Origin of the sequence: Pseudomonas sp. (assembly GCF_032058845.1) — a bacterium.
Taxonomy (GTDB): Bacteria; Pseudomonadota; Gammaproteobacteria; order Pseudomonadales; family Pseudomonadaceae; genus Aquipseudomonas.
In genome coordinates this window covers 7,168-64,838 of record NZ_DAMCCR010000003.1, presented here as the reverse complement: position 1 = coordinate 64,838, position 57,671 = coordinate 7,168, and the positions used below count along the sequence as shown (strand labels likewise).

Here is a 57,671-nt window from a genome sequence, read left to right as displayed (position 1 = left end):
CTGTTTCAGCGCGCCGGCTACCACCGTGCGCTGGATGTCGTGGGCTATGAGGGCCTGGTCTACGCCTTGTATGACCCGACGCGCTGGGAGCCGGTGCAGGTGCTGCGCTGGTTGAAAGCCCGTTGTGAACAGCCAGCCGAGGCTGGTTGAAGCGCCAGGCCTGGCGGATAATGCACCGTTTTAACTCGGTAGAACCTGCCATGACCTCTTCTTTCGACCCGGCCCGATTACAGGCCAGCACCCTGTGCCTGCCACCGGGTGACTGGCCCACCGTGCTTGACTGCCTCTGCGACCATTTCAAGGCCGTCAGCCGTGAGCAGTGGCTCGATCGCTTCGCGCGGGGTCGTGTGCTGAGTGCGCAAGGTCAGCCGTTGACGGCGGATCACGCCTATCGTCGCGGCTTGCGCATCCACTATTTTCGTGAGGTGCCGGAAGAGAAGCCGATCCCGGTGCAGGAGCAGATCCTGTTTCAGGATGAGCATCTGGTCGTGGCCGACAAGCCGCATTTCCTGCCGGTCACGCCCACGGGTGAATACGTGGAGCAGACGTTGCTGCGCCGTCTCATCCGGCGTCTGGACAACCCTCACCTGGTGCCCTTGCACCGTATTGATCGGCACACCGCAGGGCTGGTGCTGTTCTCTTGCAACCCGCAAAGCCGAGGTCTGTACCAACGCCTGTTCCCGGAGCGGCGCATCGACAAGGGCTACCAGGCGATTGCCGCTGCCCTGCCGCAACACGCGTTCCCCCTGGTGCATTGCAGCCGTCTGGAGCACGGTGAACCGTTCTTTCGCATGCATGAAGTGGCCGGGACGCCCAACAGCGAAACCCATGCCCAGGTGCTGGAGAAAAACGGTGAATGGTGGCGCTACGGGTTGTCTCCGGTGACCGGCAAAACGCATCAGTTGCGGGTGCACATGGCAGCGCTGGGCGCAGCGATCCGTCACGATCCGTTCTACCCGGACCTGCGCAATGGCCAGGACGACTACCAGCAGCCGCTCAAGCTGCTGGCCCACAGCCTGCGCTTCGATGACCCGCTGGGGGCAGGCGAGCGCCGGTTCCAGAGCCAGATCGCCCTCGATTGGTAGATAGTCTTACGGCGTCTGCGGGTCGGCCCTGCGGGTGCAGGGCCTGCGCGGTTCAGCGATTGAAGCGCTCGACCAGCGAGTACTGCGTGCCCGCCGTGGTGGTCAGTTCCTCGCTGAGCAACGCCGAGCGCTGCGCCTGGCCCGAGGTCTGATCGGCCAGGTTGGCGATGGTGCTGATGTTGCGGCTGATTTCGTCAGCCACGGCAGTCTGCTCTTCGGTGGCAGCGGCGATCTGCGTGGTCATGTCGGTGATGTTGGCTACAGCCTCGCTGATACCCACCAGTGCCTGATCGGCCTGCATCACGCGCTCGACCCCTTCCTGCGCCTGCCGATGCCCACTTTCCATGGTCTGCACGGCGTTATTGGCGGTGTGCTGCAACTTGGCGATCAGGGAATGGATCTGCCCGGTGGATTCGGCCGTGCGCTGCGCCAACTGACGCACTTCATCAGCGACCACGGCAAACCCGCGACCCATTTCCCCGGCGCGTGCCGCTTCGATGGCAGCGTTCAAGGCCAGCAGGTTGGTCTGGTCGGCAATGCCCTTGATCACATCGACCACGCCGCCGATCTCGTCACTGTCCTGCGCCAACTGAGTCACGGTGCGCCCGGTTTCGCCCACGGCAGTGGACAGGCGCTCGATGGCATCGCGGGTTTCGCCGGCGATCGTGCGGCCCTGGCTGGTCAGGCGATTGGCCTCTTGCGTGGCATCCGCCGTGCGCTGCACATGGCTGGCGACTTCCTGGGTGGTGCTGGCCATCTGGTTGACGGCCGCGGCGACCTGCTCGGTTTCCACCCGCTGGCGCTCAAGGCCTGCAGAGCTCTGGTGTGCCAGGGTGTCGGACTGCCGCGCCTGATCACTCAGGTGCTCGGCGCTGTCCTGCAGGCGCGTCAGGCAGGTCTTCATGCGTGCATCCTGGCTGAGCATGGCCATCTCCAGACGCGCTTGTACGCCGCGGCTGTCGGTGTACATCTGTGCGATCAGGGGGTCGGAGGTGGTTTGCTCGGCCAGGCGCAGCAGCCGCTTGAGGCCACGTTGTTGCCAGCCCAGGCCCAGCAGGCCCAGTGGCACCGAGAGTACCGCAGCCAGGGCAAAGCCAAGGCCATGACCGAACACCGAACCGATCACGAACGCGACCTGGCTGATCAGGATGAACGGCAGCCAGTCCTGCACCACGGGCAACCATCGGTCGCGCCGCGGAACAGCGGTCTTGCCCTGGTTCAGGCGCTGGTACAGCGCTTCAGCGCGGCGCACCTGCTCGGCGCTGGGCTTGATGCGCACCGACTCGTAACCCACCACCTGGTTGTTGTCGAAGATCGGCGTGACGTAGGCGTTGACCCAGTAATGGTCACCGTTCTGGCAGCGGTTCTTGACGATGCCCATCCAGGGCAAGCCCTGTTTGAGGGTCTGCCACATGTGCGCAAACACCGCTGACGGCACATCCGGGTGGCGCACCAGATTGTGCGGTGCGCCGATCAGTTCATCGCGCGCGAACCCACTGATCTCGACGAAGGCGTCGTTGCAGTAGGTGATCACGCCCTTGGCGTTGGTGGTGGAAATCAACCGCTGCTGGGCAGGGAAAGTCCGTTCTCTCTGGGTAATCGGCTGGTTGTTACGCATGGCAGGTATCCGCAAGGTTTCCCCCGCTATCGGCATGCCTGGCGTTTTGTTGAGGGTTTTTTGCGGTTCATGACCGGTGGGTCATCTGCTTGTCATGAAACGGTGTGCGGCTGCACCGCCACGCGGCGGCGCAGCGCCACGCACGCGGCTGGGCGGCTATTTGAAGCGGCGCTCGACGCCTTTTTCCACCAGGATCTTGGCCGAGATTTCCTCGACCGAAAAATGCGTGGAGTTGATATGGGCGATGTTCTCGCGGCGGAACAACCCCTCGACTTCCCGCACCTCGAACTCGCACTGGGCGAAACTCGAATAGCGGCTGTTGGGCTTGCGCTCATGGCGGATGGCGGTGAGTCGGTCCGGGTCGATGGTCAGGCCGAACAGCTTGCTGTGATGCTTCTTCAGCACCGGCGGCAACTGCAGTCGCTCCATGTCATCTTCGGTGAAGGGATAGTTGGCGGCGCGGATACCGAATTGCATGGCCATATAAAGGCAGGTGGGTGTCTTCCCGCAACGCGAGACGCCGACCAGGATCAGATCGGCCTTGTCGTAATAGTGCGTGCGCGCGCCATCGTCGTTATCCAGGGCAAAGTTCACCGCCTCGATCCGCTCCATGTAATTGGAGTTGCCGCCAATCGAATGCGACTTGCCCACCGAGTAGGACGAGTGGGCGGTGAGTTCCTGCTCCAGGGGCGAGAGGAACGAGGAAAAGATGTCGATCATGAAGCCATTGGACGTCGCCAGAATCTCGCGGATGTCCTGATTGACGATGGTGTCGAAGATGATCGGGCGCATGCCATCCCGCTCGGCGGCCATGTTGATCTGCTGGACCATGGCGCGGGCTTTGTCGGGGGTGTCGATATAAGGACGGGTAAATTTGTTGAAAGGGATAGTATCGAACTGAGCCAGCAGGCTTTGCCCAAGGGTTTCAGCCGTGATACCGGTACCGTCGGAGATGAAGAACGCGGTTCGTTTCATGTGCACCCGGGGCCTTAAGCTGCTGAATGTTTCTGGATATGATAGGTTCGGTTTACCGAACACGATGTCCGGCATTCTTACTCATTTTGCAAGTCCAGGCCACAAGCGACCGGGCCAGTGCAGACCGGCTGGCGGCGCCTCTTTGAGCTTTTCCCAACACAGTTAGTGGAGAGATCACCTTGGTAGAGTACGTAGTTTCCCTCGATAAGCTCGGCGTCCATGATGTGGAGCACGTAGGGGGCAAGAACGCATCCCTGGGCGAGATGATCAGCAATCTCGCCGGCGCCGGCGTTTCCGTGCCGGGCGGCTTTGCCACGACGGCTCAGGCGTATCGCGATTTCCTTGAGCAGAGTGGCCTGAACGAGAAAATTCACGCGGCGCTCGACGCACTGGACGTCGACGACATCCCGGCCCTGACCCAGACCGGCGCGCAGATCCGCCAGTGGGTCATGGAGGCCGAGTTCCCGGCGCGCCTGGACAGCGAAATTCGTACCGCCTTCGCCGCAATGGCCAATGGCAACGAGCACATGGCCGTGGCCGTGCGTTCCTCGGCCACCGCCGAAGACCTGCCGGATGCCTCGTTCGCCGGCCAGCAGGAAACCTTCCTCAATATCCGTGGCGTCGACAACGTGATCCGCGCAGCCAAGGAAGTGTTCGCCTCGCTGTTCAACGACCGTGCCATCGCCTATCGCGTGCACCAGGGCTTCGACCACAAACTGGTCGCCTTGTCAGCCGGCGTGCAGCGCATGGTGCGTTCGGAAACCGGCACCGCTGGTGTGATGTTCACCCTCGACACCGAATCGGGCTTTCGCGACGTGGTATTCATTACCGGCGCCTACGGCCTGGGCGAAACCGTGGTTCAGGGCGCGGTCAACCCTGACGAATTCTACGTGCACAAGAACACCTTGCAGGCGGGTCGTCCGGCGATCCTGCGTCGCAACCTGGGCAGCAAAGCCATCAAGATGATCTACGGCGACGAGGCCAAGGCCGGTCGCTCGGTGAAAACCGTCGATGTCGATCGTGCAGAGCGGGCGCGTTTCTGCCTGACCGATGCCGAAGTGTCGGAGCTGGCCAAGCAGGCCATGATCATCGAACAGCATTACCAGCGCCCGATGGACATCGAGTGGGCCAAGGACGGTGACGATGGCCAGCTGTACATCGTGCAGGCGCGCCCGGAAACCGTGAAGAGCCGCTCCAGCGCCAATGTCATGGAGCGCTACCTGCTCAAGGAGAAAGGCACCGTGCTGGTCGAAGGCCGTGCCATCGGTCAGCGCATCGGCGCCGGCAAGGTACGTGTGATCAAGGACGTGTCGGAGATGGACAAGGTCCAGCCCGGCGACGTGCTGGTCTCCGACATGACCGACCCGGACTGGGAACCGGTGATGAAGCGCGCCAGTGCCATCGTCACCAACCGCGGCGGGCGCACCTGCCACGCGGCGATCATCGCCCGTGAGCTGGGCATCCCGGCGGTGGTGGGTTGCGGCAACGCGACTCAACTGCTCAAGGACGGCCAGGGTGTCACCGTTTCCTGCGCCGAAGGCGACACCGGCTTCATCTTCGAAGGTGAGCTGGGCTTCGATGTGCGGCAGAACTCGGTCGACGCCATGCCTGAGTTGCCGTTCAAGATCATGATGAACGTCGGCAACCCGGACCGCGCCTTCGACTTCGCCCAGCTGCCCAACGAAGGCGTCGGCCTGGCGCGTCTGGAATTCATCATCAACCGCATGATCGGCGTGCACCCCAAGGCGCTGCTCAACTACGATGGCCTGCCCGCTGACTTGAAAGACAGCGTCGACAAGCGTATTGCCGGGTATTCCGATCCGGTCGGCTTCTACGTCGACAAGCTGGTCGAGGGCATCAGCACCCTGGCGGCGGCGTTCTACCCGAAGAAGGTCATCGTGCGCCTGTCGGACTTCAAGTCCAACGAATACGCCAACCTGATCGGCGGCAAGCTCTACGAGCCGGAAGAAGAGAACCCGATGCTGGGCTTCCGCGGCGCGTCGCGTTACATCAGCGAGTCGTTCCGCGACTGCTTCGAGCTGGAGTGCCGTGCGCTCAAGCATGTGCGCGAAGTGATGGGGCTGACCAACGTCGAGATCATGGTGCCGTTCGTGCGTACCTTGGGCGAAGCCAGCCAGGTGGTCGAGCTGCTCGCCGAAAACGGCCTGGCCCGTGGCGACAATGGCCTGCGCGTGATCATGATGTGCGAGCTGCCGTCCAACGCCATTCTGGCCGAAGAGTTCCTGGAGTACTTCGACGGCTTCTCCATCGGCTCCAACGACCTGACCCAGCTGACCCTGGGCCTGGACCGCGACTCGGGCATCATTGCCCACCTGTTCGACGAGCGTAACCCTGCGGTGAAGAAGCTGCTGGCCAACGCCATCGCAGCGTGCAACAAGGCCGGCAAGTACATCGGCATCTGCGGCCAGGGCCCGTCGGACCACCCGGACCTGGCCAAGTGGCTGATGGAGCAGGGCATCGAGAGCGTGTCGTTGAACCCGGATTCGGTACTGGAAACCTGGTTCTTCCTGGCCGAAGAGCAAGTGGCCGGCTGATCCGCCATTCGGGGCGGTGCGAGCCGCCCCTCGGCCCTGACCTTGCGTGAACGGGCAAGGCCCTTGTCAATGCAGATTGGCAGTGGGCCTTGCCCGTTCATGCATTTATACTCGGCGTTTTTTCGTGCGCCTGACCTCCATGCAAAGCAGCAGTGCTCTCTTTCCCGTCGCGTTGCTCAGTGCCGAACGACGCGGCGACCTCAGCGAAGACGTTTACCGCATCAAGGCCGGCAACGCGGCCGACCCTAGTGTCGAACTGGCGGTGACCCGACTGGGCCGTGCCGAGGCGGCCGGGCCCGCCGGGGTGCCGGTAATTCTCCTGCACGGCAGCTTTTCCAACCGGCGCTTCTGGTTTTCCCCAAAGGGTATTGGCCTTGGGGCGTTTCTGGCGCGCGCGGGTTTCGATGTCTGGATTCCGGAAATGCGCGGGCATGGCCTGTCGCCCCGCAACCGGCAGTGGCGCGGCAACCGCGTGGCCGACTACGCCCGCGAAGACCTGCCGCTGATCGGCGCTTTCGTGGCCGAGCAGGCCGGCCGCGCGCCGCACTGGATCGGCCATTCGCTGGGCGGTATCACCCTGGCCGCGGCGCTGGGCGGGGGTTACCTCCCGGCTGCCCAGGTGGCCAGTGCAGCCTTCTTCGGCACCCAGGTCAGCCGGCGTTACTGGCCGTTGAAGATCCCGCCCTTGGTATGGGGCATTCGCCTGGCGCTGCGGCGTTTTGCTCACCTCTCAGGCTCGCGGCTCAAGCGCGGCCCCGAGGATGAGCCGATCGGCCTGGTGCTGGAGGCGTTGCGCTGGCATGGCCTGTTTGGACGCTTTGGCGAAAAGGGCAATGACTGGTGGGCTGGGTTGGCCGAGGTCGAGGTGCCGGTGCTGGCAGTGGCAGGCGCCGCCGATGTTCAGGACCCCGCTTGGAGCTGCCGACGCCTGCTGGAGCAACTCGGTGGTGAGCGTAGGCAGTTTCTCTGTCTGGGCAGAGACAAGGGCTTTGAAGCGTTCGGACATGTCGACATGCTGGTGAGCAAGGCCGCGCAGGCACAGGTCTGGCCATTGGTCGAAGGCTGGCTGCGCGATCCGTTGCAGGCAGTGCCACAGGCCGAGATCATTGCATCGCCACGGGTGACCGGACCGGCCTCGGCGGTGTAGCCTTGGCCGCGACCCTGCAAGACCCTACCGTTCGTTGCCAATGACAGGAGTTTGCCATGCAGCATTACCTTACCCCCGACCTGTGTGATGCCTATCCGGAGCTGGTGCGTGTGCTCGAGCCCATGTTCAGCAACTTCGGCGGTCGCGACTCGTTCGGTGGCCAGATCGTCACCCTCAAGTGCTTCGAGGACAACTCGCTGGTGCGTGAGCAGGTCGACCTCGATGGCACCGGCAAGGTGCTGGTGGTCGACGGCGGTGGCTCGCTGCGCCGGGCGCTGCTGGGTGACATGCTCGCCGACAAGGCCGCCAAGAATGGTTGGGAAGGCCTGCTGATCTATGGTTGCGTGCGCGACGTCGATGCGCTGGCGCAGACCGGTGTCGGCATCCAGGCGCTGGCCAGCCATCCGCTGAAAACCGACAAGCGTGGCGTGGGCGAGCTGAACGTGGTGGTGGCCTTCGCCGGTGTCACCTTCCACCCCGGTGAATACCTGTACGCCGACAACAACGGTGTGATCGTGTCGGCCTCGCCGCTCATTCAGCCGGCCTGATGGAGTCGATGTTGGAGGACGACAACGCGCAATGGGGGCTGGTGCATGCCTTGCTGCTGGATGGCAAGGGCGGTGCGCAGCCCGTGGCCCGCACCGAGCTCGACAGCCTGCAGCTGCAACCCGAGCAGAGTGTCTGGTTGCACTGGGACCGCAGCCATCCGCAGACGCGCAGCTGGTTGCTGCGTGACAGCGGCCTGAGCGAGTTCGCCTGCGAGCTGCTGCTCGAGGAAAACACCCGGCCGCGCCTGCTGCCACTGGCTGACGAACAGCTGCTGCTGTTCCTGCGTGGGGTGAATCTCAATCCAGGCGCCGAGCCCGAAGACATGGTTTCGGTGCGCATCTTCGCCCAGGCCCAGCGGATCATCTCGCTGCGCCTGCGGCCGCTGCGCGCGAGTGACGAAATTCTCCAGCAACTGGCCGAAGGGCGCGGGCCGAAAACGGCCTCCGAGTTACTGGTCGTCATGGGTGAGCTGCTGACGGAGAAGGTTCAGGCGCTGGTCAGTGATCTTGCCGAAGAGGTCGACCTCGAAGAGGAAAAGGTCGAGGCCGACGAGCGTTACTCCCCGGCCCAGGGCAGCTTGCAGCAGATCCGCCGTCGCGCCGCGGCGCTGCGGCGCTTCCTGGCGCCACAAAGGGACATCTACGCGCAGCTGTCGCGGCACAAGTGGAGCTGGTTCAGCAACTCCGACGCCGACTACTGGAACGAGCTCAACAACAGCCTGATCCGTTATCTCGAGGAGCTGGAGCTGGCCCGCGAGCGTGCCGCGCTGGTGCTGGAAAGCGAAGACCGCAAGCGCGACGAGCGCATGAACCGCACCATGTACCGACTGGGCATCATCACCTGCATCTTCCTGCCCATGAGCTTCGTCACCGGCCTGCTGGGCATCAACGTTGGCGGTATCCCGTGGTCGGAAAGCCCGAACGGCTTCATCTTCGCCAGCCTTGTAGTGCTCGGTCTGGCCGTGGGGCAGTGGTGGCTGTTCCGTCGTTTGCGCTGGGTGTGACGGATCGATGGAAAAGCTTCATGTGACCCACTGCCATGCGCTCTCGTCTTTGATTCACATTACGCGAGGTGCCCATGCACGATCCGTTTGAAGAATCCCTGCGCGACCTGCTCAAGGCCTCGCCGTCCGGCCACGACCGTGACGACGCCGCCTGCCTGGGTCGCGTGCTGAAAACCGCCAGCCGCCAGGTCGGGGCAGGCGATCTGTTCACCCTGCTGGGCCGTTGCGGCCAGGCAATCATGGTGGCCCTCAACAATGGCTCGGCGCATGTTGCGCCGGTGCGTCGCACACCTGCCGCTGGCAGCAAAGCTGATAAGGCTGATTGATTATGGAACTCGATCTCTGGACCCAGAGCCTGGTCACCGCAATGACCGCCCTCTGGACTAAAGTGGCGAACTTCATCCCTAACCTGTTCGGCGCACTGGTCGTGGTGCTGCTGGGGTTCGTGGTCGCCAAGCTGCTCGATACCTTGTTGTCGAAATTGCTGGCCAAGTTCGGTCTCGACCGGCTGATGAGCGGCACCGGTCTGACCAAGCTGCTCAGCCGGGCCGGCATCCAGGTGCCCATCTCGACCTTGATCGGCAAGATCGTCTACTGGTTCGTGCTGCTGATTTTCCTGGTGTCCGCAGCCGAATCGCTGGGCCTTGAGCGCGTCTCGGCCACCCTCGACATGCTCGCCTTGTACTTGCCCAAGGTGTTCGGTGCCGGTCTGGTGATGCTCGCGGGGGTCTTGCTGGCGCAGTTGGCCAATGGCCTGGTGCGCGGCGCCGCCGAAGGCGTCGGGCTGGAATACGCGGCTGGCGTTGGGCGTATCGCCCAGGGCCTGGTGATCATCATCGCCATCTCGGTGGCGATCAGCCAGCTTGAGGTCAAGACCGACCTGCTCAACCATGTCATCGTCATCGGGCTGATTACCGTTGGTCTGGCCATTGCCTTGGCGATGGGCCTGGGCAGCCGGGATATCGCCAGCCAGATTCTCTCCGGCATCTATGTGCGCGAGCTGTTTCAAGTCGGCCAGCAGGTGCAGATTGGCGAGCTAGAGGGTCACATCGAGGAAATTGGCACGGTCAAGACTACCGTGCTGACGGAGGAGGGCGAGCTGGTTTCGATCTCCAATCGGCAATTGCTCGAGCAGCGCGTCACCCGCCGCTAAACGGGCGAAAAGCTGTTAATGTATGCCGCCGCTGAAATCGGGCCCAGAAGGCCCCGCGGCGACATTGACCCGACTGTCGGCCAGATTCGTTTTGAATAAAGTCAACTCGCTGCCCATGCGTTACGACCCCCGCGAGCTCACGGACGAGGAGTTGGTGGAGCGCTCGCATGAGGAGCTTTTTCACGTTACTCGCGCCTATGAGGAACTCATGCGGCGCTATCAGCGGACCCTGTTCAACGTCTGTGCACGTTATTTGGGGAACGACCGCGATGCGGATGATGTCTGTCAGGAAGTGATGTTGAAGGTGTTGTACGGGTTGAAGAATTTCGAGGGGAAATCGAAATTCAAGACCTGGCTCTACAGCATTACCTACAACGAGTGTATTACCCAGTATCGCAAGGAGCGACGCAAGCGACGGCTGATGGATGCCCTGAGTCTCGACCCGATTGAAGAGGCGTCCGAGGACAAGGCTCCCAAGCCCGAAGAAAAAGGCGGACTGGATATGTGGCTGGTGCATGTCAACCCGATCGACCGGGAAATCCTGGTGCTGCGATTTGTCGCAGAGCTGGAATTTCAGGAGATCGCGGACATCATGCACATGGGGCTGAGCGCGACCAAAATGCGATACAAGCGCGCACTCGATAAATTAAGGGAAAAATTTGCAGGTATGGCTGAAACTTAGTCGCCCGCAAATACCTCTAACCAGCCGGCGAGTTCTGCTAGACTTGCCGTCGAGTTGTGCCCCCACCCGGATGGTGGAGGGACTGCTTAACTACCATCAGATGGGGATCTAACGGATGAAACTGAAAAACACCTTGGGCTTGGCCATTGGCTCGCTCATCGCTGCTACCTCGATCGGCGCAATGGCTCAAGGCCAAGGCGCTGTTGAAACCGAAATCTTCTACAAGAAAGAATTTTTCGACAGCCAGCGCGATTTCAAAAACGACGGCAACCTGTTCGGTGGCTCGATCGGTTACTTCCTGACCGACGACGTTGAACTGCGTCTGGGCTACGACGAAGTCCACAACGCCCGTGGCGACGACGGCAAGAACATCAAGGGCTCGAACACCGCCCTGGACGCCGTTTACCACTTCAACAACCCGTACGACGCTATCCGTCCGTACGTGTCGGCTGGTTTCTCTCATCAGTCGCTGGGCCAGAGCTTCCGCGGCGGCCGTGACCACTCCACCTTCGCCAACCTGGGCGCTGGTGCCAAGTGGTACATCACTGACATGTTCTACGCCCGTGCCGGCGTTGAAGCTCAGTACAACATCGACCAAGGTGACACCGAGTGGGCACCAAGCGTTGGCGTTGGTCTGAACTTCGGTGGCAGCCCAAAAACCAAAGAAGCTCCAGTGACCCCGGCTCCAGTTGCTGACGTCTGCACCGACAGCGACAACGACGGCGTCTGCGACAACGTCGACAAGTGCCCAGACACCCCAGCCAACGTCACCGTTGACGCTGACGGCTGCCCGGCTGTTGCCGAAGTGGTACGTGTTGAGCTGGACGTCAAGTTCGACTTCGACAAGTCGGTCGTCAAGCCTAACAGCTACGGCGACATCAAGAACCTGGCTGACTTCATGAAGCAGTACCCACAAACTTCCACCACCGTGGAAGGTCACACTGACTCCGTGGGTCCAGACGCTTACAACCAGAAGCTGTCCGAGCGTCGTGCCAACGCTGTCAAGCAAGTCCTGACCCAGCAGTACGGCGTAGAATCCAGCCGTGTTGATTCGGTTGGCTACGGTGAGTCCCGTCCGGTTGCTGACAACGCCACCGAAGAAGGTCGCGCTGTTAACCGTCGCGTAGAAGCACAAGTAGAAGCCCAAGCCAAGTAATTGGTCTGACGCTTCATGAAAAACCCGGCCTCGGCCGGGTTTTTCTATTTCAGGGATACAGTGAGACGAGTATTGCCCTGCAACAAAGGGCCACGAAGGATGGTTTTTATTAGTGCTCAAGTTGTTAATAAGCAATATTTTATTACCGCGCATATATTTTGCTACTTGTCGCCAGTCGCCGATCAAGTGGCATCTTGCCTGACGAGTGATGCGCCTGGCCCTGTCGCCCGCGCCCTGGGCTGGCTATAATTGCCACCCCCACGCATTTCGAGTCTTTCCCGCCCATGTATAACCTGGCCCGCCAGCTGCTGTTCAAGCTCTCCCCGGAAACGTCCCACGACCTGTCCCTGGACCTGATTGGTGCCGGTGGTCGTCTTGGGCTCAATGGGCTGCTCTGCATGCAGCCAGTGAGCGCCCCGGTCACCGTCATGGGCTTGAATTTCGCCAATCCGGTCGGCCTGGCAGCGGGTCTGGACAAGAACGGCACGGCAATCGACGGGTTTGCGCAGTTGGGCTTCGGTTTCGTCGAAGTCGGTACCGTGACGCCGCGCCCGCAGCCAGGTAACCCCAAGCCACGTCTGTTTCGTCTTCCCGAGGCCAACGCGATCATCAACCGCATGGGTTTCAACAACCTGGGCGTCGATCATCTCCTGGCACGCGTGCGTGCAGCGAAGTACACCGGCGTGCTCGGGATCAACATCGGCAAGAACTTCGATACCCCAGTGGAGCGTGCCCAGGACGATTACCTGATCTGCCTGGAAAAGGTCTACGCCCACGCCAGTTACATCACCGTCAATGTCAGCTCGCCCAATACGCCGGGCTTGCGCACCCTGCAGTTCGGTGACTCGCTCAAGCAGTTGCTCGATGCCCTGGCGGTGCGCCGTGAACAGCTGGCTGCAGCGCACGGCAAGCGCGTGCCGCTGGCCATCAAGATCGCCCCCGACATGAGTGACGAAGAGACCGCACTGGTGGCGACCGCGTTGCTTGAGTCGGGGATGGATGCGGTCATCGCCACCAACACCACACTCAGCCGTGAAGGCGTCGAGGGCCTGCCCTGCGCAGGCGAGGCGGGGGGCTTGTCCGGGGCGCCGGTGCTGGACAAGAGCACGCACACCGTCAAGGTGCTGGCAGGCGAGTTGGGCGGCAAGCTGCCGATCATCGCAGCGGGAGGTATCACCGAGGGGCGCCATGCGGCGCAGAAAATCGAGGCGGGGGCCAGCCTGGTGCAGATCTACTCAGGCTTCATCTATAAAGGTCCGGGCCTGATCCGCGAGGCGGTCGATGCCATCGCTGCGCTCAAGCGCTGCTGAGTGCCGGCCATGAAAAAGGGCCCTTGCAAAGGGCCCTTGGGTGTAAACCCTACGCCCGGTCGGGGCGTTCGAAGTGATGCGAATTCAATGTCCTCGTTCAGCCAACGGCGTGAAGTTCGTTGAGCCTGTGGATACCGGCGGTACCGGTCATGCCATCCCAGTTGTCACCACGGCCCTCGCGCCAACCGTTGATCCATGCCTGGCGCACGGAGGGCAGCGTAAACGGGCAGAGTTCGCGGGATTTACCGGTTACTCCATACTGGTAGCCACGTGAAAATGCTCTTTCCAACGGATCACGCTTAAGTCTTCTCATAGGGTGTTGCCCTCACTTGTTGACTGTAATGTCCCGTCGACCTCGCGGAGGTCGGGCAGAATCGTTCTGCCGGTTTGCGCTCGCTGCCGGCGTGGCGAGCTGAAAGTGCCGCCCCGTTGCGGTGCGGCCTGAGGTCAGTTCTAACCAAACGAAGTCAGGGTGTGAATGATCGTTTTGTCATAAGAAGGTAACGTTTCCTCATGTAGGGGGATAAGTAAATAAATGCGACTCAACATCATCTGTGGCAAACCCCGCTATGATCAGGTGCTTAGCCACGTTTGAGATCATTGGGCCAGCGCTGCTTGGCCGATGATGGCCATGCGACGCAATGCGACGAAGGGTCACGGCCAACCCATTGCTGCCAGAAATTTTCCATACTGCCTGACGATCGAATCCTCCCAGTGATTTCACCTGGAGCGTCGATCAGGCGGCCCGGTCATTGCCTTCCCGGCAAGGCCAACCGCACGCTCACATCCAAGGGCGTGGGGTAAAACCTCGGTGGGGACCTCGGTCGACCTGCCGCTCATTTAGCCAAAAAGGCGCTGGAATACTCATGTCGGACCTCATCGAACTTTACCTCACCTGCCCCAAGGGCCTCGAAGGCTTGCTGGCCGAGGAGGCCCGTGAACTGGGCCTGACCGAAGTGCGCGAGCACACCTCGGCCATCCGCGGCTCGGCCGACATGGAAACCGCCTACCGTCTGTGCCTCTGGTCACGCCTGGCCAACCGCGTGCTGCTGGTGCTCGCGCGCTTTTCGATGCGTGATGCCGAGGACCTGTATCACGGCGTACACGATGTCGAGTGGCACGACCACCTGGCTGCCGACGGTACCCTGGCGGTGGAGTTCAGCGGTCATGGCTCGGGCATCGACAACACCCATTTCGGCGCACTGAAGGTCAAGGATGCAATCGTCGACAAGCTGCGTAACCGCGAAGGCCTGCGCCCCTCGATCGACAAGCTCAATCCGGACTTGCGCGTGCACCTGCGTCTGGACCGTGGCGAGGCGATCCTCTCGCTCGACCTCTCCGGCCACAGCCTGCACCAGCGCGGCTATCGCCTGCAGCAGGGCGCCGCGCCGCTGAAGGAAAACCTCGCCGCCGCCGTGCTGATCCGCTCCGGCTGGCCGCGCATTGCCGCCGAAGGCGGCGCCCTGGCTGACCCGATGTGCGGCGTGGGCACCTTCCTGGTCGAAGCCGCCATGATCGCCGCCGACATCGCGCCCAACCTCAAGCGTGAGCGCTGGGGGTTCAGCGCCTGGCTCGGCCATGTGCCGGCGCTGTGGCGCAAGTTGCACGACCAGGCCCTGGCTCGCGCCGAGGTCGGCCTGGCCAAGCCGCCGCTGTGGATTCGCGGCTATGAAGCCGATCCGCGCTTGATCCAGCCGGGCCGCAACAACGTCGAGCGTGCCGGCCTGAGCGGCTGGGTGAAGATCTACCAGGGTGAGGTCGGCACCTTCGAGCCGCGTCCGGACCAGAACCAGAAAGGCCTGGTGATCAGCAACCCGCCGTACGGCGAACGTCTGGGCGATGAAGCCAGCTTGCTGTACCTCTACCAGAACCTGGGTGAGCGTCTGCGCCAGGCTTGCCTGGGCTGGGACGCGGCGGTGTTCACCGGCGCGCCGCAGCTGGGCAAGCGCATGGGCCTGCGCAGCCACAAGCAGTACGCCTTCTGGAACGGTGCGCTGCCGTGCAAGTTGCTGCTGTTCAAGGTGCAACCTGATCAGTTCGTCACCGGTGAGCGTCGATCGCCTGAGCGCAGCCTGGCTGAGCGCAGCCCGGGCGAGCAGGGCGCGGGTGTGACCGACAATGAGCAGGTCGATGCGCGCCAGCCGGCGGTTGTAGTCAACGAACCGGCGCGGTTGTCCGAAGGTGCGCAGATGTTCGCCAACCGTTTGCTGAAAAACCTCAAGCAGCTCGGCAAGTGGGCCCGCCGCGAGAGTGTCAGTTGCTATCGCCTGTACGATGCCGACATGCCCGAGTACGCGCTGGCCGTCGACCTTTACGAAGATTGGGTGCACGTGCAGGAATATGCCGCACCGCGCTCGATCGACCCGGAAAAAGCTCAGGGCCGTCTGCTCGACGCCCTGGCCGCCATTCCCCAGGCGCTGGGTATCGATCCGCAGCGCGTGGTGCTCAAGCGCCGGGAGCGCCAGAGCGGCACACGCCAGTACGAGCGCCAGGCCACCGAAGGGCGTTTCCAGGAGGTGCACGAAGGCGGCGTCAAGCTGCTGGTCAACCTCACCGACTACCTCGACACCGGCCTGTTCCTCGATCACCGGCCGATGCGCCTGCGCATGCAACGCGAGGCGGCCGGCAAGCGCTTCCTCAACCTGTTCTGCTACACCGCCACAGCCTCGGTACACGCGGCCAAGGGCGGCGCGCGCAGCACCACCAGCGTCGACCTGTCGAAAACCTACCTCGACTGGGCGCGGCGCAACCTGGCGCTCAACGGTTTCTCCGAGCGCAACCGCCTGGAGCAGGGCGACGTGATGGCGTGGCTGCAGGCCTGTAGCGAAAGCTACGACCTGATCTTCATCGATCCGCCGACCTTCTCCAATTCCAAGCGCATGGAAGGGGTGTTCGACGTGCAGCGTGACCACGTGGAGTTGCTCGACCTGGCCATGGCCCGCCTGGCGCCAGGCGGCGTGCTGTATTTCTCCAACAACTTCCGCAAGTTCGAGCTCGACGAGCACCTGGGCGAGCGTTACGCCGTCGAGGACATCACCGCGCAGAGCCTGGACCCGGATTTTGCCCGCAACACCCGCATCCACCGCGCCTGGCGCATCACCCTGCGCTGAACCTGATCGATCGGTCGCAGCTCGCTGACACGGCGAGCCGCGGCCAATCCGTGTGCAACCGTGCGCGAGAGGAATCCCGATGAACGACACCGTACAGATCACCGACCTCGTCGAAGGCCAGGGCAAGGCCGTGGTCAAGGGCGCGCTGATCACCACGCAATACACCGGTTGGCTGGCCGACGGCAGCGAGTTCGACTCGTCGTGGTCGCGCGGCAGGCCGTTCCAGTGCGTGATCGGCACAGGCCGCGTGATCAAGGGCTGGGACCAGCTTTGCAATAGGTGACACTGAGGTTTTCTAGGCTGTATCCTGCCGTTTTTGAGAGCAGCAGGAAGCAGGCAGCATGCCGTCAGCAATTCCCTACATTCGCTTCAGTAGTGCCCGTCAGAACACAGGCAGCAGTGCCGAGCGTCAGCAGCAGATGGTGACGCAGTGGCTTACACAACATCCTGATTACACTCAGTCAAATCTCACCTATGAAGACCTTGGCCGTAGTGGCTACCATGGTGAGCATGTAAATGAAGGTGGTGGCTTTGCCAAGCTGTTACAGGCTGTAAAAGCTGAAAGTATTAAAGCGGGTGATGTTGTGTTGGTAGAAGCGATAGACCGTACAGGTAGGCTTCACCCGCTCGACATGTTGAACAAGGTGATAACGCCGATTCTTGCTGCCGGTGTATCCATCATCACATTGGACGATGGGGTGACATACACCCATGATTCAGCAGCAAGCGGCCACTTGTTCCTACTGGTAGCCAAGATACAAGCAGCATACGGGTACTCCAAGTCACTCAGTGAGCGCACGAAGGCCAGCTATGTCATTAGGCGAGAGCAAGCCAAAGCTACAGGTGAGGTAAAGCGGCATACACCTATCTGGCTAACCAGTGATGGGAAGTTGAAAGATGAAATTGCTATTTACATCGAGCAGGCATTCACCCTATACGTGTCTGGTGTTGGTAAAACCACCATTGCTAATCGCCTTAGAGCAAGTGGCGTTCCCGAACTGGCAACCTGTTCTGGACCTACAGTAGAAGCGTGGTTGAGAAACAAAACTACTATCGGTTATTGGAATGAAATTCCTAATGTGTATCCGCCTGTAGTTTCCAATGAGTTGTTCGCCCAAGCACAACAGAGAAAGAAGGCAGTAGCAACAAAGCCTAGAGAGCGAACATCTAAACATTTCCTTGTCGGTTTAGTCAAATGCGGTGTGTGCGGCTCAAGCTATATCATCCATTACAAGGATGGTAAGCCAAATAACATGCGATGTGGTTTGCACCATAGGCTGAAGTCAGCAGGTTGTGTTAATGCTGAGACTATTCCGTATCAAGTTGTAATCTATGTTTATTCATTGACTGCCACTCACTGGGTTGATAGAGCCCTCCAAGTAATCCAGTTGACAGCCAATGAGAAGAGAAAACTGGAGCTTAAAACTGAATACGACACGCTTTCGTCTTCAATCAGTCGTCTTACTAAATTGCTAGCGAAAGTAGATGATAAAGAGGTCGAGGCTGAGTTTCTTAGCTACAGTGAGCGTAGAAAAATAGTTGAAGACGAACTAGAGGTGTTGGGGCGAACACCAAATGCCGATATGTCCAATGTATTTAATGCATCTGTCACTGAGGATAGAATGATAATTTCTGATCCTGTGCAGTTGAGTGCATTGTTGAGGCAAGCAGGATATGTGGTCACGGTATACCGGGATAAGTTGATACAAGTTGCTGATGAAGTTTTTCCTTGGAAGTATTTGGGCATTAAGCGTAAGACTGGGAGCAATGAGACATTAGGTTATCGTGTTCTTCATCTAGGTGATGAAACTATTATATCTCCTGATGTGCCTGAAACACCTGACTGGGGAGAGTTCACCACAGACCCAGTGCAGGGTATTAGATACATACTCAGAAGAAGCTACAAGCTGATCTCTATCCCTACGTCATTCGATTACCCCGATCATCAAATGTAGCAAATAACAGCGTCACAGGTATTGACAATGATTCTCATTCATAGTAAAATATGAGTATATCTTAGATACAATTTCTGTTGTATCTTCCTTTGGTGTGCCAGCTAGCTATCCTCTCTTTCTCTAGCTAGTACACCCTTCTTTCTTTTGCAAAAGAGCCCTCATAGGTGTTGACTTCAGTGGTCAGCGTCTACGGGGTTTTTTTGTTCGACTTTAATCCTATGTAATGGAGAATCCATGAGTATTGAAAATAAGAAACGTGCATGCAATGTATGTGGTGAGTGCATTAGTCATCGCCGTAGTGATGCAATGACGTGCAATGATAATTGCCGTGCGAAGAAATCACGCAAGTTACGAGCGAACAGTGTATTGGTGAAGATTCGGGTACCATCGCTTACCTACACTAGCCTAGTAATCGCAGCGATGAAGAGCAAATCAAAAGGCGTAAATGAACATGTTAGGTCATTGGTAATGGAGCAATTCAAATGAAACGCACCATTGATCCAACAGTACGAGGACTGCTAGCTGCCCTAGAAAGACGCTCACAGCGTGAAACTCATAACCTGAACCAACGGGCTGAGCCTGATGATCTAATGCTTACAGCTGAATTGGTGGGCTTAGAAAAGATCACACCACCTGCCATGACTGAAGCTAGTTACAAAGAGCTACTTCTAACTCAGATTCGCAAACACATTAAAATGATAAAGGAGCAACAATGATGACTAGTACGAACAGTAAAAAACCATTAACCACTATCCAAGGCACTCCGCCAGCATGGAATGATGACGAGTTCAATCGTCGCCTACGCATTGCTATTCATGCTTATGAAAACACGTCTGCTTCGACAGTGTTAGTGACACACGCGCTTGAGCACGAATGGTTAAAGTTGGTGAGTCAACACGTAGCAGATGGATTCGAAATTGATCGTCGCTGGCCTATCTTCCATGCTCAACTAGTCAATTCTGTACCAATGACTAAGCCTGAAGCATTACAAGCGAAAGACAAGGAAGAGCTCAAGGTGAAAGTAAAAGAGGAGTATGTGGATCACCTGCAAATCCAACTAGATGAGTACAAGACCAAACTAACGCAACAGCTGATTGAAGCTGCTGAAGATAGAGAGCGTAGGACGCTTGAACGAGCGAAAGCTAAACGCCTTGCCGATGCTGAAAAAGAGGCGCAGGAGTACTTTGGAGACTTGGTTATTCCCGAAGGCTTTCCAAGCACACGCTCACAAGATGAGGAACCGGCGTTTAGTCTTTCACTGGCAGATACACAATGAATCTAATTGTGCTTCACTGGCCTAGCAACCATATTCACCTTGGTTTTGATGATGTGACGTGCGATGAACGAACGCTGATTGAGCACGTCTATCGCGGTCATCAGTGGTATGTGATGCCCGTGTGTAGTGTACTCTTCGACAAATACGTCACCCTGTGTGAAAAGTATGACAACCTGTCCATTAGTCAGTTGACACGGGTTAGTAAATCATTCCTCGGTGCCATTAAGCATCTTGAACCTGTGGTACGCAGATGCCATAGACGAGAAAGAATGGTGCCCTACGGTATGGGCAATAGCCTATAAGGCTCTGTGGTGCGTTTTAAGACCATTTTCATCCCTACCTGCTACCCAAGTTAGGGGGAAGAGTAAAACGGTTTTATACGGGCTTTATAGGCGCTCCTAGACGTATTAGTCACTTATGAGCGGCAATGATTGGCACGGTTTGGCACATGTCGTATTCTGACAATAAAATATCGCAATCTGGTGTTGACAGATCAATGGCTGCCTGTGTATAATGCTTTTATCTTGTGGGCGGAGACCACAGCGTTAGGTTGGGCAAAGATAGAGGGAGAGAAGGGTAAAAACCCTTCAATGTTAGAGAAGAAGTATATTGTAAGCTACGCTTACAGAGTATTAGATTGTATGCTTAGCATACGAAGAAGTAACTCTATAAGATAAGGTCAAAAGCAGGCAGGTGATCTCTCACCTTTCCCTCTAAAAAGCATTCGCTATCGCTCACTTGGCCTATACCTCTAATGGGTAGTATTGGCACCATTCTCAGATAGTACCTCTAGTGAGCAGTGCATCCCCCCGAGCACACCTTTACCAATCGTTTTTAGTCTTTCAAATCTTCACCCCTCCCCATCTTAGGCAGAAGACCTAGCGTGATTGCACTCGTGCATCTTGAGCACGCGGCTTTAGCCTTCGAAAAAGCACAGACAGATGTACAGGGGGGAAACAGGTGATAGCGGCCATGCCGTATCTATCATTTTAGTCGGTATGTGATGAGTATGTGGCTCAAATCCTGATCCTGCCTACAGGTGCTAGGTACTGTTGTTAATCACAACCAGTGATCCCTCACAGCCTGACGAATAACCACACAGAAAGCACGTTAATCAGCTTATTTGAGATTAAATCCCATTTACATTGGTAGCTAGGCACATACGCTGAGTGACGATGGCATTTTTACTTGGATTAGTGGTTGTTGATTTCTTGAATCTGTCAATTTCTTTATTTCTTGATCTTGTCGTTCCTTGCTTGCACGTTCATGGATTGATAAATGTCTGTCCAGCCTGTAAAATTGACAGGATTAGCAAGGCGGTAAGCCAGTCAAGAAAGGAATCAATCTCAAATGAAAAACGTCGTCGCTTACCTTCGAATCTCAACCACCAAGGGCGAACGTTCTGGCTTGGGTATCGAAGCACAGCGTCAATACATCGACACCGCTGCCAAGTCGAATGGGTGGAACGTGGTAGCCGCGTTTATCGAAACTGTCAGCGGTACAATCGCACCAGCAGATCGTCCCGAATGTGCTAAGGCTCTCGCTGCTTGTAAAGAGCATGATGCTGACTTCGTTGTCGCCAAGCTGGACAGGGTAGGTCGTGACGTTGAACACATTGCTGGTCTGATGAAACGTGTTGATGTGAAAGTGGCAACAATGCCCAACGCCGACAACTTCGCACTCCACCTGTTCGCCGCCCTTGCTGAACAGGAACGAGAGTTCATCGCCCAACGTACCAAAGACGCACTGGCTGCTTTGAATCGTCGCGCTCAGTGTGGTGATGCCGAGTCTGTTGCCAAGGTGGAACGTCGTACACAGGCACTTGAGAAAGGTCGTGGTGTTGCGACAGGGGGTGAGGGTGCAGCGACCAAGGCAGCTGTGGCTAAAGCATCCGCATTCAATAGCACGATCAAGCCTCACCTTGAGTCGTGCCTGTACAACAAGCTCACCACGTTGCAAGCAGTAGCCGACTGCCTGAATAGCAAAGGGGTTGGTACTTCACGAGGTAGCGAGTGGACACCAACAGCGGTACGTCGCTTGATGCTGGCCCTTGGTCTGAGCTTTGATAAGGCGGCTTAAAAATAGCCTCATGCAGCAGCGTGAGCGTCTACCCTTCGGAGTGGTATAGGCAACACTCAAACAGCCTCGCTATGGCCCTACTTGGGGCTGTGGCGGGGTTTCTTTGTATCTAAAAGGGGGATTCGAAAAAACCTTTGGTCATCCCATTCTTGTAATATTGGCAGGGGTTAAGCGCAGGCGATTTAGCGCCGGATTATTCGACCTCTAACGATTTGAACTGAAGTGATAACTGGCTATGGATTTTGGGTGGGTTGGTTTTTGAGAGAAAAACAAGGTGTTGCTCGTTTTGAGCCGACTGCACCTCCTACATTATAATTCAGCTATGCTATGTGCTTGAACCTAGGGGGCGTGCAGATGGATGACAAAGCAGCGACAGCAGCGGATGCAGTTGAACTCATCTTGCTCAACCAGCATGCCATGAGAGCAGCAATCGAAGAATTGAGCTTATGGGTGAGCCAGAGAGGATCAACTACCACACATGACAATGTGCTGACCGCCCTGAAAGCTATAGACATAAATGCCGAGGGCATCAACCAACTCACTACATGCTTACGCCACAGCCACGGAGAGTAATATCATGGGAGACTATGCAAATAACCTGACTGACCGATGGAAGCACAGCAAACTAAAGCAAGGTTACTGCTTGATCTGCGGAACTCATGGAAAGCTGAGTTGGGACCATGTGCCACCCAAGGGCAGTGTGTTCATCACAAAAACTGAGCAAGTGCATTTGACGGAGATTATGGGTGTCAATCCTATTCCGGTTAAGGGGATCAAATCTACAAATGGGAGCAAGTTCAAAACTATTTGCAGCGAATGCAACAGCAACTATTTAGGGCAAAACGATGAAGAAGTGGCACGGGTTTATAAGCACTTAACCAAATTAGTAAGTCAGCACTTCACTCATCTTAGTAATCCGCTAAACCATGTGATAGTGCCATTTAATGCAATCAGTTTCTGCCGTGCAATGATTGGCCACATCTTATCAGCTACGACTGTTGAAGAGTGCAAAAAAGAACCCGTAGAATCACCTTACTTTACGCCATTGCAAAAGTTTGTCATGGGTGATGAATCAGCGATCGATCAATCCCATGATATCTATTGCTGGTTCTACCCGCACCGTCACCACCTTAGTGCTAAGATGTTTGCCTTTACGAACAAGGGAAACACATGCGTAATTAGCGTCCTATCTTTTTATCCATTAGCATTTTCTATTACCGAGAAAGGGAGAGGAATCTATCCATCAGGCGCTAAAAAAATTTCGCTTACTGATCAACAAATGGTCATAGATCTATCATCTGGGCATTTTCCGTACTCTGCGTTCCCGCACACAGGCTTGACAGGGGATCAGATGATGCTTTTGTCATCCGCTCAAGCGATTGTGAGCTACCCAATAAAGTCTTAACCTCCACAGGGGTTACGTACCCACTGCCAAGTTAAGATAATGATATTTCAGTTGCTGAGCTTTGGCGGCGGGACGTAGCACTTTAGAAAAGAGGTTGAGCGGATAATGACAAACTACCGTTAACCAAGATTTCTTTGAACCTTTTCAAGCAATCCTCTTCTGATAGCTCGTTCTTATTTTTTACAGATATACATAAAATACTATCTTCAAGCGTTACAGTAGCCTCTCCAAAGCCGTCCCTTGTATCTTCTAAGCATGCAACAAACCTTGCCTCTGCCTCCTCCTCAGAAAAATGCATATTCTGAAATGGAATTAGTCGAAACTTATAGTCTTGCATGTGCCTGTCCCTGTGTGATGTAGGCCAGCTGGTGACCTATCGACTCATAGCATTGTACATGGCGGCTGATTGCCAGCAACAGTAAACAAATGCCTAAAATGATCGGGTTGTCACTAAGAGAAATGGTGCGACCAGGGCCTGATGGGCATGCGCGAAGGTGGCAAGCGCCGGCTGGCAGTGCCTGCAGCATTGGGTTATGGCGAGCGCAGCGTTGGCAAGATCCCGCCGAACTCGGCGTTGACCTTCGAGATCGAGGTGGTGCAGGTGCTGACGCGCGACGATTGAGCTGCCACAAATCGGCAACAGGAACGCTCTATCCTGCGCTTGCGCGGTGAGCAGTGGGGAACAAAGTGCAGTCTTTGCACTCAGACCTTCCACCCAAGGCTTGACCGCCGCGCCGCCCGTTGTCCCTGCGACGCAGCATGGCGCCAGCCCGTGGGGGTCCCTTTTGCCGCAAGAGCCCGATCTATGACGTTGCCCGCCTTTATCCGTCGTCGACGCCACCTCCTGCTGGGCCTGGCCCTGGTCGGTGCCAGCGTGCCCATCGCGCTGCAAGTGCTCGACAGCCGCGCCGATCCGGTCGACGGCACCCAGACGCTGGTGTTCATGCGCCATGCCGAGAAGCCCGGCGAGGGCCTTGGCCAGCTCAATTGCCAGGGCCTGAACCGCGCCATCGACCTGGCCACCGTGCTCCCTGAACGCTTCGGCAAGGCCGACTACGTGTTCGCCGCCAACCCGACCCGGCATGTCGAGGAAGGCAGCCAGGACCGCAGCTACAGCTATATCCGCCCCTTGATGACCATCAGCCCCAGCGCAATCAGCCAAGGGCTGCCGGTGAACATCGATTTCGACGCCAATGAGGTCGATGACCTGGCCAAGGAGCTGATGCGCGACAAGTACCGCAATGCCACGGTGTACACCGCATGGTCACACGGTTATCTGCCGGATCTGATCAACGCGGTGGCTGGCAGGGCGCTGGGTGAGAAGCGGGTCATCACCGATGACTGGAGTGGTGAGGACTTCGATTCGCTGTATGTGCTGACCCTGACCTGGCACGACGGCAAGGCCAGCTTGCTCAGCCGTAACGTGCGTCAGGGGCTCGATGACGGCGAGCATGCGTGCCCGACCTGATCCACCGGGCGTGAGCGCCAGGCTGATCAGCCCAGGCAGTCACGCACGTGTTGCACTTCAACGAAAAAGCGCCGGCATGCCGGTAATGCCAGTCAGTTAAGCCGCTTTTTAGCAATTGGGGCTGCCTTGCAGCCCATCGCGGCTGACCGGAGCGCCGGACCGGCCGCTCCCACAGACTGGTGCAATCTGTGGGAGCGGCTTCAGCCGCGATGGACCGCGAAGCGGTCCCTTTCGCTTAACTGACTGGCATTACTGGCATGCCGGCGCTTTTTCGTGGGCGCAGCAACCGATCAGCGATTGGGCCGCAACGGCCAGCCCACCACCTTCTTGGCGCGCGGCGTGGCATAGGTTCTGACCTTCGAGGTGCTCAAGCCCAACCGCACCAGCGATTCGGCAATGGTCACCGCTGCGCTTACGCCATCGACCACCGGCACGCCAGTGCGCTGGCGAATCTGCTCATCGAGCCCGGCCATGCCGCCGCAGCCCAGGCAGATCACCTCGGCCTTGTCGTCACGCACGGCGCGCTCGGCCTGTTCGACGATGGCCTCGACCGCACGCTGCGGATCCGCCTCCAGTTCCAGCACCGCCAGGCCGCTGGCGCGCACCGAGGCGCAGCGCTCCCAGAGCCCGGACAGCTTCAGGCGGTCTTCGATCAGTGGCACGGTGCGGTCCAGCGAGGTCACCACCGAGTAGGCGTGGCCCAGGTACATGGCCGTGCTGGCCGCTGCATCGGTGATGTCGACCACCGGCACATCGAGCAGCTCCTGCAAGCCCTCGCGCCCGTGTTCGCCGTAACCGGCCTGAATCACCGCATCATAGGGCTGGTCATAGCTCAGCACCCGATCCATCACGGCGATCGCCGCCAGGTAGCTTTCGAAGTTGCCTTCTACCGACTCGGCGCCGAACCGCGGCGTCAGGCCGACGATCTCGGTACCGGGGGAGGCCACGCTGCGCGCCTGCTCGGCAATCGCTTCAGTGATGGCCTCGGTGGTGTTGACGTTGACGATGAGAATCCGCATGTCTGAATCCTTGCTCAGTGACTGCTGTGGTCGACGGCGATGCACTCGCCGCTGACGTCTTGATAAAGGCAGCGGCGCGGTGCGATCAGCAGGTAGATCGCAGCGGCGATGCCTGCACCGATCAACCAGGAGAACGGTGCAACGCTGTGGAAGTGTGGAACCAACGCGAGAATGATCGACAGCAACGCCGCAGGCACGAAGGCCGCTACGGCCCGTAGATTGACGCCGCGGCTGTAGTGGTAGGCACAGGCCGGGTTTTCGCTGTAGAGCTCCGGCACGTTGATGCAGCCTTTTCGCAGCAGCCAGTAGTCCGACATGATCACCCCGTACAGCGGGCCGAGCAGGGCGCCCAGGCCCGAGAGGAAGTACACGATCACCACCGGGCTGTTGTACAGGTTCCACGGCAGGATCAGCACCGCCAGGGTGGCGCTGATCAGGCCGGCGCGGCGGAAGTTGAGGTGGCGCGGCGCCAGGTTGCTGAGCACGAAGGCCGGGGCGACGAAGTTGGCCATGATGTTGACGGCCACGGTGACGATCAGGAACGCCAGGCAGCCCAGGACCAGGAAGGCCGTTTCGGGGATGCTGGCGACGATCTGCGTGGGGCTGTCGATGATCTGGCCGTTGATCTTGAACTGCGCGCCGCAGAGCACCACGGTGATCACTGCGAACACCAGGATGTTCACTGGCAGGCCCCAGAAGTTGCCGACGCGGATGGTCTTGCGGCACGGCGAAGAGCGGGCGAAGTCGCAGAAGTTGAGCACCAGCGTGCCGTAGATCGACAGCCACAGGGCACCGCCGGCAAAGATGTTGCGCCACATCTCATAGCCAGTCAGTGGTTCGGCCACTGACCAGGCAATGCGCGTATCGGCCTTGAAATACATGTAGCAGGCCAGGCTCGCGACCGTCAGCAGGATCACCGGCCCGGCGAAGCCTTCGTAGCGGCGCACCATCTCCATGCCGTAGGCAAGGATCACCAACTGCACCAGCCAGATCGCCACGAAACACATCCAGCCCAGGCTCGACAGGCCCAGCACGCTGTTGTGATCGTAGGCCGCCACCTGCGGCCAGACGGCCGTGAGCAGTACGCGCAGCACCACCGAGGCGAGGTAGGTCTGGATGCCGAACCAGGCAATCGCGATCACTGCCCGGATCAGCGCCGGAATCTGCGCACCATGAATGCCGAAGGCGATGCGGCTGATGACCGGGAAGGGCACCCCGGTCTTCTGCCCCATGTAGCCAGACAGGTTCATGAAGAAGTACACCAGCGCCGCGCCGATGGCCAATGACATGAGGATCTGCCAGCCGCCCAGGCCCAGGGCGAACAGGCCCATGGCGAAGGAATAGTTGGCGATGTTGTGCACGTCGTTGGTCCACAGCGCAAAGATGCTGTAGCCGCCCCAGCGGCGCCCGGCCATGCGCGTGGGCGCCAGGTCGCGGTTGTGCAGGCGCGGGCTCAGCTCGAGGTCTGCCGGCAGCCCGGCGATGGGCGCGCTGTGAGGGGTCGGGGAGGCGATGGGGTGTTCAGGGGCAAGGTTGAGGCTGGTGCTCATTCCGGCAGGCTCCTGATGCGCGTGGACTGCGATGAGCGGGCGGGCGCGTGGCCGGCCATCTCGTCAGTGCAGCGTGTGCATCACTGGGTTCTGGGCGCAACGGCTGCTCAAAGGCAGCGTTACGAATTCTTGTATTTATGTTCTGTAGAAGTTGTATACAAAACACGAGTGCAGGGAAGCGAGTTCCATGCCAGTCCACTCATGCGTGCTAATTGGCAGTAGACGACAAAACAGCTAAGATTTTTTAAACGATTGAAATAGAAGGAAAAATATCAGAATTGTTCACTGTTTTAATAAGTGCTAAAACCTAATTAGTTGATTTCATGGTCAAGTTTTAAAAGCGTGTAAGTGTCACTTTCTGAGGTGTTACCCCCAGAAATTGGACACAGGCTTGCCACTTATGGTTACACATATGTGTACATATTTAATGGCGCGCATTCACTTGTTGAATGACTTCTGTACACATTATTAGTCCATCGGCGGCAGCCGGCGCTTCACTGGAGTCTTCTTGATGATGGCGGTATTGCTTTCGGCAATCAGACTGAGGCGGTCGAGCAGGGTGTCGAGCTGCTCCATCGAACGCACCTGCAGGCGTGCGATGAAACAGTCTTCCCCGGTGACCTTGTCGCAGTCGGTGAACTGCGGGGTCGCGATGATGTGCCGTTCCACTTCCTGCAAACGCCCCGGCAGCGGCCGGATGCGCACGATGGCCTGCAACTGGTAACCGAAGCTGCGTGGGTCGACCTCGACGGTGAAGCCGCGCAGCACGCCGCGCTCTTCCAGCCGGCGCAACCGTTCGCTGACGCTGGGGGCCGAGAGGCCGGTGATCTGGGCCAGCGCCTTGAGAGAGCGGCGACTGTCTTGCATCAGGGCGTTGATCAGCATCTGGTCGATGGCGTCGGTCATCAAATGTCTCCCAAGGGTAAAAAGTGAAATCCGCCTTGATAGTAAAGGCGCCAGCTTCTTTTTGCCTTGAGGGGCTTCTGGAGCCGAGCCGCAGCCGCTGCTCATACTGAACCCCTCATTCAGGGAGGTACGCGATGGACAGGTCTGTGCGTCGAGGTTCGTTGGAAATGGTGGCGGCGATGCTGATTTCCGGCACCATCGGCTGGTTCGTGCTGGTGAGCGGGGAGCCGGTGCTTACTGTGGTGTTCTGGCGCTGCGTGCTCGGCAGCGTGGCGCTGCTGGCGATCTGCGCGAGCTTCGGCCAGCTGCGAGCGGGTGTGATGACCCGCGCAATGCTGGGCTGGGCCATGCTCAGCGGCGTGGCAATCGTCGGCAACTGGCTGCTGCTGTTTGCTGCCTATTCACGTGCTTCGATTGCCATCGCCACGGCGGTGTACAACCTGCAGCCGTTCCTGCTGGTCGGGTTGGCCGGGGTCTTTCTCGGCGAGCGGGTGACCCTGGCCAAGCTCACCTGGCTCGCTGTGGCCTTCCTTGGGATGCTCGCCATCGTCGCCGCGCACGGTGAAGGGCAGGGCAGCGACTACCTGCTGGGCATCAGCCTGGCCTTGGGCGCCGCGCTGTTGTATGCCCTCGCGGCGCTGATCATCAAGCGCCTGCGCGCTGCACCGGCGCAGGTGATTGCGCTGGTACAGGTAGTGACCGGCAGCGTGCTGCTGGCGCCTTGGGTCATGCCCATCGCGCTGCCGGCGGCCCCCTCCGCCATCGCCAGTGTGCTGACCCTGGGGCTGGTGCACACGGGCGTGATGTATGTGCTGCTCTACAGCGCCATCCAGCGTCTGCCCACGGCCTTGACCGGCGCGCTGTCGTTCATCTACCCGGTCGCGGCGATCCTGGTGGACTGGCTGGCGTTCGGCCATCGCCTCGGCGCCTTGCAGTGGCTGGGGGTGGGCCTGATCCTGGTGGCGGCAGCCGGCATGCAGCAGGGCTGGTGGTTCGCTCCGGCGAGCGCCAGGCCGCAGGCACGATGAGCCACGAAGTGCGGCGATAAAATCGGTAGAATGCGCGGTTTTCCGCTTGTGGCCCTGTCATGACTTCGCCGATCCAGATCCTTGAACAGCACCTGCTAGCCGCCCTTGACCCGGCGCCCATCGAAACCCGCCGCCTGTTCCACGGCCGTGGGCGCTGCTGGCCGGGGCTGGAGCAGATCACCGTGGACTGGCTGCAGGGCGTGCTGTCGGTGGCGCTGTTCCGCGAGCTGCCGAGCGCTGAGCTGGCCGCGCTCGAAGCCATGCTGCTGCGCCTGGCTGAAGGTGCGCAGTGGAGCGGCCAGGCGATCCTGCTGCAACACCGCTACCTGCCGGACAGCCCTGGCCAGTGGCTGCTGGGCGAGCCCTGCGCGCAGCGCGAGGTGATCGAGGACGGCCTCACCTACCTGCTGGACCTGGGCGTGCGGCAGAACACCGGGCTGTTCCTCGACATGCGCCATGGCCGGCGCTGGGTGCGCGAGCACGCTGCGGGCAAGCGCGTGCTGAACCTGTTCGCCTACACCTGCGGCTTCTCCGTGACCGCCATTGCCGGCGGGGCCGAGCAGGTGGTCAACCTCGACATGGCCAAGTCCGCGCTGTCACGCGGGCGCGACAACCACCGCCTGAACGACCATGACCCGTCCCGCGTGGCGTACCTGGGCCATGAACTGTTCAAGTCGTGGGGGAAGGTGCGCAAGTACGGGCCCTACGACCTGATCATCATCGACCCGCCCACCTTCCAGCGCGGCAGCTTCGTGCTGACCCAGGATTACGCCAAGATCCTGCGGCGGCTGCCCGAGCTGCTCACCCCAGGCGGCACGGTGTTGGCCTGTGTCAACGATCCGGGCATCGGCCCACGGTTTCTGCTGGACGGCATGGCCGAGCACGCGCCCACGCTGCAGTTTGTCGAGCGCCTGGACAACCCGCCGGAGTTTCCCGACGTCGACCCGGAGGGTGGCCTGAAGGCGCTGGTGTTCGTGCAGCGCCCGGCCTCGTGAGCGCCTGATCAGCTTCGCCTTGCTTAGCTGCGCGGCTGAGCAGAGCGAGGTAGGTGCTCGGTCTGCGTCTCCTGCCGGCATCGGTCGCGGGTACCTCAGACTGGCGCGGGGTTGTCCACGCCAGGTAGACGCATCGGATACACCTGGGCGAAATGCACGTTGTCGGTCTGGTCGACCTTCTTCTTCAAGCGCTCGTTGAACGCACGGCTCACCGCGTACTGCCCGCCGGAAATGGTGCGGAACTGCGCGGTCAGCACGAAACCGTTGAGGTCCATCCGATCGACCCCGAACACCTGCAGCGGCCCCTGCAGATTGATGCTGAGCAAAGGGTCGGCGGTGATCGACTGGCCCACCTCATGGATCAACCCCAACGAGGCATCCACGTCGCTGTCGTAGGTGAACTGCACCGAAAAGAAGGCGTAGGCGAACTGCCGCGATTGATTGGTGACCGCCTTGATCTGCCCGAACGGCACCGAGTGCACGAAGCCCTTGCCGTCGCGCAGGCGCAGGGTCCGGATGGTCAGGCTTTCCACTGTCCCGGCGTGGCCGGAGTCGAGCACTACCCAGTCGCCGATGGAAATGGTGTCCTCGATGAGGATGAACAGCCCGGTGATGACATCCTGCACCAACTGCTGCGAGCCGAAGCCGATGGCCAGGCCGATCACCCCGGCGCCTGCCAGCAAGGGCGCGACGTTGATGCCGAGGTTGGCCATGGTGGTGATGGTGCAGATGACGATCAGAATCACTTTCACCGCGTTGCGCAGCATCGGCAGGATGGTCCGCACGCGTGTGCTGGGTTGGCGTGAGGCCCGCCGGCCCACCGGCGGCTTGAGCGCTTCCTGGATCGCGGTGTCGAGCACCACCCACAGCAACCAGGTCACCAGCAGGATCAGGCCGATGGTCGACACCGAATTGCTGATCGCCTTGCCCAGGCTGTTGCTCAAGGCGAAATCGAGCACCGAGAAGCCCCAGATCCGGCCGAGCAGTTCGATGAACGCCACGGCCATCGTCACCCGCAGCAGCGCATGGGCGAGGCTGCGCAGGAGTTCCTTGTAAGGACGCACCCGTTGTTGGCCGTTCTCCGCTTCGCGCGGGGCCAGCACATGCTGCAGCGTGGTGCTGAGGAACACCGTCGCGACCAGCAGCACGGTGGTCAGTAAGGCGTTCTGCAGGGCCTTCTGGCTTTCTTCACCGGCGCCGATCAGGTGGATGGCGGAAACCAGGATCATCAGCAGGATCGGCAGGTACCAGAGCTTGGAGAAGATGCGCAGGGTCTCCTGCACGGCGCGGTGGCCAAGGCGGTCCTTGAGGTCGCGGTTGCGGATCAGGTGCGCCACCGGGCGGCGGAGGCGCAGCACCAGGCTGGCGAAGATGAAGGTGGCCGTCAGGCCGGTCAGTACGGCCACGCTGCTGGTGATGTTGCCGCCCAGCTGGCGCGCGATCTGCGGGCTGGTCAGGGCATCGCTCCAGGCCGCGAGGAAGCCGATCAGAAACAGCGGGCGCGGTGCGATGCGGCGGATGGCGGCCACGGCCCGGCGCTTGTGGCCGGCATCGAACAAGGTGATCAGGCAGAGAATGATCGAGGTGGAGAACAGGCCGCTGCTGGTGGCATAGGCCAGGCTCAAGCCCGTGGCGCGGGCGATCGACGGGTCGACGAAACGGCTCGCGTACACCGTCAGCGGCAATGCGGCGAGGGCCGGCAGTGTGTAGGGCAGCAGGTAGCCAAGCAACGCGCGCATGCGCACTCGTGGGCGTAGCCAGGCGGTGGCAGCGATGCGCCTGGCCACCAGGCGACCCAGCAGATTGAGCGCCACGAAGCTGCCGGCCCAGGTCAGGGTCAGCAACATGAAGTCTACGAACATCTGCAGGGTGTCGCTGGTCGAGTGGCGATCCACCAGCCGCGCGACTTCCTTGCCCGCGCGGTCGGTGCGTATGCGCCAGGCGTCGACCAGGTGTTCGTCCAGGTCCAGCTCGCGGCCGGCGCTGTCCAGGCCATCGGCCAGAGCGCCGAGCAGGCCACCTTGCAGCACCGGCTCGGGCGCGGCGGGTTGTTCAGCCGGCGCCGGGTCGGCGGCCAGCAACTGGGTGCTCAGCAGGCAGCCGAGCAACAGGGGGGTGAGAAAACGCAGCACTGAGTGATCCTCTGGCCGGGGGAGCGGGGCAGGGTTTACTCAGGGAACTGATTGGCAGGCGGCCGGGAAGTTCGACCTGATCGTGTTGGCTTTGAGCGCGGGTCGACGTCGCTGGAGCCAAACTCGGGGGTGCCTGGCTCCGGTCAGCCGCGATGGGCGGCACAGCGGCCCCGGTCCAGGCACCGCGCTCTACCGGTGGATCGGGGTTGCAGTGTTGAGCAGACGCTGTTCATACCAGCCTCTACTGACGTGGAATCACTGTCCGGTGTAAATCTGGTCGAACACGCCACCGTCATTGAAGTGAGTCTTCTGCACGGTTCTCCAGTCCCCGAAGGTTTTTTCGACCGAGAGGAAATCCACCTTGGGGAAGCGGTCGGTGTATTTGGCCAGCACCGTGGCATCGCGCGGGCGCAGGTAGTTCTTTGCAGCGATCTCCTGAGCGGCAGGCGACCACAGGTACTTGAGGTATTCCTCAGCCACCGCGCGGGTGTCTTTCTTGTCCACCACCTTGTCGACCACGCTGACCGGTGGTTCGGCTTCAGCCGACACGCTTGGGTAGACCACCTCGAACTGATCACGGCCAAACTCGCGGGCGATCATTTCCGCTTCGTTCTCGAAGGTCACCAGCACGTCACCGATCTGATTGGTCATGAAGGTCGTGGTCGCGGCGCGGCCACCGGTGTCGAGCACCGGCGCCTGCTTGAACAGCTTGCCGACGAAGTCACGGGCCTTGGCTTCATCACCACCCTGCTTGAGTACATAACCCCAGGCAGACAGGTAGGTGTAGCGGCCATTACCCGAGGTCTTGGGGTTGGGCACGATCACCTGCACGCCGTCCTTGAGCAGGTCGGGCCAGTCCTTGAGCGCCTTGGGGTTGCCCTTGCGCACGATGAACACGGTGGCCGAGGTGAACGGCGCGCTGTTGTTCGGCAGGCGCGTGACCCAGTTGTCGGGTACCAGTTGGCCGTTGTCAACCAGGGCATTGATGTCGGTGGCCATGTTCATGGTGATGACGTCGGCACGCAGACCATCGATCACGGCACGCGCCTGCTTGCTGGAGCCGCCGAACGACATCTGCACGTTGACCTTTTCGTCGTGCTCCGCTGCCCAGTGCTTCTGGAACGCCGGGTTGTAGTCCTTGTAGAAGTCGCGCATCACGTCGTACGACACGTTGAGCAGGGTCGGGGCGGCATGGGCGAGGTTGCCCAGCGCCAGGCCGGCGGCGAGCAGTGACGCGCTGAGGAGTTTCTTCACGATCAGTCCTTGGGAGGTGGGTGGCACAGTGCCTGCGACTATAGCCGCTGGCCTGGGACGGGCTAAAGAACAAAAAGTATGGTGGTTATGCACTGCGCGTCGCTGCCTCGCTATGCTCAGTCGCGCTTGCCAAACAGGCCCTCGCCGCAGCGCGAGCAGAACGCTGCCGCCTGCTCATGCTGGGGCTTGGCGCAACGTGGGCAGTCCTGCTGCAAGCGCTCCCCGCGCATGGCGTTGGCCAGCTCGGCGGTGAAGATGCCGGTAGGCACCGCGATGATCGAGTAGCCGGTAATCATCACCAGCGACGACAGCACCTGGCCCAGCGGTGTCTGCGGCACGATGTCGCCGAAGCCTACGGTGGTGAGCGTCACCACCGCCCAGTAGATGCCCTTGGGGATGCTGGTGAAGCCATGCTCAGGCCCTTCGATCACGTACATCAAGGTGCCGAACACGGTGACCAGGGTCGACACGCTGAGCAGGAACACGATGATCTTCTGCTTGCTGCCGCGCAGGGCCTTGAGCAGGTAGTCTGCCTGGCTCAGGTAGGGGCTGAGCTTGAGCACGCGGAAGATCCGCAGCATGCGGATCACGCGGATGATCATCAGGTACTGCGCGTCGCTGTAATACAGCGCGATGATCCCCGGCACGATGGCCAGCAGGTCGACCAGGCCGTAGAAGCTGAAGGCATAGCGCAACGGCTTGGGCGAGCAGTACAGGCGGGTGAGGTATTCGAGCAGGAAGATCGCCGTGAAGCCCCACTCGATGCCTGCCAGCAGCCCTGAGTAATTGCGGTGCACTTCGCCGATGCTGTCGAGGATGACCGTGACCAGGCTGGCCAGGATGATCAGCAGCAGGAGCTTGTCGAAGCGCCGGCCGGCGGGGGTGTCGTTTTGGAAGACGATGGTGTAGAGGCGTTGGCGGAGGGTGGGCGATTCACGCATGTGCTAAGGCTCGGATTACTGAGGCGCCAAGCCTAGAAGGGTTGGTAAGCAGTGCGCAATCGTCCAGGCGCCGAATTGACCTGCTCATCCGAGTAGCTGGAAGTCGGAGCGCTGCAAGGCGGTGGGATGTTTCAGTGTCCGTTCGAACTGAGGCAACGGTGTCTTATCGCTGCTCTGCGGTGGTATGTGCCCAGCCCACGAACGAAGCGGCCGTGATTCGCCTCAGTTGAAAGGCATACGGTTTGCAGCAGTCCGGCTAATGCAGGTGCCGAGGTGGAGCAACCAGCATGACGCGACGAAAGGCGCGGTCAATCCCGCAACGGGTAGCCGCGCGATCAGTGGCTGTAGCAGCAGTGCCAGGGTAATGGCTAGTAGGGTCGTCCAAGGTCTCTCCCCCTGACGGCTGAATGCCAAGGCCGCAAGTGCCGCGTTGAACCCGTACAGACCCATCGCAGACGCCTGATCCAGGCCCGCCAGCCACGCCACCCCGCCGCCAATTGCCGACCCGATCACTGCCCATATCGCCGCATACGGCTGGGCGATGAACATCCCGATGATGATCAGCAGCCCTGCCAGCGGATGATCCAGCAGAAAGATCTGGCCTATCCCCCGCAGCAGTCCGTAAAGCGGATTCGGCTCGGCCACAACCGCCAAACCCGGCTCGGCGAACGTCAACACGCCCCAGCCCAGCAGCACGAACGGCGCGGTATACGCCACCAGCAACGTGCCTCCCCGCTTGCGCCACTGGTGGGTAATGATGCTCGACAGCCCGCCCGCCGCGATGATCAGCGGCGGCAGGATGGCCGACCACGGCAGCACCGCGCTGATCAGGATGCCGATCAGCACGCCGTTGTAGCAGTAGAGCCCCGCCTGGCGATCGGCGCGGTCATAGCCGCGGCGCTGGGCGGTGAGCAGGCCGGCAAGCGCGCCGAGCAGGGCGCCGCCGACCAGGGTGGGGGCGGTGAAGAGGATGGCCAGCAGGCAGCACAGGCCGCACAGCGGGCTGCGCAGCAAGAGCACCTGGCTGAAGCCGTTGAGCAGCGCGGTGGCCCAGTCGGGGCAGGGGTTGACGAAGTTCTTGGTGTACATGGCGCGTCGGCAAGGTGAGGGGAAGGGGTTGGGTCGGCAGGCAACTGCCGAGGCAGTGCAGCAGGTCGAAGCGTGTCGTCCGAACGCGATCGCCCCGCGATGAACCTGGCTATGCAGACGTCATGGCGGGGCGGTCATTGGGCGCTGCGGCTTGTACGAGCGGGCTACACCAATACCTCGATCCGCAACGTATTAGTCGTACCCGGCTTGCCAAAAGGCACACCGGCGGTGATCAGCAAGGTGTCACCGAGGTCGGCCATGCCCTGCGCTTGGGCGATTTCCAGCGCGGTCGAGCAGATTTCATCGACCTGCCGCAGCCGGTCATTGACCACCGAGTGCACGCCCCAGGTCACACTCAGCCGACGCGCCGTGCGGCGGTTGGGAGTGAGGTTGAGGATCGGCGCGCGGGGCCGTTCGCGGGCTGCGCGCAGTGTCGAGGCGCCAGACTCGCTGTAGTTGACCAGCACCGCCACCGGCAGGATGCCGCTGATCCGCCGGATCGCGCAGCTGATAGCATCCGACACCGTGGCCTCGGCCCTGGGCCGGCCCACGTCGAGCTGGGCCTGATAGTCCGGGCCGTTTTCGACCTGGCGAATGATCTTGCTCATCATCCGCACCGCTTCGAGCGGGTAGTCGCCCGAGGCGGTTTCAGCCGAGAGCATCACGGCATCGGCGCCTTCGGCCACGGCGTTGGCCACGTCGGTGACTTCTGCGCGGGTCGGGGCCGGGGAGAAACGCATGGATTCGAGCATCTGCGTGGCGACCACCACCGGTTTGCCGAGCTGACGGCAGGTGCCGATGATGTTTTTCTGGATCTGCGGTACCTGCTCGGCCGGCACCTCCACCCCCAGGTCGCCACGGGCCACCATGATCGCGTCGGCCCGTTCGGCGATGGCCTGCAACTGGGTCACCGCCGAAGGCTTCTCGATCTTGGCCATGAGGTAGGCGCGATCACCGATCAGTCGGCGCGCTTCCTCGATGTCCTCAGGGCGTTGCACGAACGACAGCGCCACCCAGTCCACGCCCAGTTCCAGACCGAATGCCAGGTCACGGCGATCCTTTTCCGTCAGCGGCGACAGCTCGAGCAGGGCCTGCGGAACGTTGACGCCTTTGCGGTCCGACAGCTCACCGCCGTCCACCACCTCGGTGTCGATGGCATCGCCATGCTTGGCCAGCACGCGCAGGCGTAGCTTGCCGTCGTCGAGCAGCAGGTCCATGCCCGGTTCCAGCGCGGTGATGATCTCCGGGTGGGGCAGGTTGACCCGGTGCTGGTCGCCGGGGGTGGCGTCAAGGTCCAGGCGCAGCGTCTGGCCGCGCTGCAACTGCACCTTGCCCTCGGCAAAGCGACCCACACGCAACTTCGGCCCTTGCAGGTCCATGAGAATGCCCAGCGGGTAATTGAGCTGCCGCTCCACGTCACGAATCCAGCCATAGCGCTCGGCATGGTCGGCGTGCTCACCGTGGCTGAAGTTCAGGCGAAAGATGTTCACCCCGGCCTCGACCAGTTGGCGCACGTCATCAATGCTGCGGGTGGCCGGGCCCAGGGTGGCGAGGATCTTGACCTTTTTATCGGGCGTCATGGGTAGGGGGTCTCGAGAATGAGAATGGCGCGGAAGTCGTTGACGTTGGTGCGCGTCGGCTCGGTGACGATCAGCGCGTCGAGGGCTTCGAAGTAGCCGTAGCCATTGTTGTTGTCCAGCTCATCGGTGGCAGACAGCCCCAGGGCGGCGGCACGGGCGTAGCTGTCGGGGGTCATCAGGGCGCCGGCGTTGTCTTCCGAGCCATCGATGCCGTCGGTGTCGCCTGCCAGGGCGTAGATGCCCGGGAAGCCTTTGAGGTTTTCGGTGAGGCTCAGCAGGAACTCCGCGTTGCGCCCGCCACGACCGTTGCCGCGCAAGGTCACCGTGGTTTCACCGCCTGAGAGGATGATGCAGGGCGGCTTGAGCGGCTGGCCGTGCAGGACGATCTGCCGGGCAATGCCGGCATGCACCTTGGCCACTTCCCGTGATTCGCCTTCAAGATCACCGAGGATCAGCGGGCTGAACCCGGCCTGGCGCGCTTTCACCGCAGCGGCTTCCAGGGATTGCTGGGGTTTGGCGATCAACTGGAAATGGCTGCGCGACAGCGCCGGGTCGCCGGCTTTGACGGTTTCCGAGGCAGGGTTGTTGAGCCAGTCGATGACCGCTTGGGGCGCATCGATGGCGTAGCGTTTGAGCACGGCCAGAGCATCGGCCGAGGTGCTCGGATCGGCCACGGTCGGGCCCGAGGCGATCACGGTGGCCAGATCGCCCGGTACATCGGAAATGGCATAGGTGTAGACCGTGGCCGGCCAGCAGGCCTTGGCCAGGCGACCGCCCTTGATCGCCGAGAGGTGCTTGCGCACGCAGTTCATCTCGCCGATGGTGGCGCCGGACTTGAGCAGGGCCTTGTTCACGTGTTGCTTGTCGGCAAGGGTCAGGCCTTCGGCGGGCAGTGCCAGCAGCGCCGAGCCGCCCCCGGAGAGCAGGAAGATCACCCGGTCGCTTTCGCTGAGGTTGCTGACCATCGCCAGCACCCGCTCGGCCACGGCCAGGCCGGCTGCGTCAGGCACGGGGTGAGCGGCTTCGACCACTTCGATCTTCTGGCAACTGGCGCCGTGGCCGTAACGCGTCACGACCAGGCCGCTGACCTCGCCTTGCCAGTGCTTTTCCACCACTTCGGCCATGGCTGCGGCAGCCTTGCCGGCACCGATGACGATCACACGGCCCGTGCGGTCGGCCGGTAGATGGGGTTCGAGGACCTGACGCGGATGGGCCGCGGCAATCGCTGCATCGAACAGCGAGCGGAGTAGGGTTTGCGGATCGACCGACATGGCAGGCTCCCAATGATTATTGTTGTGCGAAATCAGGGCCGCCCCGACAGCGGCCTCCGTGCAGGCCGACGCCGGGGCGGGTGTTGCGCGTTGCGAAAGTGCTGACCAGGCGCTCCCGCGAAACAGTCTACTGCTCGTCGCGGATCGAGAAGTTGGCCATGTGCTCCAGACCCTTGATCAATGCCGAATGGTCCCAGTTGCCGCCACCCAGCGCCACACAGGTGCTGAACACCTGCTGCGCGTTGGAGGTGTTGGGCAGGTTGATCCCCAGTTCCTTGGCGCCTTGCAGGGCCAGGTTGAGGTCTTTCTGGTGCAGGGTGATCTTGAAGCCGGGGTCGAAGGTGCCCTTGATCATGCGCTCGGCATGCACTTCGAGGATTTTCGACGAGGCGAAGCCGCCCATCAATGCGGCACGGACCTTGGCCGGGTCGGCACCATTTTTTGCGGCGAACAGCAGGGCTTCGCTGACCGCCTGGATGTTCAGGGCGACGATGATCTGGTTGGCCACCTTGGCGGTCTGGCCGTCGCCGCTGCCGCCGACGTGGGTGATGTTCTTGCCCATCGCCTGGAACAGCGGCAGGGCGCGTTCATACGCCTCGGCGCTGCCGCCGATCATGATGCTCAGGGTGGCGGCCTTGGCGCCGACTTCACCACCGGAGACCGGGGCGTCGAGGTAGCTGGCGCCGGTTTTGGCGATGCGCTCGGCGAAGGCCTTGGTGGCGGTGGGGGAGATCGAGCTCATGTCGATCACGATCTTGTTGGCGCTCAGGCCCTCGGCGATGCCGTCGGTGTCGAACAGCACGCTTTCGACCTGCGGGGTATCGGGGACGATGACGATGATGAAATCGGCTTCCTGGGCCACCTCTTTGGGGTTGGCCAGGGCGACGGCGCCGGCCTCGGTCAGGTCTGCAGGGGCCTTGCTGTGGTGCTCGGAGACGAACAGGTCGTGGCCGGCCTTGAGCAGGTTGTGGGCCATGGGCTTGCCCATGATGCCGGTGCCGATGAATCCGATCTTGGCCATGTGGTGGTGCCTCTTGTTGTTGACTGGGAAGGGGCGGGGAAAACGGTCGCGCCCCGTGACAGTGGTTTGGTTGCCTGACGGCGAGTGCGGCGTTGCCGTGGACGTATTTCGGTTGCAGCCCGCTTCTGCGTGTTGTGCCTGCGGGCGGGGGTCATTCGTTTTGCTGGGTCCGGCCAGAGGCCCTGGATCGATAGGGTTCACTGGAGGAGGCGGTGTCGTTTGTAATGGGCCGGCTGCGCCGGCCATCGCGGCAATAGCCGCTTCCACCTGAATTGCATTTTCGTTCTGGAACAGCGTTGGTCAGGTTTGCGGCGGTAGTTGTGCCTGGCTGCATCGCGTTTGCCCTCAGACACAGGTCAACCCGTTACCGCGCACCCTGTGGGAGCGGCTTTAGCCGCGAAGGGCCGGCAGGGCAGACACCGCCAGAACGGGTTAACCTTCGCGTCCACAGGCCCTCACTCGCATCAAGTTGTGCGGCTTCAACCGGCCGTAATCACTCAGATCACGTTGTAGGTCTTCAACCAGCCCAGCCCCGCCTCGGTCGTGGTCAGCGGCTTGTATTCGGCTCCGACCCAGCCCTGGTAGCCGATCCGGTCGAGGTGGGCGAACAGGAAGTGGTAGTTGATCTCGCCCGTGCCCGGCTCGTTGCGCCCTGGGTTGTCAGCCAGTTGCACATGGTTGATCAGCGCAAGGTTCGCCTGCAGCGTGCGGGCCAGGTCGCCTTCCATGATCTGCATGTGGTAGATGTCGTACTGCAGGAACAGGTTGTCACTGCCCACCTCGGCCTGAATCTCCAGCGCCTGGGCGGTGGTGTTGAGGTAGAAGCCGGGGATGTCACGGGTGTTGATCATCTCCATGACCAGGCGCAGGCCGGCAGCCTTGAACCGCTCGGCGGCGTAGCGCAGGTTGTCGACGAAGGTCGCGCGCACCGCCTGCTCGTCCAGCCCCCGCGGGCGAATGCCGGCCAGGCAGTTGACCTGGGTATTGCCTAGCACCTTGGCGTACTCGATGGCCTGATCGACCCCGGCGCGGAATTGCTCGACGCGGTCCGGGTGGCAAGCAATGCCACGCTCGCCCTGGCCCCAATCTCCGGCCGGCAGGTTGAACAGCACCTGGGTCAAGCCATGGGCATCGAGCTGCTGGCGAATCTCGGCGGCGGGGTAGTCGTACGGAAACAGGTACTCGACCCCGGTGAAACCGGCGTCGGCAGCGGCCTTGAAGCGGGCCAGGAAATCCTCTTCGGTGAACAGCATCGACAGGTTGGCAGCGAAGCGAGGCATGGGTGAATCTCCTTGCGAATAAGGCCCGCGCCTCATGCGAGGCGAGGGCGGGCAGGGCGTTCAGTCGAGCAGCGAGATGGCGGTCGGCGCATCGTCACCGACCAGCGCCAGGTCTTCGAATTCGTTGACCGCGTTGATCTCGGTGCCCATGGAAATGTTGGTCACGCGCTCGAGTATGATCTCGACCACCACCGGCACGCGCAGTTGCTCGGCCATGGCCTGGGCCTTGACCAGCGCCGGGCCGATCTCGGCCGGGTCGAACACGCGCAGGGCCTTGCAGCCCAGGCCTTCGACCACCGCCACGTGGTCGACACCATAGCTGCTGGCATCGCTGGCGTTGATGTTTTCGAAGGCCAGTTGCACGCAGTAGTCCATCTCGAAGCCGCGCTGGGCCTGGCGAATCAGCCCCAGGTAGGCGTTGTTCACCAGCACGTGCACATAGGGCAGGTTGAACTGCGCGCCGACCGCCAGTTCCTCGATCATGAACTGGAAGTCGTAGTCGCCTGACAGCGCCACCACCTTGCGCGACGGGTCCGCCTTGACCACCCCGAGTGCCGCGGGAATGGTCCAACCCAAGGGGCCTGCCTGACCGCAGTTGATCCAGTGCCGCGGTTTGTAGACGTGCAAAAACTGCGCGCCGGCGATCTGCGACAGACCGATGGTGCTGACGTAGCAGGTGTCCTTGCCGAACACCCTGTTCATTTCCTGATACACGCGCTGTGGCTTGACCGGCACGTTGTCGAAGTGGGTCTTGCGGTGCAGGGTGGCCTTGCGCTGCTGGCATTCGGCGACCCAGGCGCTGCGGTCCTTGAGCTTGCCCGCAGCCTTCCATTCACGGGCCACTTCGATAAAGCGGTCCAGCGCGCTGCCGGCGTCAGAGACGATGCCCAGGTCCGGGGTGAACACGCGGCCGATCTGCGTAGGCTCGATGTCCACGTGAATGAACCGGCGGCCTTCGGTGTACACGTCCACAGAGCCCGTGTGGCGGTTGGCCCAGCGGTTGCCGATGCCCAGCACCAGGTCGGAAGCGAGCAGCGTGGCGTTGCCATAGCGGTGCGAGGTCTGCAGGCCAACCATGCCGACCATCAGCGGGTGATCGTCGGGCAGTGTGCCCCAACCCATCAGGGTCGGGATCACCGGCACGCCGATCAGCTCGGCGAAGGTCACCAGCCGCTCGCTGGCATCGGCATTGATGATGCCGCCGCCGGCCACCAGCAACGGGCGCTCGGCGTCATTGAGCAGGGCCAGGGCTTTTTCCACCTGCACCCGCGTTGCCGCAGGCTTGTGCACTGGCAGCGGCTCGTAGGCCTCGATGTCGAACTCGATCTCGGCCATCTGCACATCGAACGGCAGGTCGATCAGCACCGGGCCTGGGCGGCCACTGCGCATTTCGAAGAAGGCTTTCTGGAACGCGTAGGGCACCTGGCCGGGTTCCAGCACAGTAGTTGCCCACTTGGTCACCGGTTTGACGATGCTGGTGATGTCGACGGCCTGGAAGTCTTCCTTGTGCAGTCGCGCACGCGGGGCCTGGCCGGTGATGCACAGAATCGGGATGGAGTCGGCTGAGGCACTGTACAGACCGGTGACCATGTCGGTGCCGGCAGGCCCGGAGGTGCCAATGCACACGCCGATGTTGCCGGGGTTGGTACGGGTGTAGCCCTCGGCCATGTGCGAGGCACCTTCGACATGGCGGGCGAGGACGTGATCGATGCCACCGACTTTCTTCAACGCCGAATACAGCGGGTTGATGGCAGCCCCTGGAATGCCGAATGCGGTCTCGACACCTTCACGGCGCATGACCAGGACGGCTGCATCGATTGCTCTCATTTTGCTCATGGGTTGTGCCTCATCGATTTTGTAATTGTATACAACTTTCGTTGCGATGAAGTGTATTCATGCTTCCCGGCAAAGGTCAATGGCTTTTCGTCTATGGGTCGGTTGCTGAATTTTGGTCGCACACAAAGGCGATTACCTGCGGTTTTAGACGATCGTTTGAAAATATTGTATACAAATAATGACCATGTTGTGTTCTATTGAGTTGGTCGGTTTTCAATCGCCCTTGGGCGTCCACAACAATAAGAGGACCTCGCCATGACCCCCTTGACCCTCAACGCTGCCGTCAGCCTGGTGACCGCGGCCCTGGCCGCAGGCCGCGCCATAGACGCCGCGCCGCTGACCGTCGCGATCCTCGATGCAGGGGGGCATCTGCTCACGTTGCAGCGTGAAGATGGTGCCAGCCTGATCCGGCCGGAGATCGCCATCGGCAAGGCCTGGGGCGCCGTCGCCCTGGGCAAGGGATCGCGTTTGCTGGCGCTCGATGCCCAGCAACGCCCTACCTTCTTCGCCGCCCTCAACGGCCTCGGCGAACGCCCGGTCGTGCCGGTCCCCGGCGGAGTGCTGATCCGCGACGCCGACGGCAAGGTGCTCGGCGCGGTGGGCATCAGCGGCGACACCTCGGACATCGATGAACAGTGCGCGATCAGCGCGATAGAAGCCGTGGGGTTGAAGGCGGATGCGGGGGTGGTGGTTTGAACAGACAGGGGTAGGTGGAAGCGAGGGTATGTGCGCCGTCTATCGCGACTAACCGGAGCGCCGGACCGGCCCTACAAGGGCTGTATGGGCGCCGATTGGATGCTGCGGACGAGCTTCAACTGCTGATGGGTGGTGGCTGAATCAGGCCGGCTTTGCCGGCCATCGCGGCTGAAGCCGCTCCTACGGGGGTGGCGGCGGTGGATCAGGACGCTGCGTCTTGGGTATTGAAACTTTGGGAACTGGCCTGTTTGTCAGCACTGCTGCGCCGTTGCCGTTGCCCTTCCTACCCCTCCAGCCCAGACAACCCAAATCGCGACTTCAGCCGGCCGAAGTGCAGGGGCTTGAAGGGGCCGGCGCGCAGCGCCGCTGAGGCGCAGCCGAAGTCGCGAGATGTAGGTTTGCGCAGCAAACCGTAGGCCGCGCAGCCCCGTAAAGCCCCGGAACGCAGGGCACCCGCAGCGAAGCGAAGGGCCGGCTGGTGGAGCCCAGGCGTTTTTGCCTACTTTTGCCCCGGGCGGGCAGCCGCCGCAAAAGTAGGTCGCCGTAAAGGCGAAAGGCTGACCATCAACCACCTCCGACCTGGCATGAGCAACAAAACCAGAGTCCCACCCCAGCGCCGCAAAAGGACGTCGCCGTAAAGGCGAAAAGCTGACCATCAGCCCCCGCGAACCTGTCATGAAACCACCAAAACCAAAGCCCACATCGCCGAAACCCAAACCTTTAATCCGGCTCACACCCCTTCAACACCAACCGAATAATCGTAAGCGCCGCCGCCTCATAATCCTCATCCGCCAACGAATCCTTCCCCGTCACCGCCGAAATCTGCCAATCGAAATCCGCATACGTCTGCGTCGCCGCCCAGATACTGAACATCAGATGATGCGGATCGACCGGCGCAATCTGCCCCCGCTCGATCCACTGCTGGATACACGCAATGTTATGCCGCGCCTGCGCATTCAACTGCTCCACCTGCGCCGCCGACAAATGCGGCGCACCATGCATGATCTCGCTGGCGAATACCTTCGACGCGTGGGGCAGATCCCGGGAAATACGGATCTTCGAGCGGATGTACCCACTGAGCACCTCCCGCGGATCACCCTCTGCATTGAACGGCGTGGAAGCCTGCATGATCGGCGTGATGATGCTTTCCAGCACCTCGCGGTACAGGTTGTCCTTGGACTTGAAGTAGTAGTAGACGTTGGGTTTGGGCAGGCCCGCCTTGGCGGCGATGTCGCTGGTCTTGGTGGCGGCGAAGCCCTTGTCGGCGAATTCCTCGCTGGCCGCGCGCAGGATCAGCGTCTTGTTGCGCTCACGAATGCTGCTCATGGTCCGGACACTTCCTCTATCGGCCTGCCTCAGGAGGGGCGGGATGGTAGCACCGTGCCCGAACGCCGCTCAAGGCAACGCCCCGCACGCTGTGCTCGGTGACGGGCCACGCGCCTGAGGGCGCGCCGGGTGCGCTGCCATGCCGTCAGCAGAACTCCTTCGGGCTCGCCCGGTCTCTATGCCATTCCCCTGCCGCCCGGCGCTCGACCTCTCGAGCACGCGGGTCGGCCAAGGTGCCCCGCGCACCGAATCGCCTCAATTGACCCAGGATGACTCTAAATGGCTGGCAGCAGTTTCTTCGCACTGTTGGACGATATCGCGGCACTGCTCGATGACATTTCCCTGATGAGCAAGGTGGCGGCGAAAAAGACCGCCAGTGTGCTCAGCGACGACCTGGCAGTAAACGCCGAACAGGTTACCGGCATGCGCGCCGACCGGGAGCTGCCGGTGGTGTGGGCGGTGTTCAAGGGCTCGCTGTTGAACAAGGCGATCCTGGTGCCCTGTGCCCTGTTGCTCAGCGCTTTTCTGCCGTGGGCGGTGAAGTGGCTGCTGATGGCCGGCGGCATCTACCTCTGCTACGAGGGCTACGAGGCCATCAAGGAAAAACTCCAGCGCGGTGGTGCCGAGGCCGAGGCCGAGGAAGCCAAGGCCATGCCCAAAAGCAAGGAAGCGCTGGCGGCTTACGAAAAGCGCAAGATCAAAGGCGCAGTTCGCACCGACTTCATCCTCAGCGCCGAAATCACCGTGATCACCTTGAACGTGGTCTCGGCAGCGCCACTGATGCAGCAGATCGTGACGCTGATCGTGATCTCCATCGCCATGACCGTGGGCGTGTACGGGGCAGTCGCAGGCATCGTCAGGATGGACGACGTCGGCTTTGCGTTGCTCAAGTCCAAGTCCACCGGCGCACTGGGCACGGTGCTGAAGAAGATCGGAGGCGCGCTGGTGGCCTCGGCACCCGTGCTGATGAAGGCACTGTCGTGGATCGGCACGGTGGCGATGTTCCTGGTCGGCGGCACGTTCGTGGCCGAAGGCATTCACCCCATCGAGCATTTCCTTGAAACGCTGGTGAGCGACCTGGGCGGCTGGGGCGTGGTGGTGAAGATGGCCGCGTACGGCGTGGTGGGCGCCATCGCCGGCATGCTCGCCGCCCTGGTGGTGGGCGGCGTCAGCAAGACCGTGGCGGCCACCCGGGCTTGATCACCGCAGGTGTGGGCCCGCACCGCTGCGCAACGGCAGCGGCCTGGCCCTGCTGCGCATGGCGCACCTGCTCGCTGCTCGAGCGGCGGCAGGCGCGCAAGCGCCTCAGAAGTGCACTTTCACCAGCAGGCTCGCGGTGTTCTGGTCGGTGGTGAAGCCGTCGGAATCCTTGATGCCGTACTTGTTCTTCCAGTAGTCGTACTCGATACCCACGTACAGCTGCTTCTCGCCCCACTTCAACGCCTTGCCCAGGTCGTACTTGATCTGTGGGTTGAAGTGCAGGTTGGCGTGGTAGGTGCCGCGGCGGTTCTCGTCGTTGTCCACGACCCAGTCCATGTAGCCGTCGAACAGCACGTTCGAGGAGCCCACCGGCAGCGTGTAGGCCCACACCGGCGTGATCTGCCAGACATCATCACCCGGGCGGCTGCCGTCGGTGGTGCGCTTGTAGAAGTTGAGCTGGAAGTAGTCGAAGCCCGGTACTGCCAGGTCGAAGCCTGGGCCGATCAGGTACGACTCGTTGTCGCCCTCGCCGAACTCGTAGGTCATCGCCAGGAGCACGTCCTTGATCGGGCCGAACGACAGGTCCTGGTCGAAGATCTTGCCGAACGACAGGCGTGGGGTGAATTCGCCGTAATAGGTGTTGCGGCCTACGTTGGAGTCCTTCTTGCCCTGGTAGAGGATGCGGTCGACGAACAGGAAGTTGTCGCCGTACTTCCAGCCGTCGGCGTGCTCGAAGGTAAAGGTCTGTTGAATCTCCGGGTTGACCTTGAAGTTCTTGCCCCACAGATACGTGAGGCTGTTGCTTTGCCATTGCAGCAGGTCACCGGCAACGCTGGCGCCGCAGGTCAGCAGGCCGCCGGCAAGGATCAGGCTGTTGAGGGTACGCATGTGGATCTCGCTCCTTTGTGTCGGGTATCGGCACTCGAGGTGGCGCCGTTTTTTTGTCTTTCGAGTCAATTTCTGCGCCCAGCCCGCAGCTCATCGCCCGCGTGGGCTCACCGGGTCAGGGTGAGTCGGCGCGCGCTGCTCGATGCCATCTGGCACGGATGAAAGGGGCGGGGCGTACAGCCGGTCCGCTCGCTCAGTGGCCCGCCCTACAGGCGAAACACTGCGGCGACCGCGGGCGGCGTCCTTGCCGTCCTGTTCGAGGGGCGCGCAGATTACTGACTTGCGCGTAGGCCCTCAAGCGCTCTGTCCTGGGGCGCTGGGTCGCACGATTGATCGTTCGGTCAGGTTGTCATCGCGGCTGACCCGCCAGGCCGTCGTGAATGGCGCACCGGGCGGCACACCCTGTGCCTGCTGGCAGGCGCCGGAGATGTGCCGCGGACTCGACGCGCACCGCGACGCCATGGCCTGTGCCGGTGTCAGTTGACCGGCGCACCCTTGGCGATCCAGTCGCCAACCAGCTTGCGTTCCTCGGCGGTCATCTGGGTGATGTTGCCCAGCGGCATGATCTGGCTGGCCACGGCCTGAGCCTGGATGCGCGCCGCCTGGGTGTGCATCTGCTGCGGCGTGTCGAACAGCACCCCGGCCGGGGCGGTGCTGAACAGCGGGCTGGTGGGTGTCGAGGAATGGCACACCGTGCAGCGCTGCTGGATCACGTCATGCACCTGGGCGAAGGCGTCGCCACTGCCGTTGGCAGGTGCCTGGGCAGGGGCCGCTGCGGCCTGAGCGGCCTGTTCTTCGCGGCGCTCTGCGGCGGTCTTGCCGCCCACCGCCGTGGCGGGCAACGGCTGATACTGCACGGCCGCCTGCTCAGGGCTGGTCGGCAGCGGTTTCGGCGCTGTGACATAGGCCAGGCAGATCATCGCCAGGGCGCCGGCAGGCAGGGTCCAGGCGTACTTGTGGCTGTCGTGGCGGGTGTTGAAGTAGTGACGGATCAGCACCGCCGCCACCGCAATCCCGGCCAGGATCAGCCAGTTGTACTGGCTGCCGTAAGTGCTCGGAAAGTGGTTGCTGATCATGATGAACAGCACCGGCAGGGTGAAGTAGTTGTTGTGCCGCGAGCGCAGCAGACCCTTGGCCGGGAGCGAGGGGTCCGGGGTGCGGTTCTGCGCGATGGCCGCGACCAGCTGACGCTGCGCCGGCATGATGATGCGGAACACGTTGCCGACCATGATGGTGCCCATGATCGCACCGGTGTGCAGGTAAGCGCCGCGGCCGCTGAACACCAGGCTGAAGCCCCAGCAGGCGGCGATGATCAGCACGAACAGCACACCGCCGAGCAGCATCGGCCGTTTACCGAGCGGCGAATCGCACAGCAGGTCGTAGATGAACCAGCCGGCGACCAGCGAGCCGACACCGATGGCCACGCCTTCAGCGCCTGACAGCGTGCTGCCCGGTGCCAGCAGGTACAAGGTCGGGTTCCAGTAGAACACCACGCACAGCAGCGCGATGCCCGACATCCAGGTGAAGTACGCCTCCCATTTGAACCAGTGCAGGTTGTCAGGCATCTTCGGTGGGGCGAGCTTGTATTTCTCCAGGTGGTAGATGCCACCCCCGTGAATCGCCCACAGATCACCCGACAGCCCCTCGCGGGGTGTACGCCGATCCAGGTTGTTTTCCAGCCAGACGAAATAGAACGACGCGCCGATCCAGGCGACACCCGTGATCATGTGAACCCAGCGAACGCTCAGGTTCAGCCACTCGTGAAGGTGTGCTTCCACAGTTGGTACCTTTCGCCGGTCACCGCGCTGATGACCGACCCTTTCTTATTGGTGGGGACTGAGGACCATCAATTGCTCCTCGGTGAAGTAATGCTCATCGCAGTTGTTGCCTTCACCACTGCGATCAACCACCAGGAAGTCATCCCGCTTTTCGATCGTCAGCACCGGGTGGTGCCAGACGCCGCGATGGTAATTGATGCCCTGCCTGCCATTGGTTAGGAAGGCGCGGACCAGACCTGATACCGGTACATCGCCAAGTGGCGCGACCACGATCAGAAAAGGGTTGCCGAGCAGCGGAATGAAAGCCTGGCTGCCCCGCGGATGGCGTTCGAGCATGCGAATCGTCAGCGGCATTTCCAGCGATTCGGCGCGGAAGATGCTGATGATTGCCTTGTCGCCCAGCTCGGCGGTGTCGACCTCGGCGAGCTTGTGGAAGCGCATGGTCGAGCCGTTGTTGATCATGAAGTGGTCGCTGCCATCGGTCTGGATCACATCACCGAAAGGGGCGAAGGCTTCTTTGGTCAGGGGCTCGATCATCAAGGTGCGCATGGTGTCGTTCTCTTTGTCTTGTGAAGTGCAGAAGGTCTGCATCATGGGTCTGCGGCGCGGCGGACGGTTCACGCGTCGTGCCTCAGGGGTGTTTCACGGGTCAGGCGTGCAAGGTATGCCCTTGCACGTTCTACAGCTGCGACAGGCGCAGCAGGGCAATGCGGTTGATCTGCATCAGCGCCTGCTTGAACTCGGTAGCGAGGTCGTTGTGCAGGCGCGCCTCGAAGGCGGCGAGGATCTGGTGCCGGTTGCTGCCCCTGACCGCCATGATGAACGGGAAGTGGAAGCGGGCCTTGTACGCGGTGTTCAGCGCTGTGAAACGGGCGAACTCTTCAGCGCTGCACTGGCTGATGCCGGCGCCGGCCTGCTCGGCGGTGCTCGAAGCGGTCAGCTCACCTTGTACGGCGGCCTTGCCGGCGAGGTCAGGGTGCGCGTTGATCAGCGCCAGCTGCTCGGCGTGGCTGGCGCTGAGCAACACCTCGCTCATGCGCTGGTGCAGGGCGTCGATGTCGTCGAGTTCGCTGACCCGGCCCTGATCGAAGGCGCGCTGGGCCACCCACGGGGAGTGTTCATAGATATCGGCGAACGCGGCAATGAACGCTTCACGGTTCAGCGTCGACGGGGTCAGTGTCTGGAAGGCGCTCATCGGACGGTCTCTTTCACGTAGGGGTGAGTGGCGTGCCAGTGCCGGGCGATGTCTGCACGGCGGGCGAACCAGACGTGCTCGTGGCTCTTGGCGTACTCGACGAAGCGCTTGAGTGCGGCCAGCCGTGCCGGGCGGCCGACCAGGCGGCAATGCAGGCCGATGGAGAGCATTTTCGGCGCCTCGCTGCCCTCTTCGTAGAGCACGTCGAACGCATCCTTGAGGTACTGATAGAACTGCTCGCCGCAGTTGAAGCCCTGCACCTGGGTGAAGCGCATGTCGTTGGTGTCGAGGGTGTAGGGGATCACCAGGTGCGGCTTGTCGGTGGGGTTGTTGCGTTCCCAGTAGGGCAGGTCGTCGTCGTAGGTGTCGCTGTCGTACAGGAAGCCGCCTTCCTCCATCACCAGGCGCCGGGTGTTGGGGCTGGTGCGGCCGGTGTACCAGCCGACCGGGCGCTCGCCGGTCAGTTCGGTGAGGATGCGGATGGCTTCGAGCATGTGCTCGCGTTCCTGCGCCTCGTCCATGTTCTGGTAGTCGATCCAGCGGTAACCGTGGCTGCAGATTTCATGGCCGGCCTGGGCCATGGCACGGATCACGTCGGGGTGGCGCTGGGCGGCCATGGCCACGGCGAACACGGTCAGCGGCACGCCGGTATCCTTGAACAGCTTGAGCAGGCGCCATACCCCGGCGCGGCTGCCGTATTCGTACAGCGATTCCATGCTCTGGTTGCGTTGGCCCTGCAGCGGCTGCGCGGCAACCATCTCCGAGAGAAACGACTCCGACTCCTTGTCGCCGTGAAGGATGTTGCGCTCACCGCCTTCTTCGTAATTGAGCACGAAGGACAACGCGATGCGGGCATTGCCCGGCCAGTGCGGGTGCGGAGGGTTGTTGCCGTAGCCAATCAGGTCGCGTGGGTAGTCAGCGCTCACTGCAGTCTTCCTTCTTGTTCGTTGAGTGCAGGGGTGGGGCGGAGCCGCGTCGGGATGTCGCACCACCGGATCAGCTGATTGTATACAAGATTCAAAATTCTTTGTAAGTCCGTTTTTCTCCAGCCCGTGCCTTCCGTCAGCGCCAGGGCAGGCGGTATAAAACTGCCTGATCGGTCAGCTATTGTCTATAGGCAGCGCGTCGGTATTGCGCTCGAGTGTTTGCGGTGTGGCCGTTTACTGGGCGATAGCGGTACAGAAAATTGTGTACAATCTTCCAGCTCACTGCCTTAATAAATACCACTGCTTCTCGTCACAGGGCTCAGGGCCCGGCGATGGCTCCGCGTTTTTTCACCTCCACCAACAAGAGGCAACACGCCCATGGGCCGCTTGACCACACATGTACTGGACGCCGCACACGGCTGCCCCGGCAGCGCCATTACCGTCGAGCTGTACCGCGTTGACGGTCAGCACCTTGAACGGGTGTGCCGCGCCGTGACCAACAGCGACGGCCGCGTCGATGCGCCGCTGCTCGAAGGTGAGGCCTACCGCAGCGGTGTGTACCAACTGCAGTTCGCCGCCGGTGACTACTACCGTGCCCGTGGCACGCAATTGCCTGAGCAGGCGTTTCTCGATGTGGTGGTGCTGCGCTTCGGCATCGATGCCGCGCAGGAGCACTACCATGTGCCGCTGCTGATTTCGCCGTACAGCTATTCCACCTATCGCGGTAGTTGATGCGTGCTGCGACAGTGCACTTGCTAGGGATCTGCCCGCGCACATGGCGGGCTTTTTCATGCCTGTCGCAGAGGGGGGCAAAGGCATCGGTCAGAGCACGCGCGCAGCACCGGCTGCCGGGGGCATAATTCCCCCTTAATCCTGCTTCGGTGCAATGCCACCCCCTTCCCTGGAAACCCCACCATGCACGTACTGCTCTGCGAGGACGACGACCTGATCGCCAGCGGCATCTGCGCCGGCCTTGCCGCGCAGGGCCTGACCGTGGACCGGGTGGCCACCGCTGGCGCCGCACGCCACGTGCTGCAAACGGCACGTTTCGATGTGATGGTGCTCGACCTCGGCCTGCCCGACGAAGACGGCCTGGCGTTTCTGCGCCGCCTGCGTCAGGGCGGCGAAGCCTTGCCGGTGCTGGTGCTGACGGCCCGCGATGCGGTGACCGACCGGGTCGATGGCCTGCAAGCCGGCGCCGACGACTACCTGCTCAAACCCTTCGACCTGCGTGAACTGGCGGCGCGCCTGCACACCCTGCTGCGGCGTGTGGCCGGGCGGGCGGTGAATGCCATCGAGCACGGGCCGCTGCGCTATGACCCGAGCAACTGCGAAGCCTTCCTGCATGATCAGCCCGTTGACCTGTCGCGCCGCGAGCAGGCCTTGCTCCAGGCCCTGTTGCAGAACCCCGGCCGGGTACTGTCGAGCGAGCAACTGAAAGACTGCGTCTACGGCTTCACCGACGAGGTCGAGAGCAACGCGCTGAACGTCCACATCCACCACCTGCGGCGCAAGCTCGGCAGCGGCATCGTCGAGACGGTACGCGGCCTCGGCTACCGCCTGGGGCCAGCCTCGTGAGCCTGCGCGTACGCTTGTCGTTGATTCTCGGCAGCGCCTTCGTGTTCATCTGGGCCCTGGCGGCGGCCTGGATGCTCTGCGACCTGCGCCAGCAGATGATGTTTTCCCTCGACCAGCGCCTGGTGGCTTCGGCGCGCATGGTGGCCGGGCTCATCGACCAGTTGCCCCAACCGCTGACCGCCAAGGGCCAGGACGCGCACTTTGCCGCCGACCAGCTCAGCGTGCCGGATGGCATGGCCTGCCAGGTCACCTCACTGCGCGGGGAGATCCTGGCCAGCAATCACCAGCACGACACCAGCCTGGACGAGCGCGGCAGCGGCTTTCACGACCCGGTCATCGACGGCGCCCAGTGGCGCAGCTTTACCTCCAGCCATGGCGATGTGCGGATCACCACCGCTGATCGCAACCAGGAACGCGAGGCGCTGAACCGCTCGATTCTGCTGGCTGCCTCGGCGCCGGTGCTGATGGCCTTGCTTGGCAGCCTTGGGTTGTTGTGGATCGGTCTGGGCAAGGGCCTGGCACCGCTCAACCGCATGCGCGACGCCCTGCGCCAGCGCCGCGCCGACAGCGTCGAGCCATTGCAGGTGGCGGGCCTGCCGAGCGAGTTGCAGCCGCTGCTCGACACCCAGAACCAGCTGTTCAAGCGCATCGCCCAGACGATCGAGCGCGAACGCCGTCTGACCGATGACGCCGCGCATGAACTGCGCAGCCCGCTGACGGTGATCAAGACCCACCTGCAGGTCGCCCGCATGACGGACGGCGCGGTGCGCGAGCAGGCCCTCGAGCACGCCGAGCAAGGCGCCGACCGCCTGCACCGCACGCTGGAGCAACTGCTGATGCTGGCGCGCGTGGAGGGCAGCCTGTCGTTCGACGACGGTGTGCAATGCAGCGCCGAGCAGGTGGCGCGTCAGGCCCTGCACGATGTGGGCATCGACAACGCGCAGCGTATCCGCCTGCACCTGCCCGACGAGGCCGCCCGCCTGTACCTCGGCATGCCAGCGCCCCTGGCGGTCACGGCCTTGCGTAACCTGCTCGACAACGCCCTGCGCCACGGCGGTAGCCAGGCACCCGTCGAGCTGGAGGTGCAGATGATCGACGGCGACGTCGGTTTCGTGGTCCGCGACCACGGCCCCGGCATTGCTGCCGATGACCTGCAACGGCTCACCGAGCGCTTCTGGCGCCACAGCCAGAGCGGCGGCTGCGGGCTGGGCCTGGCCATCGTCGAGGCGATTGCCCAGCGCTGCGCCGGGCGGCTGCGCTTCGACAACCTCGAAGACGGGCTGCGGGTATGGCTGCAGTTGCCGGCGCGCAGCCTCTGACTGCCTGGCAGGCGTCTGCACAATTCACGGTCAGGGCAGAATCGGTCCATGCTCGAGCCCGACCCACTGCCTGGTCGGGGGCCGGCGTCTCGACGATCTGGCAATGCCTCTCGAGAGTCGCGGTGGTTGCGGCTGTACAGCCTCTGACCGTTCGCAAGGTGTCTGAAAAATCCTGCGGCAAGCGCTAAATCCGTTCTTCAGCCAAGCGTTCTCCAAGCATTGTCCCGCGCTTGGCCGAGTACTCGGCTGGGCCCGTACCACACGCCTGCTTGTGAGGTCTTGCCATGTCCAGTGCTTCCAGTCTTGCCCAGGTTCTGCCGGCCGCCGAGCCCCAGGCCCTCTACGAATTCACCGACTCGCCGCTGTTGCTGCGTCAACAGCAACAAGAGTCGAACGCCCGCAGCTATCCACGGCGTATTCCACTGGCGCTCAAGCGTGCTCGCGGCATTTACGTCGAGGATGTCGAGGGCCGTCAGTTCCTCGACTGTCTGGCCGGGGCGGGCACGCTGGCGCTGGGCCACAATCACCCGGTGGTGATCGAGGCGATCCAGCGAGTGCTGGCCGATGAGCTGCCGCTGCACACCCTCGACCTGACCACGCCGGTCAAGGACCGCTTCGTTCAGGACCTGTTCGGCCTGCTACCCGAAGGCTTGCGTCGCGAAGCCAAGATCCAGTTCTGTGGCCCTACCGGCACCGATGCGGTCGAAGCGGCGCTCAAGCTGGTGCGCATCGCCACCGGGCGCAGCACGGTGATGTCGTTCCAGGGCGCCTACCACGGCATGTCGCAAGGTGCACTGAGCCTGATGGGCAGCCTGGGCCCGAAACAACCCCTGGGCGCGTTGCTGAACAACAACGTGCAGTTCCTGCCGTATCCCTACGACTATCGTTGTCCATTCGGGCTGGGTGGTGAAGCCGGTGTGCGGGCCAACCTGCATTACCTGGAGACCCTGTTCAGCGATCCGGAAGCCGGTGTGCAGCTGCCGGCAGCGGTGATCGTCGAAGCGGTGCAGGGTGAGGGCGGGATGATTCCGGCCGATGTGCAGTGGCTGCGCGGCGTGCGGCGGATCACCGAGCAGCATGGCGTGGCGTTGATCATCGATGAAATCCAGAGCGGTTTCGCCCGCACCGGCAAGATGTTCGCTTTTGAGCATGCGGGCATCGTGCCCGACGTGGTGACCCTGTCCAAGGCCATTGGCGGCAGCCTGCCGCTGGCGGTGGTGGTCTACCGCGACTGGCTCGACCAGTGGCGGCCAGGCGCCCATGCCGGCACCTTCCGTGGCAACCAGATGGCCATGGCGACGGGGTCAGCGGTGATGAACTACCTCGTGGAACACGATCTGGCCGCCCATGCCGAGTCCATGGGCCAACGCCTGTGCGGCCACTTGCGTCAGCTGCAGCGCGACTACCCGCAGCTGGGCGATATCCGCGGTCGCGGCCTGATGCTGGGGGTCGAACTGGTTGATCCGAGCGGCACACCCGATGCGCTCGGCCATCCGCCGGTCTGCCGGCTGCTGGCGCCCAAGGTGCAGCGCGAATGCCTGCGCCGCGGCCTGATCATCGAGCTCGGTGGCCGCCATGGCGCGGTGGTGCGCTTCCTCCCGCCCCTGATCATCACCGCCGAGCAGATCGATGAGGTGGCCGAACGCTTCGGGCATGCCCTGCGCGCGGCGTTGCTGGGGTGATTCGGTAGCGGCTGCACGTTTGACGCCAGTGGCTCACAGAGACGTGAGCGACTGTAGGAGCGACTTTAGTCGCGATGGACGGCGCAGCCGGCCCATTGCTGCAGCACCTCTCCGTCGGTAAAGCGCGATTGCAGCCATCAGGGCTGCCCTGCAGCCCATCGCGACTGAAGTCGCTCCTACACGCGATGGGCTGCCTCGCAGCCTTGGCCCGCGCGCATCGCTAAATCCATCTGCAGACCAAACGTCCTTCTACTACATGGCCGCCCGGCCACCCACCGCCCCTGGCGCCCCGCCAGCTTGCGACCGAGGTAGTTTCATGTCCGCACCACCGCGCAGCGCCTTCCACGAACTGATGACCTTGCTGCAGCCTTACCGCTGGATCGTGGTCGGGTCCATCGCGCTCGGCATCCTCGGCGGGCTGAGCATCACCGCCCTGCTGGCCACGGTGAACCAGGGCCTGCACAACGCTGACGGTCTGAGTCGCGGGGTGATCCTGGCCTTCGCCGGCCTGTGCCTGGTGGCCCTGCTCAGTGGCATCGCGGCTGACATCGGCACCAACCTGGTCGGGCAGAAGGTCATCGCTCGCCTGCGCAAGGACCTGGGCGCCAAGGTGCTGGCCGCGCCGATCGAGCAGATCGAGCGCTACCGCACCCACCGCCTGATCCCGGTGCTGACCCACGATGTGGACACCATCAGCGACTTCGCCTTCTCCTTCGCGCCGCTGGCGGTGTCATGCACCGTGGTGCTGGGCTGCCTGGGTTACCTGGCCACGCTCTCGCTGCCGATTTTCGCCATGACCGTGGTGGCCATCGGCATCGGCTCGGCGATCCAGTTCGTCGCCCGCAACCGAGGCGAGCGCGGCTTCAATGCGGCGCGCGACGCCGAAGACGACCTGCAAAAGCATTATTCGGCAATCGCCGAAGGCGCCAAGGAACTGCGCATCCACCGGCCGCGTCGGCATGCCATGTTCACCCGCAATATCCAGGGCACCGCCGACCACATCTGCAACACGCACATTCGCTCGATCAACATTTTCGTGATCGCCAAGAGCCTGGGCTCGATGCTGTTCTTCGTGGTCATTGGCCTGGCCCTGGCCATGCAGTCGCTGCTACCGGACAACGATCCTGCAGTGATCAGCGGGTTCGTGCTGGTGCTGCTGTACATGAAGGGGCCGCTGGAAAACCTGATTGGCAACCTGCCGATCGTCAGCCGTGCGCGGATTGCCTTTCGCCGTATCGCCGACCTTTCGGAGCGTTTCTCTTCCCCCGAGCCGCACCTGCTGCTGGACGATGTGCGCACGCCGCCGGTGGTACTCGAGCGCCTGGAACTACGTGATGTCGAGTACGCCTACCCGGCAGTCGAGGACAGCGCGCCGTTTCGCGTGGGGCCGGTCAACCTGAGCATTGCCCAGGGCGACATCGTGTTCATTGTCGGTGACAACGGCTCAGGCAAAACGTCGTTGATCAAGCTGCTGCTGGGGTTGTATGCGCCCAGCAAGGGCCAGGTCCGGGTCAACGGTGTAGCGGTGGATGCTGCCGGTCTGGATGACTACCGGCAGATGTTCACCACGATCTTTGCCGACTACTTCCTGTTCGATGACCTGATGCACACCGACAAAGCCGTGCCGGCAGAAGCCACGCGCTACCTGGAGCGCCTGGAGATCGCCCACAAGGTCAGCGTGCGCGATGGTGCGTTCACCACCCTTGACCTGTCGACCGGGCAGCGCAAGCGCCTGGCCCTGGTCAACGCCTGGCTCGACGAGCGCCCGGTGCTGGTGTTCGACGAATGGGCCGCAGACCAGGACCCGGCATTCCGGCGGATTTTCTACACCGAACTGCTGCCCGAGCTCAAACGCCTGGGCAAGACCTTGATCGTGATTTCCCATGATGATCGTTATTTCGACGTGGCAGATCACCTGGTGCGGCTGGAGGCCGGGCGGGTGGTGTGTGAGCCGGCGCTGGCCTGACCTGGCGCTGACTGAACCCACATTGGCTACAACCGAGGACGGTTTGAAACGAAGTTGTTCCGGACGGGCGCTGACGTGACCTGGTACTGGCCGAGTCAGCACTGCCCGGGATCGAGGACGGCTTGAACCCGGGTTGATGCGAAAGGCCCCTGACCTGCGGCTGACTGAACCCGCATTGGCTACAACCGAGGACGGTTTGAAACGAAGTTGTTCCGGACGGGCGCTGACGTGACCTGGTACTGGCCGAGCCAGCACTGCCCGGGACCAAGGACGGTTTGAACCCGCATCGCTCGCAATCAGGCACGGTTTCACCCAGGTTGTTCCTAACGTTCGCTGGCCACAGCCAACGCCCGTAGCGACCAGGGGCCCGGCAGCCGCACCGGACCTGCCCACGCTCACATTCCACTGCACCTGATGCTTACCAAGAGGACACCGCAATGCCGCTGGACCCTGACCTGGAAGGTTTTCTCGAACTGGCCGAACTGGGCCGCCTGAGCGGCAAGCAGCAACCCCTGCACGCCCTGAGCGTGGCGCAGGCCCGGGCGGCCTTTGCCGCCAGCTCAGCGGTGCTCGATCCCTCGCCGCCGGGCGCGGTGCAGGCCAGCACGCACGCGATCGAAAGCCGCGATGGAGCGCTTCTGCACGCACGCCTGTACCAGCCAGCCGGCACCACCGAGCCGCTGCCATGC

At 61.6% G+C, this 57,671-nt stretch carries 49 protein-coding genes and 3 pseudogenes (1 of these 52 running past the window's edge); 30 read left to right on the top strand and 22 right to left on the bottom strand.

Features of this window, described 5'->3' with window-relative positions; genetic code table 11:
• Both RT028_RS01230 and RT028_RS01225 read left to right on the top strand, forming a co-directional pair.
• A protein-coding gene (locus RT028_RS01230; RefSeq protein ID WP_312931514.1) for a transcriptional regulator crosses the window boundary here: on the top strand, positions 1–150 show its 3' end. It extends 159 nt beyond the left edge of the window; the window shows 150 of its 309 coding nt (coding positions 160–309); the start codon falls outside the window, past its left edge; its stop codon occupies positions 148–150.
• 50 nt (positions 151–200) lie between these two features.
• Positions 201–1,085 (top strand): pseudouridine synthase, encoded by an 885-nt coding sequence (locus tag RT028_RS01225; protein WP_312931513.1) that lies wholly within the window; start codon positions 201–203, stop codon positions 1,083–1,085.
• Positions 1,086–1,137: 52 nt separating this feature from the next.
• Here the strand turns inward: RT028_RS01225 and RT028_RS01220 are convergent, their stop codons facing one another.
• The gene (locus RT028_RS01220; protein ID WP_312931512.1) at positions 1,138–2,703 is read right to left on the bottom strand and encodes a PAS domain-containing methyl-accepting chemotaxis protein; all 1,566 of its coding nucleotides are present in this window, start codon (positions 2,701–2,703) and stop codon (positions 1,138–1,140) included.
• Between the two features lie 156 nt (positions 2,704–2,859).
• Positions 2,860–3,678 (bottom strand): pyruvate, water dikinase regulatory protein, encoded by an 819-nt coding sequence (locus RT028_RS01215; protein ID WP_312931511.1) that lies wholly within the window; start codon positions 3,676–3,678, stop codon positions 2,860–2,862.
• 179 nt (positions 3,679–3,857) lie between these two features.
• Between RT028_RS01215 and ppsA the strand changes: the two genes are divergently transcribed.
• The 9 genes from ppsA (at position 3,858) to RT028_RS01170 (ending at position 13,233) form a co-directional block, all read left to right on the top strand.
• Positions 3,858–6,233 carry a phosphoenolpyruvate synthase gene (gene ppsA / locus RT028_RS01210; protein WP_312931510.1) on the top strand — a complete coding sequence of 792 codons (2,376 nt, stop codon included), beginning with the start codon at positions 3,858–3,860 and terminating at the stop codon, positions 6,231–6,233.
• Between the two features lie 139 nt (positions 6,234–6,372).
• Positions 6,373–7,380 (top strand): alpha/beta fold hydrolase, encoded by a 1,008-nt coding sequence (locus RT028_RS01205; protein ID WP_312931576.1) that lies wholly within the window; start codon positions 6,373–6,375, stop codon positions 7,378–7,380.
• 56 nt (positions 7,381–7,436) lie between these two features.
• Positions 7,437–7,928 (top strand): ribonuclease E activity regulator RraA, encoded by a 492-nt coding sequence (gene rraA, locus RT028_RS01200; RefSeq protein WP_312931509.1) that lies wholly within the window; start codon positions 7,437–7,439, stop codon positions 7,926–7,928.
• 8 nt (positions 7,929–7,936) lie between these two features.
• On the top strand, positions 7,937–8,932 hold the full coding sequence (locus tag RT028_RS01195; protein WP_312931506.1) for a zinc transporter ZntB: 996 nt from the start codon (positions 7,937–7,939) through the stop codon (positions 8,930–8,932).
• 74 nt (positions 8,933–9,006) lie between these two features.
• On the top strand, positions 9,007–9,258 hold the full coding sequence (locus RT028_RS01190; protein WP_312931505.1) for a CrfX protein: 252 nt from the start codon (positions 9,007–9,009) through the stop codon (positions 9,256–9,258).
• Between the two features lie 2 nt (positions 9,259–9,260).
• Complete coding sequence (locus RT028_RS01185; RefSeq protein WP_312931503.1) at positions 9,261–10,085, top strand: mechanosensitive ion channel family protein; 825 nt, start codon at positions 9,261–9,263, stop codon at positions 10,083–10,085.
• Positions 10,086–10,200: 115 nt separating this feature from the next.
• Positions 10,201–10,767 (top strand): RNA polymerase sigma factor SigX, encoded by a 567-nt coding sequence (gene sigX, locus RT028_RS01180; RefSeq protein ID WP_409567127.1) that lies wholly within the window; start codon positions 10,201–10,203, stop codon positions 10,765–10,767.
• Positions 10,768–10,882: 115 nt separating this feature from the next.
• Positions 10,883–11,923, top strand: a complete 1,041-nt coding sequence (locus tag RT028_RS01175; protein WP_312931501.1) for an OmpA family protein — start codon at positions 10,883–10,885, stop codon at positions 11,921–11,923.
• A gap of 284 nt (positions 11,924–12,207) precedes the next feature.
• Positions 12,208–13,233, top strand: a complete 1,026-nt coding sequence (locus tag RT028_RS01170) for a quinone-dependent dihydroorotate dehydrogenase (protein ID WP_312931499.1) — start codon at positions 12,208–12,210, stop codon at positions 13,231–13,233.
• 97 nt (positions 13,234–13,330) lie between these two features.
• Here the strand turns inward: RT028_RS01170 and rmf are convergent, their stop codons facing one another.
• Positions 13,331–13,546, bottom strand: a complete 216-nt coding sequence (gene rmf / locus RT028_RS01165) for a ribosome modulation factor (protein ID WP_010223328.1) — start codon at positions 13,544–13,546, stop codon at positions 13,331–13,333.
• A gap of 553 nt (positions 13,547–14,099) precedes the next feature.
• Here rmf and rlmKL point away from each other — a divergent pair.
• The 7 genes and pseudogenes from rlmKL (at position 14,100) to RT028_RS01130 (ending at position 23,058) form a co-directional block, all read left to right on the top strand.
• Positions 14,100–16,343 carry a bifunctional 23S rRNA (guanine(2069)-N(7))-methyltransferase RlmK/23S rRNA (guanine(2445)-N(2))-methyltransferase RlmL gene (gene rlmKL, locus RT028_RS01160; RefSeq protein ID WP_312931495.1) on the top strand — a complete coding sequence of 748 codons (2,244 nt, stop codon included), beginning with the start codon at positions 14,100–14,102 and terminating at the stop codon, positions 16,341–16,343.
• Positions 16,344–16,422: 79 nt separating this feature from the next.
• Positions 16,423–16,611, top strand: a pseudogene (locus tag RT028_RS01155) (FKBP-type peptidyl-prolyl cis-trans isomerase); the annotation flags it as partial.
• 73 nt (positions 16,612–16,684) lie between these two features.
• The gene (locus RT028_RS01150) at positions 16,685–18,298 is read left to right on the top strand and encodes a recombinase family protein (RefSeq protein ID WP_312931493.1); all 1,614 of its coding nucleotides are present in this window, start codon (positions 16,685–16,687) and stop codon (positions 18,296–18,298) included.
• A 482-nt stretch (positions 18,299–18,780) separates the two neighbouring features.
• A complete protein-coding gene (locus RT028_RS01145) occupies positions 18,781–19,014 on the top strand; it encodes a hypothetical protein (RefSeq protein WP_312931491.1) in 234 nt (77 codons plus the stop codon).
• Entirely contained in the window at positions 19,011–19,574 is a 564-nt protein-coding gene (locus RT028_RS01140; RefSeq protein WP_312931488.1) for a hypothetical protein, read from the top strand. The genes RT028_RS01145 and RT028_RS01140 overlap by 4 nt, the downstream gene beginning before the upstream one ends.
• Positions 19,575–20,924: 1,350 nt before the next feature.
• On the top strand, positions 20,925–21,653 hold the full coding sequence (locus RT028_RS01135; RefSeq protein ID WP_312931485.1) for a recombinase family protein: 729 nt from the start codon (positions 20,925–20,927) through the stop codon (positions 21,651–21,653).
• Positions 21,654–22,230: 577 nt separating this feature from the next.
• Complete coding sequence (locus RT028_RS01130; protein WP_312931483.1) at positions 22,231–23,058, top strand: metal-binding protein; 828 nt, start codon at positions 22,231–22,233, stop codon at positions 23,056–23,058.
• 82 nt (positions 23,059–23,140) lie between these two features.
• On the opposite strand, the gene RT028_RS01125 is transcribed toward RT028_RS01130, so the two are convergent.
• The gene (locus RT028_RS01125) at positions 23,141–23,395 is read right to left on the bottom strand and encodes a hypothetical protein (RefSeq protein WP_312931481.1); all 255 of its coding nucleotides are present in this window, start codon (positions 23,393–23,395) and stop codon (positions 23,141–23,143) included.
• Positions 23,396–23,515: 120 nt separating this feature from the next.
• Here RT028_RS01125 and RT028_RS01120 point away from each other — a divergent pair.
• Both RT028_RS01120 and RT028_RS01115 read left to right on the top strand, forming a co-directional pair.
• Positions 23,516–23,680: pseudogene (locus RT028_RS01120) on the top strand (FKBP-type peptidyl-prolyl cis-trans isomerase); the annotation flags it as partial.
• Between the two features lie 183 nt (positions 23,681–23,863).
• Positions 23,864–24,526: a histidine phosphatase family protein gene (locus RT028_RS01115; protein ID WP_312931479.1), complete on the top strand. Its 663-nt coding sequence runs from the start codon at positions 23,864–23,866 to the stop codon at positions 24,524–24,526.
• Positions 24,527–24,816: 290 nt separating this feature from the next.
• Here RT028_RS01115 and RT028_RS01110 read toward each other — a convergent pair whose 3' ends face one another.
• From RT028_RS01110 to RT028_RS01100, 3 genes are all read right to left on the bottom strand, one after another.
• Positions 24,817–25,545, bottom strand: a complete 729-nt coding sequence (locus tag RT028_RS01110) for an aspartate/glutamate racemase family protein (RefSeq protein WP_312931477.1) — start codon at positions 25,543–25,545, stop codon at positions 24,817–24,819.
• A gap of 14 nt (positions 25,546–25,559) precedes the next feature.
• Entirely contained in the window at positions 25,560–27,095 is a 1,536-nt protein-coding gene (locus tag RT028_RS01105; protein ID WP_312931475.1) for an NCS1 family nucleobase:cation symporter-1, read from the bottom strand.
• A 468-nt stretch (positions 27,096–27,563) separates the two neighbouring features.
• Positions 27,564–28,001 carry an Lrp/AsnC family transcriptional regulator gene (locus tag RT028_RS01100; protein ID WP_312931472.1) on the bottom strand — a complete coding sequence of 146 codons (438 nt, stop codon included), beginning with the start codon at positions 27,999–28,001 and terminating at the stop codon, positions 27,564–27,566.
• A 134-nt stretch (positions 28,002–28,135) separates the two neighbouring features.
• On the opposite strand from RT028_RS01100, the gene RT028_RS01095 reads away from it, so the two are divergent.
• Both RT028_RS01095 and RT028_RS01090 read left to right on the top strand, forming a co-directional pair.
• Positions 28,136–29,029 carry a DMT family transporter gene (locus RT028_RS01095; protein WP_312931469.1) on the top strand — a complete coding sequence of 298 codons (894 nt, stop codon included), beginning with the start codon at positions 28,136–28,138 and terminating at the stop codon, positions 29,027–29,029.
• A 59-nt stretch (positions 29,030–29,088) separates the two neighbouring features.
• Positions 29,089–30,024: a class I SAM-dependent methyltransferase gene (locus RT028_RS01090; protein ID WP_312931467.1), complete on the top strand. Its 936-nt coding sequence runs from the start codon at positions 29,089–29,091 to the stop codon at positions 30,022–30,024.
• A 95-nt stretch (positions 30,025–30,119) separates the two neighbouring features.
• On the opposite strand, the gene RT028_RS01085 is transcribed toward RT028_RS01090, so the two are convergent.
• The 9 genes from RT028_RS01085 to gcl form a co-directional block, all read right to left on the bottom strand.
• Positions 30,120–32,156 carry a mechanosensitive ion channel family protein gene (locus RT028_RS01085; RefSeq protein WP_312931465.1) on the bottom strand — a complete coding sequence of 679 codons (2,037 nt, stop codon included), beginning with the start codon at positions 32,154–32,156 and terminating at the stop codon, positions 30,120–30,122.
• A 255-nt stretch (positions 32,157–32,411) separates the two neighbouring features.
• Positions 32,412–33,410, bottom strand: a complete 999-nt coding sequence (locus RT028_RS01080) for a sulfate ABC transporter substrate-binding protein (RefSeq protein WP_312931463.1) — start codon at positions 33,408–33,410, stop codon at positions 32,412–32,414.
• 116 nt (positions 33,411–33,526) lie between these two features.
• Positions 33,527–34,351: an ion transporter gene (locus tag RT028_RS01075; protein WP_312931461.1), complete on the bottom strand. Its 825-nt coding sequence runs from the start codon at positions 34,349–34,351 to the stop codon at positions 33,527–33,529.
• A gap of 222 nt (positions 34,352–34,573) precedes the next feature.
• Positions 34,574–35,440 (bottom strand): urea transporter, encoded by an 867-nt coding sequence (locus RT028_RS01070; protein ID WP_312931459.1) that lies wholly within the window; start codon positions 35,438–35,440, stop codon positions 34,574–34,576.
• A gap of 164 nt (positions 35,441–35,604) precedes the next feature.
• Positions 35,605–37,020, bottom strand: a complete 1,416-nt coding sequence (gene pyk / locus RT028_RS01065) for a pyruvate kinase (protein WP_312931457.1) — start codon at positions 37,018–37,020, stop codon at positions 35,605–35,607.
• Positions 37,017–38,291, bottom strand: a complete 1,275-nt coding sequence (locus tag RT028_RS01060; RefSeq protein ID WP_312931455.1) for a glycerate kinase — start codon at positions 38,289–38,291, stop codon at positions 37,017–37,019. The genes pyk and RT028_RS01060 overlap by 4 nt, the downstream gene beginning before the upstream one ends.
• Before the next feature lie 127 nt (positions 38,292–38,418).
• Positions 38,419–39,312: a 2-hydroxy-3-oxopropionate reductase gene (locus RT028_RS01055; protein ID WP_312931447.1), complete on the bottom strand. Its 894-nt coding sequence runs from the start codon at positions 39,310–39,312 to the stop codon at positions 38,419–38,421.
• Positions 39,313–39,809: 497 nt separating this feature from the next.
• Entirely contained in the window at positions 39,810–40,592 is a 783-nt protein-coding gene (gene hyi / locus RT028_RS01050) for a hydroxypyruvate isomerase (protein ID WP_312931445.1), read from the bottom strand.
• 60 nt (positions 40,593–40,652) lie between these two features.
• A complete protein-coding gene (gene gcl / locus RT028_RS01045; protein WP_312931443.1) occupies positions 40,653–42,428 on the bottom strand; it encodes a glyoxylate carboligase in 1,776 nt (591 codons plus the stop codon).
• A 255-nt stretch (positions 42,429–42,683) separates the two neighbouring features.
• Between gcl and RT028_RS01040 the strand changes: the two genes are divergently transcribed.
• A complete protein-coding gene (locus tag RT028_RS01040) occupies positions 42,684–43,124 on the top strand; it encodes a heme-binding protein (protein ID WP_312931441.1) in 441 nt (146 codons plus the stop codon).
• Positions 43,125–43,844: 720 nt separating this feature from the next.
• Here RT028_RS01040 and RT028_RS01035 read toward each other — a convergent pair.
• Positions 43,845–44,450: a TetR/AcrR family transcriptional regulator gene (locus tag RT028_RS01035; protein ID WP_312931438.1), complete on the bottom strand. Its 606-nt coding sequence runs from the start codon at positions 44,448–44,450 to the stop codon at positions 43,845–43,847.
• Positions 44,451–44,729: 279 nt separating this feature from the next.
• Here RT028_RS01035 and RT028_RS01030 point away from each other — a divergent pair, with 279 nt between their 5' ends.
• Positions 44,730–45,650 carry a DUF808 domain-containing protein gene (locus tag RT028_RS01030; protein WP_312931435.1) on the top strand — a complete coding sequence of 307 codons (921 nt, stop codon included), beginning with the start codon at positions 44,730–44,732 and terminating at the stop codon, positions 45,648–45,650.
• 105 nt (positions 45,651–45,755) lie between these two features.
• Here the strand turns inward: RT028_RS01030 and RT028_RS01025 are convergent, their stop codons facing one another.
• From RT028_RS01025 to puuE, 5 genes are all read right to left on the bottom strand, one after another.
• On the bottom strand, positions 45,756–46,538 hold the full coding sequence (locus RT028_RS01025) for an outer membrane protein OmpK (protein WP_312931433.1): 783 nt from the start codon (positions 46,536–46,538) through the stop codon (positions 45,756–45,758).
• Positions 46,539–47,014: 476 nt separating this feature from the next.
• Positions 47,015–48,316, bottom strand: a complete 1,302-nt coding sequence (locus RT028_RS01020) for a urate hydroxylase PuuD (protein WP_312931431.1) — start codon at positions 48,314–48,316, stop codon at positions 47,015–47,017.
• Between the two features lie 45 nt (positions 48,317–48,361).
• On the bottom strand, positions 48,362–48,865 hold the full coding sequence (locus RT028_RS01015) for an ureidoglycolate lyase (RefSeq protein WP_312931429.1): 504 nt from the start codon (positions 48,863–48,865) through the stop codon (positions 48,362–48,364).
• A 130-nt stretch (positions 48,866–48,995) separates the two neighbouring features.
• Positions 48,996–49,511 carry a 2-oxo-4-hydroxy-4-carboxy-5-ureidoimidazoline decarboxylase gene (gene uraD, locus RT028_RS01010; RefSeq protein WP_312931427.1) on the bottom strand — a complete coding sequence of 172 codons (516 nt, stop codon included), beginning with the start codon at positions 49,509–49,511 and terminating at the stop codon, positions 48,996–48,998.
• The gene (gene puuE, locus RT028_RS01005; protein WP_312931425.1) at positions 49,508–50,437 is read right to left on the bottom strand and encodes an allantoinase PuuE; all 930 of its coding nucleotides are present in this window, start codon (positions 50,435–50,437) and stop codon (positions 49,508–49,510) included. The genes uraD and puuE overlap by 4 nt, the downstream gene beginning before the upstream one ends.
• A gap of 378 nt (positions 50,438–50,815) precedes the next feature.
• On the opposite strand from puuE, the gene uraH reads away from it, so the two are divergent.
• The 6 genes and pseudogenes from uraH to RT028_RS00975 form a co-directional block, all read left to right on the top strand.
• The gene (gene uraH, locus RT028_RS01000) at positions 50,816–51,169 is read left to right on the top strand and encodes a hydroxyisourate hydrolase (protein ID WP_312931423.1); all 354 of its coding nucleotides are present in this window, start codon (positions 50,816–50,818) and stop codon (positions 51,167–51,169) included.
• Between the two features lie 183 nt (positions 51,170–51,352).
• The gene (locus RT028_RS00995; protein ID WP_312931420.1) at positions 51,353–52,015 is read left to right on the top strand and encodes a response regulator transcription factor; all 663 of its coding nucleotides are present in this window, start codon (positions 51,353–51,355) and stop codon (positions 52,013–52,015) included.
• Entirely contained in the window at positions 52,012–53,334 is a 1,323-nt protein-coding gene (locus tag RT028_RS00990; protein ID WP_312931417.1) for an ATP-binding protein, read from the top strand. Before RT028_RS00995 ends, RT028_RS00990 begins: the two co-directional genes overlap by 4 nt.
• Positions 53,335–53,618: 284 nt before the next feature.
• Complete coding sequence (locus RT028_RS00985) at positions 53,619–55,016, top strand: aspartate aminotransferase family protein (RefSeq protein ID WP_312931415.1); 1,398 nt, start codon at positions 53,619–53,621, stop codon at positions 55,014–55,016.
• A gap of 316 nt (positions 55,017–55,332) precedes the next feature.
• Positions 55,333–56,982 carry a cyclic peptide export ABC transporter gene (locus RT028_RS00980; protein ID WP_312931414.1) on the top strand — a complete coding sequence of 550 codons (1,650 nt, stop codon included), beginning with the start codon at positions 55,333–55,335 and terminating at the stop codon, positions 56,980–56,982.
• Positions 56,983–57,419: 437 nt separating this feature from the next.
• A pseudogene (locus RT028_RS00975) lies at positions 57,420–57,671 on the top strand (alpha/beta hydrolase); the annotation flags it as partial.

Coding starts and splice junctions, on each gene's coding strand:
- RT028_RS00985 (WP_312931415.1), top strand. CDS start 53,619: ATGTCCAGTGCTTCCAGTCTTGCCCAGGTTCTGCCGGCCGCCGAGCCC.
- RT028_RS01015 (WP_312931429.1), bottom strand. CDS start 48,865: ATGCGCACCTTGATGATCGAGCCCCTGACCAAAGAAGCCTTCGCCCCT.
- RT028_RS01095 (WP_312931469.1), top strand. CDS start 28,136: ATGGACAGGTCTGTGCGTCGAGGTTCGTTGGAAATGGTGGCGGCGATG.
- RT028_RS01215 (WP_312931511.1), bottom strand. CDS start 3,678: ATGAAACGAACCGCGTTCTTCATCTCCGACGGTACCGGTATCACGGCT.
- RT028_RS00995 (WP_312931420.1), top strand. CDS start 51,353: ATGCACGTACTGCTCTGCGAGGACGACGACCTGATCGCCAGCGGCATC.
- RT028_RS01130 (WP_312931483.1), top strand. CDS start 22,231: ATGGGAGACTATGCAAATAACCTGACTGACCGATGGAAGCACAGCAAA.
- gcl (WP_312931443.1), bottom strand. CDS start 42,428: ATGAGCAAAATGAGAGCAATCGATGCAGCCGTCCTGGTCATGCGCCGT.
- RT028_RS01140 (WP_312931488.1), top strand. CDS start 19,011: ATGATGACTAGTACGAACAGTAAAAAACCATTAACCACTATCCAAGGC.
- RT028_RS01090 (WP_312931467.1), top strand. CDS start 29,089: ATGACTTCGCCGATCCAGATCCTTGAACAGCACCTGCTAGCCGCCCTT.
- RT028_RS01220 (WP_312931512.1), bottom strand. CDS start 2,703: ATGCGTAACAACCAGCCGATTACCCAGAGAGAACGGACTTTCCCTGCC.
- RT028_RS01135 (WP_312931485.1), top strand. CDS start 20,925: ATGAAAAACGTCGTCGCTTACCTTCGAATCTCAACCACCAAGGGCGAA.
- pyk (WP_312931457.1), bottom strand. CDS start 37,020: ATGACGCCCGATAAAAAGGTCAAGATCCTCGCCACCCTGGGCCCGGCC.
- RT028_RS01225 (WP_312931513.1), top strand. CDS start 201: ATGACCTCTTCTTTCGACCCGGCCCGATTACAGGCCAGCACCCTGTGC.
- RT028_RS01030 (WP_312931435.1), top strand. CDS start 44,730: ATGGCTGGCAGCAGTTTCTTCGCACTGTTGGACGATATCGCGGCACTG.
- RT028_RS01185 (WP_312931503.1), top strand. CDS start 9,261: ATGGAACTCGATCTCTGGACCCAGAGCCTGGTCACCGCAATGACCGCC.
- rraA (WP_312931509.1), top strand. CDS start 7,437: ATGCAGCATTACCTTACCCCCGACCTGTGTGATGCCTATCCGGAGCTG.
- sigX (WP_409567127.1), top strand. CDS start 10,201: ATGCGTTACGACCCCCGCGAGCTCACGGACGAGGAGTTGGTGGAGCGC.
- rlmKL (WP_312931495.1), top strand. CDS start 14,100: ATGTCGGACCTCATCGAACTTTACCTCACCTGCCCCAAGGGCCTCGAA.
- RT028_RS01205 (WP_312931576.1), top strand. CDS start 6,373: ATGCAAAGCAGCAGTGCTCTCTTTCCCGTCGCGTTGCTCAGTGCCGAA.
- RT028_RS01125 (WP_312931481.1), bottom strand. CDS start 23,395: ATGCAAGACTATAAGTTTCGACTAATTCCATTTCAGAATATGCATTTT.
- uraD (WP_312931427.1), bottom strand. CDS start 49,511: ATGAGCGCCTTCCAGACACTGACCCCGTCGACGCTGAACCGTGAAGCG.
- RT028_RS01100 (WP_312931472.1), bottom strand. CDS start 28,001: ATGACCGACGCCATCGACCAGATGCTGATCAACGCCCTGATGCAAGAC.
- RT028_RS01190 (WP_312931505.1), top strand. CDS start 9,007: ATGCACGATCCGTTTGAAGAATCCCTGCGCGACCTGCTCAAGGCCTCG.
- RT028_RS01110 (WP_312931477.1), bottom strand. CDS start 25,545: ATGCGGATTCTCATCGTCAACGTCAACACCACCGAGGCCATCACTGAA.
- RT028_RS01025 (WP_312931433.1), bottom strand. CDS start 46,538: ATGCGTACCCTCAACAGCCTGATCCTTGCCGGCGGCCTGCTGACCTGC.
- RT028_RS01115 (WP_312931479.1), top strand. CDS start 23,864: ATGACGTTGCCCGCCTTTATCCGTCGTCGACGCCACCTCCTGCTGGGC.
- RT028_RS01175 (WP_312931501.1), top strand. CDS start 10,883: ATGAAACTGAAAAACACCTTGGGCTTGGCCATTGGCTCGCTCATCGCT.
- RT028_RS01055 (WP_312931447.1), bottom strand. CDS start 39,312: ATGGCCAAGATCGGATTCATCGGCACCGGCATCATGGGCAAGCCCATG.
- RT028_RS01035 (WP_312931438.1), bottom strand. CDS start 44,450: ATGAGCAGCATTCGTGAGCGCAACAAGACGCTGATCCTGCGCGCGGCC.
- RT028_RS01075 (WP_312931461.1), bottom strand. CDS start 34,351: ATGCGTGAATCGCCCACCCTCCGCCAACGCCTCTACACCATCGTCTTC.
- RT028_RS01040 (WP_312931441.1), top strand. CDS start 42,684: ATGACCCCCTTGACCCTCAACGCTGCCGTCAGCCTGGTGACCGCGGCC.
- RT028_RS01150 (WP_312931493.1), top strand. CDS start 16,685: ATGCCGTCAGCAATTCCCTACATTCGCTTCAGTAGTGCCCGTCAGAAC.
- RT028_RS01170 (WP_312931499.1), top strand. CDS start 12,208: ATGTATAACCTGGCCCGCCAGCTGCTGTTCAAGCTCTCCCCGGAAACG.
- RT028_RS01195 (WP_312931506.1), top strand. CDS start 7,937: ATGTTGGAGGACGACAACGCGCAATGGGGGCTGGTGCATGCCTTGCTG.
- RT028_RS01070 (WP_312931459.1), bottom strand. CDS start 35,440: ATGTACACCAAGAACTTCGTCAACCCCTGCCCCGACTGGGCCACCGCG.
- hyi (WP_312931445.1), bottom strand. CDS start 40,592: ATGCCTCGCTTCGCTGCCAACCTGTCGATGCTGTTCACCGAAGAGGAT.
- uraH (WP_312931423.1), top strand. CDS start 50,816: ATGGGCCGCTTGACCACACATGTACTGGACGCCGCACACGGCTGCCCC.
- RT028_RS01105 (WP_312931475.1), bottom strand. CDS start 27,095: ATGAGCACCAGCCTCAACCTTGCCCCTGAACACCCCATCGCCTCCCCG.
- RT028_RS01145 (WP_312931491.1), top strand. CDS start 18,781: ATGAAACGCACCATTGATCCAACAGTACGAGGACTGCTAGCTGCCCTA.
- rmf (WP_010223328.1), bottom strand. CDS start 13,546: ATGAGAAGACTTAAGCGTGATCCGTTGGAAAGAGCATTTTCACGTGGC.
- RT028_RS00980 (WP_312931414.1), top strand. CDS start 55,333: ATGTCCGCACCACCGCGCAGCGCCTTCCACGAACTGATGACCTTGCTG.
- RT028_RS01060 (WP_312931455.1), bottom strand. CDS start 38,291: ATGTCGGTCGATCCGCAAACCCTACTCCGCTCGCTGTTCGATGCAGCG.